This window comes from Pseudomonas sp. M30-35, from assembly GCF_002163625.1.
GTDB lineage: Bacteria > Pseudomonadota > Gammaproteobacteria > Pseudomonadales > Pseudomonadaceae > Aquipseudomonas.
In genome coordinates, this window is the sequence record NZ_CP020892.1 from 3330636 (window position 1) to 3388306 (window position 57671).

Annotated in this window: 54 protein-coding genes (2 of these 54 cut by a window edge); 24 read left to right on the forward strand and 30 right to left on the reverse strand. The window is 53.0% G+C overall.

Features of this window, described 5'->3' with window-relative positions; genetic code table 11:
- From B9K09_RS15370 to msrA, 5 genes are all read left to right on the forward strand, one after another.
- On the forward strand, positions 1-217 hold the final stretch of the coding sequence (locus tag B9K09_RS15370) for an ankyrin repeat domain-containing protein (RefSeq protein WP_087517634.1). It extends 308 nt beyond the left edge of the window; 217 of the gene's 525 nt are visible here — the last part of the coding sequence; the start codon falls outside the window, past its left edge; its stop codon occupies positions 215-217.
- 110 nt (positions 218-327) lie between these two features.
- A complete protein-coding gene (locus tag B9K09_RS15375; protein ID WP_087517635.1) occupies positions 328-663 on the forward strand; it encodes a DUF2025 family protein in 336 nt (111 codons plus the stop codon).
- Between the two features lie 412 nt (positions 664-1075).
- Entirely contained in the window at positions 1076-1402 is a 327-nt protein-coding gene (locus tag B9K09_RS15380) for a GNAT family N-acetyltransferase (protein WP_371917410.1), read from the forward strand.
- A 79-nt stretch (positions 1403-1481) separates the two neighbouring features.
- Positions 1482-2006 (forward strand): peptide-methionine (R)-S-oxide reductase MsrB, encoded by a 525-nt coding sequence (gene msrB, locus B9K09_RS15385; protein WP_087517637.1) that lies wholly within the window; start codon positions 1482-1484, stop codon positions 2004-2006.
- A 2-nt stretch (positions 2007-2008) separates the two neighbouring features.
- Positions 2009-2692 (forward strand): peptide-methionine (S)-S-oxide reductase MsrA, encoded by a 684-nt coding sequence (gene msrA, locus B9K09_RS15390; RefSeq protein WP_087517638.1) that lies wholly within the window; start codon positions 2009-2011, stop codon positions 2690-2692.
- A gap of 114 nt (positions 2693-2806) precedes the next feature.
- On the opposite strand, the gene B9K09_RS15395 is transcribed toward msrA, so the two are convergent.
- Together B9K09_RS15395 and B9K09_RS15400 are read right to left on the reverse strand one after the other, a co-directional pair.
- The gene (locus tag B9K09_RS15395; protein ID WP_087517639.1) at positions 2807-3151 is read right to left on the reverse strand and encodes a hypothetical protein; all 345 of its coding nucleotides are present in this window, start codon (positions 3149-3151) and stop codon (positions 2807-2809) included.
- An 84-nt stretch (positions 3152-3235) separates the two neighbouring features.
- Positions 3236-4078, reverse strand: coding sequence for a S1 RNA-binding domain-containing protein (locus B9K09_RS15400; RefSeq protein ID WP_087517640.1), 843 nt, complete (start codon positions 4076-4078; stop codon positions 3236-3238).
- A gap of 319 nt (positions 4079-4397) precedes the next feature.
- Between B9K09_RS15400 and B9K09_RS15405 the strand changes: the two genes are divergently transcribed.
- Both B9K09_RS15405 and B9K09_RS15410 read left to right on the forward strand, forming a co-directional pair.
- The gene (locus B9K09_RS15405) at positions 4398-4586 is read left to right on the forward strand and encodes a hypothetical protein (RefSeq protein ID WP_177408671.1); all 189 of its coding nucleotides are present in this window, start codon (positions 4398-4400) and stop codon (positions 4584-4586) included.
- Positions 4587-4901: 315 nt separating this feature from the next.
- Positions 4902-7151, forward strand: coding sequence for an LTA synthase family protein (locus tag B9K09_RS15410; RefSeq protein ID WP_087517641.1), 2250 nt, complete (start codon positions 4902-4904; stop codon positions 7149-7151).
- Positions 7152-7257: 106 nt separating this feature from the next.
- Here the strand turns inward: B9K09_RS15410 and B9K09_RS15415 are convergent, their stop codons facing one another.
- Positions 7258-8607 (reverse strand): DEAD/DEAH box helicase, encoded by a 1350-nt coding sequence (locus B9K09_RS15415; RefSeq protein ID WP_087517642.1) that lies wholly within the window; start codon positions 8605-8607, stop codon positions 7258-7260.
- Positions 8608-8779: 172 nt separating this feature from the next.
- Between B9K09_RS15415 and B9K09_RS15420 the strand changes: the two genes are divergently transcribed.
- Positions 8780-9196 carry an anti-virulence regulator CigR family protein gene (locus B9K09_RS15420; protein ID WP_087517643.1) on the forward strand — a complete coding sequence of 139 codons (417 nt, stop codon included), beginning with the start codon at positions 8780-8782 and terminating at the stop codon, positions 9194-9196.
- Here B9K09_RS15420 and B9K09_RS15425 read toward each other — a convergent pair.
- The 5 genes from B9K09_RS15425 to B9K09_RS15445 all read right to left on the reverse strand — a co-directional run bounded on the left by B9K09_RS15425 (position 9166) and on the right by B9K09_RS15445 (position 13063).
- The gene (locus tag B9K09_RS15425; RefSeq protein ID WP_087517644.1) at positions 9166-9864 is read right to left on the reverse strand and encodes a cupin domain-containing protein; all 699 of its coding nucleotides are present in this window, start codon (positions 9862-9864) and stop codon (positions 9166-9168) included. The two genes, B9K09_RS15420 and B9K09_RS15425, sit on opposite strands and share 31 nt — an antisense overlap.
- A gap of 25 nt (positions 9865-9889) precedes the next feature.
- A complete protein-coding gene (rarD, locus tag B9K09_RS15430) occupies positions 9890-10786 on the reverse strand; it encodes an EamA family transporter RarD (protein ID WP_087517645.1) in 897 nt (298 codons plus the stop codon).
- On the reverse strand, positions 10786-11679 hold the full coding sequence (locus B9K09_RS15435; RefSeq protein WP_087517646.1) for a carboxylate/amino acid/amine transporter: 894 nt from the start codon (positions 11677-11679) through the stop codon (positions 10786-10788). Before B9K09_RS15435 ends, rarD begins: the two co-directional genes overlap by 1 nt.
- Before the next feature lie 138 nt (positions 11680-11817).
- Positions 11818-12417 (reverse strand): FMN-dependent NADH-azoreductase, encoded by a 600-nt coding sequence (locus B9K09_RS15440; protein ID WP_087517647.1) that lies wholly within the window; start codon positions 12415-12417, stop codon positions 11818-11820.
- Between the two features lie 331 nt (positions 12418-12748).
- The gene (locus B9K09_RS15445; protein WP_087517648.1) at positions 12749-13063 is read right to left on the reverse strand and encodes a 3-phosphoglycerate kinase; all 315 of its coding nucleotides are present in this window, start codon (positions 13061-13063) and stop codon (positions 12749-12751) included.
- A 166-nt stretch (positions 13064-13229) separates the two neighbouring features.
- On the opposite strand from B9K09_RS15445, the gene B9K09_RS15450 reads away from it, so the two are divergent.
- The 5 genes from B9K09_RS15450 to B9K09_RS15470 all read left to right on the forward strand — a co-directional run bounded on the left by B9K09_RS15450 (position 13230) and on the right by B9K09_RS15470 (position 18082).
- Entirely contained in the window at positions 13230-14156 is a 927-nt protein-coding gene (locus tag B9K09_RS15450; RefSeq protein ID WP_087517649.1) for a LysR family transcriptional regulator, read from the forward strand.
- Between the two features lie 12 nt (positions 14157-14168).
- Positions 14169-14972, forward strand: coding sequence for an alpha/beta fold hydrolase (locus B9K09_RS15455; protein ID WP_087517650.1), 804 nt, complete (start codon positions 14169-14171; stop codon positions 14970-14972).
- Between the two features lie 11 nt (positions 14973-14983).
- Positions 14984-15538: a peptidylprolyl isomerase gene (locus B9K09_RS15460; protein WP_087517651.1), complete on the forward strand. Its 555-nt coding sequence runs from the start codon at positions 14984-14986 to the stop codon at positions 15536-15538.
- A gap of 121 nt (positions 15539-15659) precedes the next feature.
- Positions 15660-17489 carry an ABC transporter ATP-binding protein gene (locus B9K09_RS15465; RefSeq protein ID WP_087517652.1) on the forward strand — a complete coding sequence of 610 codons (1830 nt, stop codon included), beginning with the start codon at positions 15660-15662 and terminating at the stop codon, positions 17487-17489.
- 326 nt (positions 17490-17815) lie between these two features.
- Positions 17816-18082 carry a DUF2790 domain-containing protein gene (locus B9K09_RS15470; protein ID WP_087517653.1) on the forward strand — a complete coding sequence of 89 codons (267 nt, stop codon included), beginning with the start codon at positions 17816-17818 and terminating at the stop codon, positions 18080-18082.
- 122 nt (positions 18083-18204) lie between these two features.
- Here B9K09_RS15470 and B9K09_RS15475 read toward each other — a convergent pair whose 3' ends face one another.
- From B9K09_RS15475 to B9K09_RS15495, 5 genes are all read right to left on the reverse strand, one after another.
- Positions 18205-19338: a GNAT family N-acetyltransferase gene (locus tag B9K09_RS15475; protein ID WP_087517654.1), complete on the reverse strand. Its 1134-nt coding sequence runs from the start codon at positions 19336-19338 to the stop codon at positions 18205-18207.
- 148 nt (positions 19339-19486) lie between these two features.
- Complete coding sequence (locus B9K09_RS15480; RefSeq protein WP_087517655.1) at positions 19487-20800, reverse strand: OprO/OprP family phosphate-selective porin; 1314 nt, start codon at positions 20798-20800, stop codon at positions 19487-19489.
- Between the two features lie 240 nt (positions 20801-21040).
- A complete protein-coding gene (locus B9K09_RS15485; RefSeq protein ID WP_087517656.1) occupies positions 21041-21274 on the reverse strand; it encodes a zf-HC2 domain-containing protein in 234 nt (77 codons plus the stop codon).
- A complete protein-coding gene (locus B9K09_RS15490) occupies positions 21268-21879 on the reverse strand; it encodes an RNA polymerase sigma factor (protein WP_087517657.1) in 612 nt (203 codons plus the stop codon). The genes B9K09_RS15485 and B9K09_RS15490 overlap by 7 nt, the downstream gene beginning before the upstream one ends.
- On the reverse strand, positions 21879-23006 hold the full coding sequence (locus B9K09_RS15495) for a beta-ketoacyl-ACP synthase III (RefSeq protein WP_087517658.1): 1128 nt from the start codon (positions 23004-23006) through the stop codon (positions 21879-21881). The genes B9K09_RS15490 and B9K09_RS15495 overlap by 1 nt, the downstream gene beginning before the upstream one ends.
- 481 nt (positions 23007-23487) lie before the next feature.
- On the opposite strand from B9K09_RS15495, the gene B9K09_RS15500 reads away from it, so the two are divergent.
- The 4 genes from B9K09_RS15500 to B9K09_RS15515 all read left to right on the forward strand — a co-directional run bounded on the left by B9K09_RS15500 (position 23488) and on the right by B9K09_RS15515 (position 27907).
- Positions 23488-25098, forward strand: a complete 1611-nt coding sequence (locus tag B9K09_RS15500) for an FMN-binding glutamate synthase family protein (protein ID WP_087517659.1) — start codon at positions 23488-23490, stop codon at positions 25096-25098.
- A 96-nt stretch (positions 25099-25194) separates the two neighbouring features.
- Entirely contained in the window at positions 25195-25806 is a 612-nt protein-coding gene (locus B9K09_RS15505; protein WP_087517660.1) for a LysE family translocator, read from the forward strand.
- Between the two features lie 74 nt (positions 25807-25880).
- The gene (locus tag B9K09_RS15510) at positions 25881-26603 is read left to right on the forward strand and encodes an ABC transporter substrate-binding protein (RefSeq protein WP_177408672.1); all 723 of its coding nucleotides are present in this window, start codon (positions 25881-25883) and stop codon (positions 26601-26603) included.
- A gap of 98 nt (positions 26604-26701) precedes the next feature.
- The gene (locus tag B9K09_RS15515) at positions 26702-27907 is read left to right on the forward strand and encodes an MFS transporter (protein ID WP_087517662.1); all 1206 of its coding nucleotides are present in this window, start codon (positions 26702-26704) and stop codon (positions 27905-27907) included.
- A gap of 25 nt (positions 27908-27932) precedes the next feature.
- On the opposite strand, the gene B9K09_RS15520 is transcribed toward B9K09_RS15515, so the two are convergent.
- Positions 27933-28355 (reverse strand): cupin domain-containing protein, encoded by a 423-nt coding sequence (locus tag B9K09_RS15520; protein WP_087517663.1) that lies wholly within the window; start codon positions 28353-28355, stop codon positions 27933-27935.
- Positions 28356-28360: 5 nt separating this feature from the next.
- Positions 28361-28804, reverse strand: a complete 444-nt coding sequence (locus B9K09_RS15525) for a carboxymuconolactone decarboxylase family protein (protein ID WP_087517664.1) — start codon at positions 28802-28804, stop codon at positions 28361-28363.
- A gap of 137 nt (positions 28805-28941) precedes the next feature.
- On the opposite strand from B9K09_RS15525, the gene B9K09_RS15530 reads away from it, so the two are divergent.
- Positions 28942-29832, forward strand: a complete 891-nt coding sequence (locus B9K09_RS15530; protein WP_256574050.1) for a LysR family transcriptional regulator — start codon at positions 28942-28944, stop codon at positions 29830-29832.
- Between the two features lie 22 nt (positions 29833-29854).
- On the opposite strand, the gene B9K09_RS15535 is transcribed toward B9K09_RS15530, so the two are convergent.
- From B9K09_RS15535 to fadD2, 7 genes are all read right to left on the reverse strand, one after another.
- On the reverse strand, positions 29855-30160 hold the full coding sequence (locus B9K09_RS15535) for a cell division protein ZapA (RefSeq protein ID WP_087517666.1): 306 nt from the start codon (positions 30158-30160) through the stop codon (positions 29855-29857).
- Positions 30157-30402 (reverse strand): hypothetical protein, encoded by a 246-nt coding sequence (locus tag B9K09_RS15540; protein WP_087517667.1) that lies wholly within the window; start codon positions 30400-30402, stop codon positions 30157-30159. The genes B9K09_RS15535 and B9K09_RS15540 overlap by 4 nt, the downstream gene beginning before the upstream one ends.
- Positions 30403-30615: 213 nt before the next feature.
- Positions 30616-31041 carry a 3-isopropylmalate dehydratase gene (locus B9K09_RS15545; protein WP_087517668.1) on the reverse strand — a complete coding sequence of 142 codons (426 nt, stop codon included), beginning with the start codon at positions 31039-31041 and terminating at the stop codon, positions 30616-30618.
- Between the two features lie 318 nt (positions 31042-31359).
- Positions 31360-34266: an HD domain-containing phosphohydrolase gene (locus tag B9K09_RS15550; RefSeq protein WP_087517669.1), complete on the reverse strand. Its 2907-nt coding sequence runs from the start codon at positions 34264-34266 to the stop codon at positions 31360-31362.
- A gap of 422 nt (positions 34267-34688) precedes the next feature.
- Positions 34689-38681: an ATP-dependent RNA helicase HrpA gene (gene hrpA, locus B9K09_RS15555; protein WP_087517670.1), complete on the reverse strand. Its 3993-nt coding sequence runs from the start codon at positions 38679-38681 to the stop codon at positions 34689-34691.
- 175 nt (positions 38682-38856) lie between these two features.
- Positions 38857-40545 carry a long-chain-fatty-acid--CoA ligase FadD1 gene (fadD1, locus tag B9K09_RS15560; RefSeq protein WP_087517671.1) on the reverse strand — a complete coding sequence of 563 codons (1689 nt, stop codon included), beginning with the start codon at positions 40543-40545 and terminating at the stop codon, positions 38857-38859.
- Positions 40546-40952: 407 nt separating this feature from the next.
- Positions 40953-42641, reverse strand: a complete 1689-nt coding sequence (fadD2, locus tag B9K09_RS15570; RefSeq protein WP_087517673.1) for a long-chain-fatty-acid--CoA ligase FadD2 — start codon at positions 42639-42641, stop codon at positions 40953-40955.
- A 339-nt stretch (positions 42642-42980) separates the two neighbouring features.
- On the opposite strand from fadD2, the gene B9K09_RS15575 reads away from it, so the two are divergent.
- The 5 genes from B9K09_RS15575 to codA all read left to right on the forward strand — a co-directional run bounded on the left by B9K09_RS15575 (position 42981) and on the right by codA (position 48451).
- Complete coding sequence (locus B9K09_RS15575; RefSeq protein WP_087517674.1) at positions 42981-43940, forward strand: alpha/beta hydrolase; 960 nt, start codon at positions 42981-42983, stop codon at positions 43938-43940.
- A complete protein-coding gene (locus B9K09_RS15580; protein WP_087517675.1) occupies positions 43940-44410 on the forward strand; it encodes a MaoC family dehydratase in 471 nt (156 codons plus the stop codon). The genes B9K09_RS15575 and B9K09_RS15580 overlap by 1 nt, the downstream gene beginning before the upstream one ends.
- 283 nt (positions 44411-44693) lie before the next feature.
- Positions 44694-45977 carry a cytosine permease gene (gene codB, locus B9K09_RS15585; protein ID WP_087517676.1) on the forward strand — a complete coding sequence of 428 codons (1284 nt, stop codon included), beginning with the start codon at positions 44694-44696 and terminating at the stop codon, positions 45975-45977.
- Positions 45978-47219 carry a PucR family transcriptional regulator gene (locus B9K09_RS15590; protein WP_087517677.1) on the forward strand — a complete coding sequence of 414 codons (1242 nt, stop codon included), beginning with the start codon at positions 45978-45980 and terminating at the stop codon, positions 47217-47219.
- On the forward strand, positions 47216-48451 hold the full coding sequence (gene codA / locus B9K09_RS15595; RefSeq protein ID WP_087517678.1) for a cytosine deaminase: 1236 nt from the start codon (positions 47216-47218) through the stop codon (positions 48449-48451). The genes B9K09_RS15590 and codA overlap by 4 nt, the downstream gene beginning before the upstream one ends.
- A 42-nt stretch (positions 48452-48493) precedes the next feature.
- Here codA and B9K09_RS15600 read toward each other — a convergent pair whose 3' ends face one another.
- The 8 genes from B9K09_RS15600 to B9K09_RS15630 form a co-directional block, all read right to left on the reverse strand.
- Positions 48494-49354: an HlyD family secretion protein gene (locus B9K09_RS15600; protein ID WP_087517679.1), complete on the reverse strand. Its 861-nt coding sequence runs from the start codon at positions 49352-49354 to the stop codon at positions 48494-48496.
- 17 nt (positions 49355-49371) lie between these two features.
- Entirely contained in the window at positions 49372-49575 is a 204-nt protein-coding gene (locus B9K09_RS15605; protein WP_087517680.1) for a DUF1656 domain-containing protein, read from the reverse strand.
- Positions 49562-51550, reverse strand: a complete 1989-nt coding sequence (locus B9K09_RS15610) for an FUSC family protein (RefSeq protein ID WP_087517681.1) — start codon at positions 51548-51550, stop codon at positions 49562-49564. Before B9K09_RS15610 ends, B9K09_RS15605 begins: the two co-directional genes overlap by 14 nt.
- A gap of 590 nt (positions 51551-52140) precedes the next feature.
- A complete protein-coding gene (locus B9K09_RS15615) occupies positions 52141-53877 on the reverse strand; it encodes an FAD-binding protein (RefSeq protein WP_087517682.1) in 1737 nt (578 codons plus the stop codon).
- A 749-nt stretch (positions 53878-54626) separates the two neighbouring features.
- Positions 54627-54737 (reverse strand): cytochrome c oxidase subunit CcoM, encoded by a 111-nt coding sequence (gene ccoM / locus B9K09_RS22895; protein ID WP_305882795.1) that lies wholly within the window; start codon positions 54735-54737, stop codon positions 54627-54629.
- 156 nt (positions 54738-54893) lie between these two features.
- Positions 54894-55055 carry a hypothetical protein gene (locus B9K09_RS22695; protein WP_087517683.1) on the reverse strand — a complete coding sequence of 54 codons (162 nt, stop codon included), beginning with the start codon at positions 55053-55055 and terminating at the stop codon, positions 54894-54896.
- Positions 55048-55665 (reverse strand): alpha-ketoglutarate-dependent dioxygenase AlkB, encoded by a 618-nt coding sequence (locus B9K09_RS15625; RefSeq protein ID WP_087517684.1) that lies wholly within the window; start codon positions 55663-55665, stop codon positions 55048-55050. Before B9K09_RS15625 ends, B9K09_RS22695 begins: the two co-directional genes overlap by 8 nt.
- 45 nt (positions 55666-55710) lie before the next feature.
- Positions 55711-56007, reverse strand: a complete 297-nt coding sequence (locus B9K09_RS15630; RefSeq protein WP_087517685.1) for an aspartate-semialdehyde dehydrogenase — start codon at positions 56005-56007, stop codon at positions 55711-55713.
- Between the two features lie 183 nt (positions 56008-56190).
- On the opposite strand from B9K09_RS15630, the gene rapA reads away from it, so the two are divergent.
- Positions 56191-57671: the 5' portion of an RNA polymerase-associated protein RapA gene (gene rapA / locus B9K09_RS15635; RefSeq protein WP_087517686.1), read on the forward strand. Its footprint extends 1366 nt past the window's final position; 1481 of the gene's 2847 nt are visible here — the first part of the coding sequence; it begins with the start codon at positions 56191-56193; its stop codon lies beyond the right edge, outside the window.

A 57671-nucleotide genomic window follows, 5' to 3' on the forward strand; every position in this document is an offset into this window, starting at 1 on the left:
GCTCCTCGAACATGGCGCTGACGTTGAAGGCACGACCCCTGATGGTAAAACTTCACTGATGATGGCGGCGATGTTCAATAACGTTGCGGCAATCGACCTGTTGCTCAGCTATGGGGCCGATCCCAAAAGCAGTGATAATAACGGTGTGACTCCGCTTACCGCAGCAAAGCTCATGGGTGGCCCGGAAGCAGTGGCGCGCTTGGAACGTGAGCAATAAATCTGGCTATTCAGCGGGCCGATTATGCTGGGGTATTGATCTTGAGCAAGATGCTCATTGTTGAGCCGATTAGCCTGTGATGATCACTTGATCACTACAGGCCGAGCATCATGAGCACAACTTCCTCCGACATCTGTAACGCTGCTGATCAACTCCAGGGTTTTGTAGGGTTTAATCAAAAAATCGGGCAGTACATCGTGCGTTTTAGCGAAGACTCATTCGGCCTGGATATCATCGAAAACTCCATTGAACCGACCAGCGAATTCGTCTGGAGCGTGCAGTCTGGCGAACACATGCGCTTGGACCGCACACGTATACAGCTACTGCTTGATCAGCATATCGATGAACGTCTAAACATCACCACGCCGATTCAGCTGTATATGCAGCGCAATGATTTACCAGAAATCGTTGCCGAACGCCGCATCAGCAGCTGTGCTGAGCGCTGATATTTTGAGCAGCTGCTTTTCTGGCCAATCAGAGTAGACTGAACCTTACCAACGCTTATCGGAGGGAGGTGGCAATGAACCAAATGCTCCACGCTCACTCACTTTTCACCCACTGAGGTAAAGATCATGAGCAAAGGTATGGATTCAAAAAAGAACAGCAAAAAGAAACCGCTTAAAACCGCTCAGGAAAAGCGCATGGCCAAGAAGTCCAAGAACGAGGGTCAAACCCTGCTTGGCAGCCACGCCGCGCACACCTGATACAATCGCCCAGCGCCTGCCAAGCAGCGGCGCTGGGCTTATAGCCCGGCCTAAACTGACTAACCGATCGACTATGCCTGCAACACGTCTTCGAGCCTTACCTGAGGCACTAAAACCCCTGGCTAATAAGTTTTACAGCGCACACCGTGCAAAGATGAAAGCAGCCCATGACGACCAGGTCTGGACGCTTGAGCAATCGCAGATTATCGCCGCACTATGCCTACGTCCGGTCGCCAACGGCCACTGGTTGACCAGTCTGTTCGTTGCCCCCGAGCATCGCCAACAAGGTCACGCCAAACAGCTCATACACTCAGCTATCGCCAACTGTTACGGCCCTATTTGGTTGTTCTGCCACCCCTCGCTGAGCGACTTTTATCAGGCATTGGGCTTCAGCTCCGCCTTGCAGTTGCCAGCCCCCCTTAATGAGCGGCTAAGGCGTTACCAGCGTAGCAAGCCGCTGATCGCCTTCTGTACTTGCTGAGTCTAAAACGCCAATGCCAACTGTAATAACTGCGTTTTTTTAGTCTCTATATTGCTCAGGACAGAGGATGAAGATACTCATGAAGCGACGCTCTTTTCTCCACGGCCTAGCCCTATTACCGGCACTCCCGCTGTTAAGCCCTTTGATACGACCTGCAGTTGCTGAAACGGCAGCAACGGCAGCAAGTATTACGCCTCTACACAAATCCAATGAGGCGTGGCGTGAAATACTCGAACCAGACGCATACGCGGTCTTGTTTGAGGAAAGTACTGAGCGACCGAATAGCAGCCCACTCAATCATGAAAAACGTGAAGGCACCTATATCTGCGCCGCATGTAATTTGCCGCTGTTCCTCAGCGAGAATAAGTTTGATAGCGGCACCGGCTGGCCGAGCTTTACCCAGCCAATTGCTGGCCATACCGGCTCAAAACGTGATTTCAAATTGATCTGGCCACGCACTGAATACCACTGCATTCGCTGCGGCGGCCATCAGGGGCACTTATTCGATGACGGCCCACCGCCGCGTGGTGAACGTTGGTGTAACAATGGCGTTGCGCTGCAATTTGTTGCTAAAGGCCAAGACTTGCCTGCTTTAAGGAGCTAATGATGCCTGCTGATTTACTTGCAAAAACCAAGCGCTACGCACTTGTAGGCGCGACGCTACTGTTAAGTGTCCTGCTCAGCGCTTGTGGACCAACATTTTCGCAGTCTGCCAATGCGCAAGCTGCATCGACACCGTCGAGTATCGAACTTAAGCCCGGAGAACAAGGGGTCGCGGTATTCGCTGGCGGCTGCTTCTGGTGTACCGAGTCGGACTTCGACAAAGTACCTGGCGTCTTGTCGACAACCTCTGGCTACATCGGTGGCACAGTGGTCAATCCGACTTATGAGCAAGTCTCATCAGGCAATACCGGGCATTTAGAAGCCGTGTTAGTGAATTATGACCCGAGCAAAACCAGCTACGCAAAATTGCTTGAAGCCTACTGGCCAACCATTGATCCACTCACTGCCAATGCGCAGTTCTGTGACCGTGGCACGCAGTATCGCAGTGCGATTTTCTACAGTGATGACACTGAAAAGGCCGCAGCACAGGCCTCGAAAGCCGCGTTGCAAAGCTCAGGAAAACTCAAAGGCAAAATTGTCACTGAAATATTGCAGGGCAAGACCTTCTACCCTGCCGAGGATTATCATCAGAACTATTACCTGAAAAACCCGCTGCGCTATAAGTATTACCGTACCGCCTGCGGACGTGATTCACGGCTCGAGGATATTTGGGGCAGTAAAGGCTAAAAGTTGGCGCTTTAAACACGCCATAAAAAGCTTTAAACACACCATAAAAAACACCAGCGAATCAGCATTCGACTGGTGTTTTTTTGGTCTGAAACAAACTCAGTACAAGTTCCATCAGCGGTTGCGTTGTCGCTCATAGGTTGAACTGCCCGGTGTGCGCTCAACCTCGTAACCACCGGGATACACCGTGGTTTGGCGGATACCGCCGCGAGTTTCGAATGATTGGCTGCCCGTACTGTTCTGTTGGTGTACAGAACCGATGTCACTCGGCACCTCACGACCACCGTAGACATTGGACTGTCGCGAGCTGCGCGACTGGCCGATGCTGCCAGTTGCACCGGGGCTGATGTAGGTTTTAGGAATGACCCGGATTGTCTGTTGTTCGGGTTGATCGGCCTGGGCAACATTGAGTGCGCCGAACAGCAGTCCGGCACTCAACAAAATATTCAGTTTGATCATTGCTCTGCCTCTCTGCGTGGAGAACTGCATAGCATCAGACACCCCAGTGCCGTGGATGCTCCATCACAGTGACCACTGGCTGCCTTACTTACCAATCAGCTCGATACGGTCTTCGTGAATGATGATCAAACCCTGCTTGTACAGGCCGCCAATGGCTTTCTTGAAATTACCTTTACTGACCTGAAACAACGCAGTGATGGCCTCAGGTGAGCTTTTATCGCTAAGCGGCAACACGCCATCGTTGGCCCGCAGCTTACTCAGCACTTGATCACTCAAGCTGCCAACCGCCTCTTGGCCGACCGGCTGCAGGCTAAGGCTGATTTTGCCGTCACCGCGCATTTCCTTGATGAAGCCTTTCTCTTGCATGCCGCTGCGCACAAACTTGAACAGCTCGTTCTTGTGCAGCAGGCCCCAATGCTTGCCATTAATGATGGCTTTAAAGCCCATGTCAGTGGCGTCGGCAATCAACAGATCAACTTCCTGACCCGCCTTGTAAGGCGCTGGGATGTTATCGAGGTAACGATCGAGACGCGCAGTCGCGGTGATACGCTTGCTACGCTTGTCCAAAAACACATGGACAACGCAATAGTCACCGACCTGGAGCGGACGCTTCTCTTCCGAGTGCGGCAGCAGCAGATCTTTAGGCAGCCCCCAGTCAAGAAACAAGCCTACATTATTGATATCAATCACTTTCAAACTGGCAAATTCACCGACCTGAACTTTAGGTTTTTCAGTGGTGGCGATCAGCTTGTCTTCACTGTCCAGATAGACAAATACATTGAGCCAGTCTTCAACCTCACTCGGGGTATCACTGGGGATGTAACGCTTGGGCAGTAAGATTTCGCCGTCAGCTCCGCCATCTAAATACAGGCCAAAGTCAGTGTGCTTCACGACCTGTAAAGAATTCATTCGTCCAATTAACGCCATGGTACCCAACCCTCATTGCAATGCCTGCATTCTAACTGAGTTACAGCCAGTATTCTCGCTGGGTGTTGCCAATCAGCTTCGCCCCAGCGATTGGCTTCCAGCAGCGACCCGACCAATGGCAAAAAAACTATCAATTCCCAATTAAATATTAATATTTAATTGAATAAAAACAGTTATTTGGATGCAAAACTGAAACATTAAATAGCTCAATAAAACACTTAATTAATTTGCCCCTTATAAATTCTCGACGTCATTAACCGAATAATTGTCAAGCAATTCATGTATACTGGTCGACCGAGTTAATTTTGAGTAAAGGTTAATGGCCGTCATGCGCGTAAAAGCATCAAACACCAAATCCAAACCAGCTCCGGCTGTTGAAACCAGCGCCTCAATTGACGCGCAGATCGCAGCTTTCCTGAAGTCGGGTGGTGAAATCCAGCAGATCGCCAAAGGCGTCAGCGGTCAGGTTTACGGCACAACCAAACAGATCACCATCGGTAAGAAGTAAGACCAGCTACGACGCTAGGGCTATTTGCTCATAGGGCAAAGTGATGGCATTTGCCAGACACTTGCCCAGCAGCGCGCTTCAGTGCTGCCAGGTTTAAATCTGTTGCCCAATTGCCCTAACGGTTCAACTGACACTGGTAATTACCAGCCCCCCCCTGAAACATCCCCCGTCGCGCAGTCAGCCGCGAAGTCAGCGCTATTTTTCACATCAGCACTGGCGGTTAGCACACAGTTGTTTCAAAATCACGACAGACCGCTAGAGCGGTCGATTCGGCGATGCCGTTGAATATGAATGGCATTGACCTCAGGAGCACTCGTGCGTTTTCTTAACCGCTGGCACAGCCCGACCTACAGCGCACTGCTAACGCTCTGCTCCCTGTTTATCTTTATTCCAGTAATCAGCCGTTGCCTGCTCGGCTGGTCACAACCTTATGGTTATCTTTCTGATATCGCTGTCGGTAGCCTTCTGGTTGTACTGCTCTACCAGCGCACACTGATTATCGCTCTGCCGCTGATGATTCTATGGAGCATCCTGACCTTAGCCAATGTTGAGTTGATTGCGGCGGTTGGGCGCATGCCTGAAATTTCCGACCTGCATTACCTGACCGATGCAAAATTTGTCAGCCGCTCGACCCATGGGGCTGGTCTTAGTCATCCGGCATTGGTCTTGGCCTTGCTGCTCAACATCGGCTTATACCTGCTGCTGTTATTTCGTCAGCCGCCTGCAATGCGCCAACCACTTGCTAGCACATGGTTAATAGCACCGCTGGGGCTACTCGCCAGCCACGCGGTATTGCAGTACCGCGCGCCGAGCGAAAATGACCAGTGGTTTCAATTCAACCTGCCACACAAGCTTGCAGCAGAAGGTTTAAATAACGGCGAACAAGACCTGCAAGGCTGGTTGAGCAATCAACCGCCTGGCGCGCCGGTGGATATCGCGGGCCTTCAGCAACTCGACCTGGCTGGCACGCCACTGCTTAACCAAGCGGGGCGCGCACGTAACGTATTGATCGTGACGCTTGAAGGCATTCCCGGTGCCTATCTGACGCCGAGCCGTGATGCCTTGCGCAGCCCATACGACGGCAACACCATGCCGCGTCTGAGTCAGTGGGCTGAGCGCGGCATGCTCACTGCCGATTATGTGTTGCACAGCCACCAGACTATTCGCGGCTTGTACGCCATGCTCTGCGGCGACTTTAGCAAACTCGACTCAGGCACACCCAAAGGCGTTGAGCTGCTCAATAACCCTGCTCGCAGCGAGCAATGCCTGCCCGCGCAGATGCGTAAAAATGGCTTTAGCACTCACTACCTGCAAGGCGCAGGCCTGCGCTTTATGGCCAAAGACCAGATCATGCCGCAGATGGGCTTCGATAAAACCCTTGGCCGCGACTGGTTTACCAACCCACCTCACCTGAATTTCCCGTGGGGCATGGATGACAAAGGCTTCTTTGAAGGCAGCCTGAGTTACATCAACCAACTGCGCAAGCAGGATCAGCCCTGGATGCTGACGCTGATGACGGTCGGAACGCACCAACCTTATTCAGCGCCAGCAGAATACTTGCAGCGTTTCCCGGACAGTAAACTGGCTGCAGTGGCGTATCTTGATGACGCCGTCGGTGATTTCCTTGATGCGCTCAAGCAACAAGGTGTACTCAAAGACACCTTGGTGATCGTCACGTCTGATGAGTCCCACGGCATCGAAAATCTATCGCTGGCATCAGCGTGGGGCTTCAACTTGATTCTGGCCCCCGAGCAACAGCAACTGCCACACCTCAAAAAAGGTGTATACGGTCACGTTGACCTCAACGCATCGGTTCTCGACTACTTTGCCCTGCCCGTGCCCAGCAATATCAGTGGCCGCTCGCTGCTGCGTGACTATAGTTCTGGCCGGCAGATTATCTCCTACACCAACGGCCTGCTACGTCAGCACGATGGCAAGGGCACCTTTACCGAGTGTGATTTCCAGCATGTGTGTCGACGCTACGCCAGCACAGGCTTTATCAATGATAAATCGCATTATCTGGGCCGTTTCACCGGCAAACCTGCGCGCCTGCTCAGCCAACAAGCGGCACTGCTCAATCAGTCTTTACGCAATGCCAATGCCAGCCGCCAGCATTATGAGTTCGCCAACGATCAACCGATCCAGCTCAAGCCTCAGCGTACTGACGACTGGGCCGACAATCTGGTTGGCGCACAGTACCTGGAGTTGCCTCAAGGCACCCAAACCACGGTGACCATGAAGATTCGTGCGGTAAATCTCGATGCTGCTGGCGCTACCCTGCAACTGAAAACCAAGGAGTATGACCGAGATGTCGAGATCGCGATTCCTCCGTTGCCCAAGCTCACGACAGATCAGCCGGTCAGCGTAACCTTTACCTTCAACAATCTAGATACGCGTAAAGCCTTTTCCTTCCATCTGCTCGGTCAAGGCAACGGCGCCATTGAGCTAGACGAATTCACTGTCACCACCGAACCGCGCACTGAGAGTCTGGTTGCAGCGCAAAACGATGCACCAATAGCAGCGGAAACGCCGACTGAGCCGCCCGTTGAAGACGTGCACAACTAGCCTGCGCCCTGCCCTGTGCGGCTCAATTATCAGCCAGCACTAAAAAGCCGCCAGCGAATCACTTCGATGGCGGCTTTTTATTAGAGCGTTAGCTCAATCGACGCACTTACTCAGCAGCCGGCGCGCGTCGCTTGAGTGGCGCCAGCCCGTCCTGGCTTACCAGTTGCGGAGCATCGCTCTTGGGCCGATTAATGGTATTGCGCTTGGTTTTACCCGGCGTCTTGGCTGCGGCTTTCTTAACCACTTTTTTGCCGGTCTTCGGATCAATCTTCTTCTTTTTGGTACCCGCGGCTTTACCGGATGCCTTGAGGTTTTTCGGACCTTGGTAGAGGCCTTTGATGTCCTTGATGTTGCGACGCTCAAAGCGCTGCTTCAGGTAGCGCTCAATGCTCGACATCAGGTTCCAGTCGTTGTGACAGATCAACGAGATAGCCAAACCTTCGCCGCCAGCGCGCCCCGTGCGGCCGATCCGGTGAACGTACTCATCACCAGAACGCGGCATATCAAAGTTGATCACCAGATCCAGGCCGTCAACATCCAAGCCACGTGCGGCAACGTCGGTAGCGACCAGGACTTTTACTGCACCTTGACGCAAGCGGTCGATCGCCAGCTTACGGTCCTTCTGATCCTTCTCGCCATGCAGCACGAAGGCTTTAATGTCTTTGGCGACCAACTTGCCGTACAGGCGATCCGCTTGAATGCGCGTGTTGGTAAAAATAATCGCCTTGGCGTAGGTTTCATTGGCCAGCAGCCACTCAACCAAACGCTCTTTGTGGTGGTTGTGGTCAGCGGTGATGATCTGCTGGCGCGTTCCTTCATTGAGGTCGCTGACGCTGTTGAGCTGCAAATGCATAGGCTCTTTCAGCACCTTATTGACCATTTCACGCAGACCAGAGCCACCGCTGGTTGCGGAGAACAGCAAGGTTTGGTGCGGACCGCTGCAGGCTTCAGCTAAACGCTGGACGTCTTCAGCAAAGCCCATGTCGAGCATGCGGTCGGCTTCATCAAGCACCAGCACTTCAACTTCGTCGAGCAGTAAGTTGCCGGCGTTGGCGTGTTCAATCAGGCGGCCCGGTGTACCGATCAAAATATCGACTCGGCGCAACATCGCGGCCTGAACTTTGAAATCTTCGCCGCCGGTAATCAAGCCTGATTTGATGAAGGTGAACTGCGAGAAACGCTCAACCTCTTTCAGGGTTTGTTGTGCTAATTCACGCGTCGGCAGCAAAATGACCGCCCGAATGCTCAAACGCGGCTTTGGATCGCCCATCAAACGGTTAAGCATTGGCAGCACAAATGCAGCTGTTTTACCGCTGCCGGTTTGCGCGGTTACCCGCAGATCATGCCCTTGCAGCGCAGCAGGAATAGCCGCCACCTGCACCGGTGTAGGCTCAACAAAGTTAAGCTCAGCCACAGCTTTCAGCAGACGTTCATGCAGGGCGAATTGGGAAAACACGGGGTAACCTCGACAAAAAATCTGGAATCAGTTGTATAGCGTAACGGTTTCCGGCGCTGGGGCCGAATGCTTTGTGCAATAGAGCACAGAGATTTGTCATTATCGGTTGAACATAATGACTATATAGCGCTCAAATAATGCAGGGAAACCGCATATAACTTTGGAGAATACTATGCCTCTCGCCTCCCGCTCATTGATTGGTTGCACCGCTCTGGCAATTATACTCGCGAGCCAGAGCAGCATAGCCGCGCCGAAGCACGATAAAGGCAACCCACACCAAAATGATCATGGTTCTGATGTTCGAATAGACCTCAACGGACCAACGGTCGATATTGGCCGAGTGCGTATTGTGCTGGGCGACAACCGTAATTTAATCGGTAATGTCAGCTCGCTGCCGCCTGGCATCCAAAAGAACCTGGCTCGCGGCAAACCACTACCACCGGGTATTGCGAAAAAATTCGATAACCGTCTTATCGGCAAGTTGCCACGCTACGATGGCTACGAGTGGAGACAAGCTGGCACCGACGTGGTGCTCGTCGCAATCGCAACCGGGATCGTTTACGAAGTGCTCAGAAACGTACTGGATTGATTACCCGTGTCGGTTGCATCGAGGTGACCGACCTTTACATAGATCAGACAACCGTCGGTTGAAAACGGCCTGTGCTGCGAGTTGTGCGGATTACGCAGCCAGGTGCCCGCCGGATAGTCGCCAAACTCATCCTGGAATACCCCTTCAAGCACAAGAATCTCTTCGCCGCCAAAGTGCCGATGTGCGTTGAATCGCGTGCCTGGAGCCCAACGCACCAACGCCGTGTGCACGGTGCCGAAGCTATCCAACGGCAATACACTTAAGCCCTCGACCAGCCCCTCCCGCCATTGGCCGGCGCGGGTATTGATGCGCAGTGTGGTTTGATCATCCAGCGCTTGATAGCAGAGTTTCACAAACAGCAAACAGCCCGACGCACTCGACGGAGCATGCCGGCTACCGGGCGGATTTTTTAGCCAGTAACCTGCGGGATATTCGCCGTACTCGTCCGCAAATACGCCTTCAAGCACCAGGACTTCCTCGCCACCGGGGTGCAAGTGACTGCGAAAACTAGAGCCTGGCGCATAACGCACCACCGAGGTGGTACGCCCGCTCTCAGCGGCAACGCGCTCTAACGGCCGGCGCTCAACGCCCACCAGCGGCGATGGTAGCCACTCGACCTGCTGGGTATCGACCACCACCCGTGCCGTCAGGTCATCGTTAACACGCATAAAACTGCCTCTAAATAGATTTACCTTAAGCCTGGGTACGCCATTGCTTGGTTAACAAACGCACGCTGTCCCACGCCACAAGCAGCACTGCCAGCCATATCGGTAAATAAGTAAACAGCTGCGCACTGTCAAAGTTTTCGCCAAGAAACACCAGCGATACCGTGAACAACAACACCGGCTCGACGTAACTCAAAATCCCGAACAAGCCCAGTGGCAACAAGCGACTGGAGGCAATCATGGCTGCAAATGCCAGTGCGCCGAGCATGCCTAACCCCGGCAACAACCACCACAATTGCGGCGCAGTGCTGAATGGCGCAACAGGCCCCCAAGCGATTATCAGGTAGATGGCAATCGGCGACAGCACCAGCATTTCCAGAAGAAACCCGGACAAGGCGTCCATTTTCATCCAGCGACGCAGCATAAAGTACGGTGGATAACCCAATACCGTCACCAAGGTTACCCACGAAAAGGCTTGCGAGCGCCACAACTCATGAACAACGCCGAGTACCGCACAGGCCACGGCTACCTTGAGCAGTGGCCTTAATCGCTCGCCATAAAAGATGCGCCCAGCCAAGACCATCGCCAGCGGCAAGAGAAAATAGCCCAGCGACACATCAAGCATGTGCCCAGCCAGCGGCGCCCAGACAAACACACCCCACTGCACACCAATCAATACTGCAGCCACGGGTAATGCGGCCAATAACAATGGCTCACGACGCAGGCGCACGAGTACATCGCCAAGCAAGCGCCACTGCCACGTAATTACGAATAACAGCACAATTGCGGGCACCGACCACAGCACTCGCTGAGCAAAAACCTGCACCCCATCAAGCGGTGCCAGCAACTGCACGTAACCGGGAATGAGGGAAAACAGCACTGATGCAAAGACTGAAAGCCCGACGCCTTTTCCTGACAGATTCATTACTGCGCCTTGGTTGATACCGCGACTGAGTTTTGTCCACCAACAGGTAAACGAGCAAAGTGGCTGATCACTAACGACAGACCAATCACCGCCGCTCCTAACCCTAAGCGCAACCAGTCAGCCTGATGATTCCAAAGAACCAAGTTAACCAGCAAACCAGCAGGCACCAACAGGTTATTCATCACGGCTAATGTCGCCCCATCGACCTGACTGGCGCCTTTGTTCCACCAGTAAAGCCCAAGTCCGGAAGCCATTACACCCAACCACAGCAAAACACCCCACTGGGTGGCGGTGGCAGGCATGTGCGCGGCGTTACCGAATATCAAGAAGGCCGGTAGCGCGACAATCAAAGCACCCAGATAGAAATAACCAAAGCGTTGGAACGGCGCAATTGTCGAGGGATAACGCGGCAACAAGTGCTTGTAAAATACTTGTCCGGCAGCAAAGGTCGCATTGGCAACCTGCAACAGCATAAAGCCCCAGAAGAAGTCAGGGCTGATTTGATCATAGCGAATCACCCCGGCACCGATCACCGCAACGGCGGCAGCAACCAGCGCCCAAGGGTTGAATCGACGGTTCAGCGCATCCTCAATCAGGGTCACGTGGAGTGGTGTGAGAATGGTGAACAGCAGCACTTCTGGCACGCTGAGAACGCTGAAGCTCAGGTACAGGCAAACGTAGGTGACGCCAAATTGCAGCGCGCCAATCACCAACATCGATACCTTGAAGCCATTGGCAACGCCACGCCAGCGGGTAAACGGCAGAAACACCAAACCGGCGATGACGATTCGCGTCAGCACCGCAAAGTAACTATCAACCTGCCCGGCCAGATACTCGCCGATCAAGCTAAATGAGAAAGCCCACAACAGGGTTACAACGAGCAAATAGCGCATGATCACCTCAAAATCAGGCGCAGACCTTAGCCTGTCATGAGCCAATCAACAATCAGCAAAACTGCACACAAGAAAAAGCCCGCACAACTCAAGGCTGTACGGGCTGGATAACAACATGGAATCTCAAAGAGCCGTCAATCAAGCAACCTGAGCCAACTGCTCTTTCGCCTGGGCCAAGGCTTTATTCAGGAACTCACCGCCAAGGTTTAAGCCTTCGGCGTTAATGAAGCTGACATCATGGATACCGATGAAACCCATTGCCTGACGCAGGTAAGGTTCCTGATGGTCCATGCTGCTTCCAGCATAAATACCACCACGAGCTGTCAATACGAATGAACGCTTGCCGCTAAGCAGCCCCACCGGGCCAGTTTCGGTGTATTTGAACGTCACACCGGCGCGCAACACGTGATCTAACCACGCCTTAAGCGTGCTCGGAATCGCGAAGTTATACATGGGCGCCGCAAGCACCAGCACATCAGCGGCCAGGACTTCGTCAGTCAGGGTATTGGATAGCGCCAGGGCTGCTTGCTCAGCCTCGCTCTGCTGTTCTGCCGGTGTCATCCAGCCGCCCAGCAGATTCATATCAAGGTGCGGCACCTGATCAATCGCTAAGTCGCGAACGCTAATTTGATCTGCCGGGTACTTCGCTTGCCAGTGAGCAATAAACTGCTCGGTCAGTTGGCGGGAGATCGAACCTTGTTTACGGGCACTGCTTTCAATTACGAGGACACGGGCCATTGAACTTGCTCCATCAGGTGGTCATTGAGTGATGATGGGCAAAGATTATGGGCAAGCCACCCGATTGAAAAGCGCAAAAAACAGCTTCTAAATATCAATAAATTTGATTTATCAAAGCTTCCACTTTAGGATCTGAATCGCATCACAAGCCATGCAGCTGTGGAGCCTCTGAAAAAGGTAGCGAGCGACGAGAGAACAAGGCAAAAAGCTGCGAAAAAGCGACCGAGGTCGCGCTCGACTTTAGTTGTCCTAAATGAGCATTTTGAGCAGTTTTTTAACGCAGCAAGGGCTGCCCCAGTAATATCTAGCGCAGTAGTTTTTCAGAGGTTTCCTAACTCGGTTTACAGTCAACTTGCATCCGCAGCTTGATAATTTTGCGCGAGAAACGCACTGACAAATTGATGTCATCGCCAGCCTTAAGCACAGCTTTACGTGTACGCGGCGCTTCCGGACCATTGCGGAATATAACTTTGCACTCGGCATCAGCCTGGCCATAGTTGTACAAGCCAACGGCGCCTAAAGTGTCATCAATGTCCATGGGCGTGACCGAAATTTCAGCACCGTTGAGCTGCTTTTCGGCCTCTACTGGGTAGGCAAAGACATAAAGTGGTAACAACGTGAACACCGCGCAAAACAGCTTTTTCATGCAGTAAATCTCCACCAGGGACTCTTCGAAGAGTCTCGATTTATAAAGTGTGCAGTCAATCGCCAACAGCTTGAGGCCCCGACGGCCAGACGACAACAAGAAATATATCCGGTCTTCAAGGCATTAGCCTACAGAGCCAAACGATACACATAAACAGGACATCGACATGAAAGCGCCTCGCGTGACCTTAGACCAGTGGCGAACCTTACAAGCCGTTGTCGATAACGGCGGCTTTGCCCAGGCGGCAGAAGTTCTGCACCGCTCACAATCTTCGGTTAGCTACACCGTTGCGCGCATGCAGGAACAACTCGGCGTGCCGTTACTGCGTATCGACGGACGCAAGGCGGTATTGACCGAGGCTGGCGACGTCTTGCTACGCCGCTCGCGGCAATTGGTTAACCAAGCCAGCCAACTCGAACACCTCGCGCACCACATGGAACAAGGCTGGGAGGCCGAAGTACGCCTGGTTGTCGATGCGGCCTACCCCAAAGCCAAGTTGGTTCGCGCATTGACCGCCTTCATGCCGCAAAGCCGTGGTTGTCGAGTGCGGCTGCGTGAAGAAGTTTTGTCTGGCACCGAGGATTTGCTGCGCGAAGGCACAGCCGATGTCGCCATCAGCGGGCTTAACATCTCAGGCTTTCTCGGTAGTGAGCTGAGCAGTGTCGAGTTTATTGCTGTTGCCCACCCCGATCACCCGTTGCACCGGTTGCAACGTGAACTGACTTTTCTGGATTTGCAGGCACATATGCAAGTGGTGATTCGGGATTCAGGCCGCTTGCAGCCGCGCGATGTAGGTTGGCTTGGAGCCGAACATCGCTGGACGGTAGCGAGCCTGGACACTGCGGCCACCTTTGTCAGCAATGGCTTGGGTTTCGCGTGGCTGCCAAGGCATATCATCGAGCGCGAATTAAAAGATGGTCAGTTACTGCCCTTACCGCTTGATCAAGGCGGCACCCGTAACCCGAGTTTCTATCTGTATACCGATAAAGAAAAACCGTTGGGGCCAGCGACGCAGATCCTTATTGAACTGATCAAAAACTTTGACGCTGCGCCGTTCAACCCAAGTTTTGCAGCACCTCAGCCAATCAACTGACAGGAGTCTGGCATGGCTTATTTCGATAATGACGGCTGCCAACTGCACTACGAAGTATACGGCCACGGCAACCCACTGGTTTTGGTTCATGGCTTGGGTTCCAGCACCCTCGACTGGGAATATCAGATACCTGAGTTGGCTGCGCATTACCGTGTCATCGCCCTGGATGTTCGCGGTCATGGCCGCTCGGACAAACCCCATGAGCGCTACAACATGGCGACCTTTGCCGATGATGTTGCCTCGCTTATTGAACACTGCCAGCTTGGCCCGGTACATTTGGTCGGTATATCAATGGGCGGCATGATCGGTTTTCAGCTAGCTGTAGATCGCCCAGAGCTGCTCGCCAGCCTGACCATTATCAACAGTGGTCCGGAAGTGAAAGCCAAGTCAGCCAACGACTATTGGCAAATAGCCAAACGCTGGAGCTTGTCGCGCTTGCTCAGCCTTGAAACGATTGGCAAGGCATTAGGTAAACTCCTGTTTCCGAAGCCTGAGCAAGCCGACCTGCGTGCCAAAATTGAACAACGCTGGCCGCAGAACGATAAACACGCGTACCTGTCCAGCCTTGATGCAATTATTGGCTGGGGTGTACGCGAACGAATTTCACTCATCACATGTCCTACGCTGGTGATTAGTGGCGATCGCGACTACACGACCGTCGCCCAAAAACAGGCTTACGTCGACCAGTTGAGCAATGCCCGTTTAGTGGTGATCGAAGACTCGCGTCATGCAACACCAATGGATCAACCGCAACGTTTTAACAGCTGCCTGCTTGAATTTCTCAATGAAGTCGAAACGGCCGTCACTCCCTCATAGGACCCCAAACAATGCTTAAGAAAATAATTCTCGCAGCCTGCACCCTAGTCTTTGCTTCCTCGCTGTGGGCAGCCGCAAATCCTAAGGTTTTGATCAGCACCACTATGGGTGATATTGAAGTCGAGCTTAATGCAGACAAGGCACCGATCAGCGTCAAGAATTTCCTCGGCTACGTCGACAGTGGTTTTTATAAAGACACCCAATTTCACCGAGTGATTCCCGGCTTTATGGTTCAAGGCGGCGGCTTTGACGCTGACATGAAGCAAAAACAAACTGGCGCGCCAATTCGCAATGAAGCCGACAATGGCTTGCACAACGTGCGCGGCACTCTGGCGATGGCCCGTACTCAAGTACGCGACTCAGCAACCAGCCAATTCTTTATCAACCACAAAGACAACGCATTTCTCGACAACGGCAGCCGCGACTTTGGTTATGCCGTATTCGGCAAGGTCATCAAAGGTATGAATGTGGTCGATAAGATCGCCCAAGTACCAACAGGTAACAGTGCAGGCATGCAGAATGTGCCACGCGAGCCGGTGATGATTTTGGACATTAAGCGCCTATAACATCCGCTGTAAGACTTTGGCGGACGGCAACGCGGCGTCCGCCCTGCTCGGCACAGAAAGCCTCGAACCAGAGCCACATAAACGCTAAACTGGCCAGCCAGCTTCCGGCAGGACGCCAGTTATGTTTCGCCGTTTTGAATCTCTGATCGACGTCTTCAAACCAGCCCCCGATCAAGCACCACCAGAAGATGTAGCGCACTTCTACCTGCATTATTTAAAGCAGGCATGGCCGCTACTCTGCGCCTTGCTGGTCGTAGGCTTCTTTGGCGCGGTGATTGAAGTCGCGCTCTTCAGCTTCCTCGGCCAGTTGATCGACATGGCCCAAACCACCCCCAGCAGCGAGTTTTTTGCCAACTACAGCCAGCAACTGCTGTGGATGCTGGTGGTGGTCATGCTCATCCGTCCGCTTGTGTTCGGTCTCCACGACTTACTGGTCAACCAGGCCATATCGCCGAGCCTGACCAACTTGATCCGCTGGCAAAACCACCGCTATGTGCTCAAACAGAGTCTGAACTTTTTCAATAATGATTTCGCCGGACGCATTGCCCAACGCGTGATGCAGACCGGTCCATCGTTAAGCCAATCCGCCATACAGGTGGTAGAGGCGCTTTGGCATGTGATCGTCTATGCGGGCAGCGCCATCTACCTGTTTGCCGAAGCCGATGTTCGCCTGACCGTTCCGCTGCTGATCTGGATAGTCGCCTACATCCTGCTGCTTAAATATTTTGTGCCACGCATCAAACAGCGCTCAGCGGCAGTGTCCTCAGCCCGCTCAAAGCTCATGGGCCGAGTCGTCGATGGCTACAGCAATATCAGTACCTTGAAGTTGTTCGCCCACACCCAGGAAGAGGAAGCCTACGCTGGCCGCGCCATGCAGCATTTGCTGGATAAAGCGCGCACCCAGACCCGAACCGTCACCGCCCTGGATGTCAGCGTGACCTGCATTAACGGATTATTGATTGGTTCAACAGGGGCGCTGGCGCTGTGGCTCTGGAGCCAAGATCTGATCACCAGCGGTGCCATTGCCTTGTCCTTGGGCTTGGTGATCCGCATCAATAACATGGCCGAATGGATCATGTGGGTGGTCAACGGCATCTTTGAAAATATCGGCACTGTACAAGACGGCATCCGCTCGATTGTCCAACCTGTGCAAGTTGTTGATCAGCCCGATGCAGCACCTCTGAAGGTCTGTAATGGCGCGGTGCATTTTGAGGATATCCATTTCCATTACGGCAAAAACAGCGGTGTTATTGGCGGCCTCAGCTTAAGCGTTAAAGCAGGTGAAAAAATTGGTCTGGTTGGCCCATCTGGCGCTGGAAAATCGACCTTGGTCAGCGTGCTGCTGCGCCTGTACAACTTACAAAGCGGGCGCATTTTAATTGACGGACAAAACATTGCCGACGTCAGCCAAGAAAGCTTGCGCGCGCAGATTGGGGTGGTCACCCAAGATACCGCCCTGCTACACCGCTCAATTCGTGACAACCTGCGTTACGGCAAACCCGATGCCACTGATGCGGAGTTAAATGAAGTCGTCCGCAAAGCTCGCGCAGACCGCTTTATCGACCTACTCGATGATGGCCAAGGCGGTTTCGGCTTCGATGCTCAAGTTGGCGAGCGCGGCGTCAAGCTCTCTGGCGGTCAACGCCAACGCATTGCGATTGCCCGAGTGCTGCTCAAGGATGCGCCAATCCTGGTGCTGGACGAGGCAACCTCGGCACTCGACTCTGAAGTGGAAGTGGCGATCCAAGAAAGTCTCGACAGCTTGATGCAAGGTAAAACCGTAATTGCCATTGCGCATCGGCTCTCAACCATTGCCCGGATGGATCGCTTGGTCGTGATTGATCAGGGCCAGATAGTCGAAACGGGCACACACGCCGAGCTGATTGCACGCGGCGGCCTGTATGCACGACTCTGGCAGCATCAGACGGGTGGTTTTGTCGGCGTTGATTAACCCGCGGCACCCGTCGGATGGGTAAGGCGAAACCTGTTCAGCGAATCTCCCCACAAAGCGCACCTCTTCAATAGCAAATGGCGGGCGAACATAGCGTCCTTCCGCCCTACGACTTATAGATAGCTTGCTTCGTAATTCAATATTGAATAATCTCTGTAACAAGGTGTGACAATAGGTCTCTATAGACCACACACCCCTAGCTTGAGCCTTCGGGCTTTGCTCATGCTTTTGAAACTGAGGCTTCTGGAGCAATGCATCCAGACCCACTCGATGACAATTGCGAGTTTCAGTTGATGCGTTACTTCCAGTATTGAGGAAAGACCATTATGAAAATTGCGTCAGTCGTAGCAGCGTTCATCACCAGCCTTGCACCTTCCGCGTTTGCTCAGGACATCGACCGCGAGCCTGGCTCCGGGATTCCTGCGGTGAAATACCAATACGGTATGCAAGTCGACATCAGCAAAGTGTTACACCGTACCGACAACTCCAAGAAAGTCGGTGTGGTGCCAGTCAATGTTGTCTATGAAGACAGCAAAGGCGAGATCCACAAGATCCAATTTCTTGAGTGGGGCAACGGCCCACACAATGTTTAATACAGCCCACAATGTTTAATAGAGCCAATGTTTAATCGAGGCACTGCTTAGGCGGGTCGACTGACCGAGTTGCACAATCAATCTGTAAAGCAACACGCCCAGTAAGCCCTGCTCTTTGGGGCTTACTGTTCAGTTTGCTGCCTATACGGCAGCAAACTGCAGGCTTCCTGCGCATAGCGGCTGACGCCCTCACGCTCCTCATCAAGAAACCGCGCAACAGCATCGCGCAGGCCCGGGTGGCTCAGGTAATGCCAAGACCGGGTAATAACCGGCTCAAAACCGCGGATCAGCTTGTGCTCTCCCTGTGCCCCCGCATCAAAACGCTGCAGACCATTGGCGATTGCGTAGTCCATGCCCTGATAAAAACAGGTCTCAAAGTGCAGTCGATCATACTCGGCTAAACAGCCCCAATAACGCCCATAGAAACTATCGCCACCAATCAAGCTAAACGCCATTGCCACCGGCTGCGAGCCTTGTTTAGCGATAACAACCCGAATCGCCTGGGGCATTTTTTCAGCCAGCAAACTGAAGAAAATGCGGGTTAAATACGGTGGCCTGCCGCGAATATGATAAGTGTTGGCGTAGCAGAGGTAGACGAAATCCCACTCAGCCTCACTGAGTTGATGACCCTCGCGCCATTCAAACTCAATACCCTGCCTAGTCACTTGCTCACGTTCTTTGCGTATTTGTTTACGCTTGCGCGAATTCAGCGCATCGAGAAAGTCCTGAAAGTCGCGATACTCGCGGTTACGCCAGTGATATTGACAGCCAAGACGCTCCAACCAGCCTTCACGCCCACGCATCTGCGCGTCGGCAGCAGCATCAGTGAAATTGATGTGCAGGCTCGATAAACCCTGGCTGTCCAGTGCTTGAGTCAGGTTATCTAGCACCTGGCTGATTACCTGTGGCTCGCCCAATAAGCGCGGCCCGGTGACCGGAGAAAACGGAATACCCGCAAGCAGCTTCGGGTAGTAGTCAATCCCTGCTCGCTCGCAAGCATCGGCCCAGCCGTGGTCAAACACGTACTCGCCGAACGAGTGCGTTTTCAAGTAGGCGGGAAGAGCGGCGCTGAGCTTGCCATTGGCCTCGAACACAAGTTGATGAGCAGGGGTCCAGCCGGTGCGCGGGCCTACGCTGCCACTTAACTCAAGCGCCGAGAGAAATCCATGCTTGAGAAACGGACTGTCCGCTGCAACCAATCGGTCCCAGTCAGTTGGATCAAGTTCAGGAAGCGAAATAGAGGTCTTTGTCTGCATCTGTGCAGTCTGGCCTTTCGCGCTGACGAAAAAAAGCCCCGCGTTAAGCGAGGCTAAACAAAGGAGTTACATTCGTACTCATTCACCCACTGGCAAACGGCTTAAGGGTTATCCTGCCCCAGCACCCAAGCCGTCAGCCAGGCAGGTTTTAGAATACGTATTGCAGACGCATTACGAAGGCATCACCATCATCATCACCGTTAGCGTTGGTGATGTTGTCTGTGGTCGTCATAACGTAGTTAGCAGCAACTTTAACTGCGTCATTGGCATACCAGTTAACACCGATGGTGTTGATGTCGGCTTCGGTGTCGCCAACTTCACGAGTCGGAGAAGAAACAACGATGTTGTTGTCTTCAACTTTGATGTGATCGTAACGGTAGAAAACTTCCCACGCGCCGATCTGCTTGTTCTCAGGCTTGATGCTGTCGAACTTAGCGCCAGCAAGCTTGTAGCCACGCGATTCACCGGTCAGGGTGTAAGCCAGTTGACCGTAGTAACCTTCAGATTTAACATCTTCGATGGTACTGCGGTCAGCTGTCATTTTACGGCTCAGGTACTCAGCTTGCGCCGAGAAAGGACCTGTTGCCCAAGCAAATTCAGCACCCCAGACGGCATCGTCATCGAAATCGCCAGAAGCGGCATCGAAACCACCGAAAGTTGCACGGTTGCCGTTGTCACCTGCGGAGTTTCCGCCATTGGTGGAAACACCGCGAATCGTCAAGCGTGGGCGAATACGGCCATCAACAGCCGTGTCCTTGAGGTCACGGTAAGCGTAGTTAACACCCATGTGCAGCACGTTGCCTGACTCAGCCATTGGTGCAAACACACCGCGCAGGTTGAATTGCTTAACGCTATCACCGTCATCATCGTTTACATCTTTAGATGACACGCTACCCGACAGGTACGCCATGTCGCCCATGACTGCACTGGCTTGAGCGCCCAGGCCGTTCTCATGCCCGTTAACCCAATCAGCAACTTCATAAGCGGCGTTACGCTCGATAGCTGTGATCCACTTGGAACTGGTGGCTTTTTCCAGACCGAAATCCGGGTCAAAACGACCAAATCGCAAGTTCACTGGAGAGAAACCGGTGTAAGTGATAGACGCTTCGTCGAAATAACCGTCATCAGAGCTGCCGGCATTATGCGCAAAGTCGTAACTGATAGCGTACTTCCAATCTTTGTAAGCAACACCGCTTAATTCAAGGAAAGCACGACGGAAGTAGGCTGCGTCTGCTGTATTACCATTTTTGGTATGGAAGCCATCGAAGCGGCTGTAGTCGGCCTGAAGACGGCCGCCCAATTTAAAGCTGAATTCCTTGTCAGTTGTCGCTACTTCAAGACCGCCCTTGGTCTTAACTACAATATCAGCACCATCCGTGGTCACTGTGCCTGCGAATGCTTGAGCTGAAATGGCAAGAGCCAGCGTGCTGGCTGCGACGCCCGCGAAATGCATACGGATCATCGAAAATTCCCCTTTGGACAAATTGTCTAAAAACACCCGAGCGGTGGTGCTCGTTCGTGCTGGGGAAATCTTGGCGCTAGCAGATGTCAGCCAAATTGCTGATATATAAAGATTTGATGACAACGGAACTTTTTAAATCAATTAAGAATAAGCATTTGGTGCTATTTTAACCGATTAATTAACCGTATGATTTTAAAGGTTATTTTGGAACGATAAAACCAGGCGCACCGCTCAAACCAATTATTGGTTTGAGCGGTGCGCCTGTGCTAGTTTTTGTGCAAGGCCATCAAGCTCATCGCCCTGCTCTTGGTGCATCTTCCGATAGACCGCTTGGCTGATTTGCATTTGCTTGATGAAACGCCGGCAATTAACGCAAAGTGTCAAATGCAGGCGCACTTCGAGCCCTTTACTCAAGCTCAAACGTTTATCTAGATAATCACTGGAATTCTCGACTAATTCCTTGCAGCTCAGCATTGACCTGTTTCCTCAAAATGCTCAAGGGTGGCGAACATCTTTAGGCGTGCTCGGTGCAACAACACCCGCACATTGGAGAGCGAGATGTCTAAAAGATTACAAATCTCTTCAAGCTCCAACCCTTGACGTTCTCTCAACACCAAAACACTGCTCTGCAGGGTCGACAGGCTGCCTAGCGTTTTTTCCAGGCACTCCCGCAGTTCATCCTGTAAGAGCAATGCTTCTGGGGTGTCTTGATGCCATTCATGTGGCGCAAGCAGCCAGTGGCCATCATCGGCAAAGCGATCATCACCAACAGTCCCATGGGGGCCTGGCAAATCGTCCAGGAGCACTTCTCGACGGTTATGTTTCAAACGAGTCTTCGCGGTATTAGCCGTAATAGTAAGCAGCCAGGTTTTCAAGCTAGAACGACCTTGAAAACCCTTTAAACCGTTTACTACTGCGAGCCAAGCATCCTGTACTACTTCATCAGAATTTCGGCTCCCGACAATAGCTAATGCTACTGCACGCATTGAACCTTGATAGGTCGAAACCAACTCCCTGTAAGCACTCTCATCACCGGCTAAAAGCCGGGTGAGCAACGCACTATCTTCTGAATAATCCATTAATGTTTTCGCAAGATCACACTGCCAATTGAATAACCAGCTCCAAATGAGCTAAGCACACCTAAGGAGCCACCTACCAGGTCGTCTTGGTGTTTGTGTAACGCAATCACCGATCCAGCCGAACTGGTATTTGCATACTCATCAAGAATTACTGGTGCTTCGCTCGGCTCGGCATCCCGGCCAAGTAACTTGCGAGCAATCAGTAGATTCATGTTGAGGTTAGCTTGATGCAACCAAAACCGCTTAACGTCAGAGACGTTAAGATTGTTTTCCTTCAGGTGAGCGGCAATCAACTCCGCTACCATCGGGCAAACATCCTTGAAGACCTTACGGCCCTCTTGCACGAACAATTTGTCACGTGCGCCAACACCCTCTTCAGCCGCTCGATTAAGAAAGCCGAAGTTATTACGGATATTGTTGGAAAAATGAGTGAGCAGCTTGGTGCTGACAATATCGAACTGATAGTTCGAGGTTGCCTGGTCTGCGCGCTCAATAACGACCGCAGTGGCTGCATCACCAAAAATGAAGTGACTGTCACGGTCACGAAAGTTCAAGTGCCCGGTACAAATTTCCGGGTTGACCATCAACACTGCGCGCGCTTGGCCCAACTGGACACTGTTTGCGGCGGCTTGGATTCCAAAGGTAGCAGAGGAGCAGGCAACGTTCATGTCGTAGCCAAAACCTTGAATACCAAGCGCAGCTTGAACTTCAACAGCAACGGCAGGATAGGCACGTTGCAGATTTGAACAGGCAACAATAACCCCATCAATATCTGCAGCGGTTTTACCGGCGCGCTCTAAAGCTTCTTTAGCGGCACCAACAGCCATCTCACAGAGTATACCCCACTCGTCATTGCTGCGCTCAGGAATGCGTGGCGCCATGCGCTGCGGATCAAGGATGCCGTCTTTGTTCATCACAAAGCGGCTTTTGATACCGGATGCTTTTTCAATGAAAGCGCTGTTCGACTCGGTTAAAGCCTCAACTTCACCACGCGCAATGGCTTGTGCGTTTTCAGCATTGAATAGCTGAACGTAGCTATTGAAGGACTGGACCAATTCGTCGTTGGAAATGCTATTCACGGGGGTATAGAGGCCCGTTCCACTAATTACGACGTTATGTACGGTCATTGCTGTTGTCCTCAGCCGCATGTTGCGGTCAATTTTTTGGCTGACTTGCAGCCATTGGCTACAAGCGTCAATTCGGAGCGCACACGGAGCAATTCGCTTGGCAGTGCTGCCCAATAATAAAAGCACGGATTTTGCCACAGCTGATCGGGTTCGTCCTCTGAACCGACAACTCTTCGACTGACGGAAAACATGAAATAACTCAGCAATTGTGCGGGTATTATGCATTTATCGAAGAAAATGTCATTAATTTGCCACTATCTAGCGTACGAGCGGCTTCAACACGCGCCCAGTGGTATCGCAAAAACCAGCCACTTTCGCGTATCGTTTGGCGTCTTAGGCATTCATTCGTGTGTACATACCGCAAAATTTGGAGTGGCAGAATGACCTCCGAGAGCATTTATTCTAGATCCGCTAGAATCGGCTCCATCAGCATCAACATTAGCGGTCAGGCTTTGACCCATTTTCGACAAAAGGACCTTGTATGAATCTATCCCTACTCAGCCGCTACGCATTTTTTGCATTCTGCGTCCTGTTCACACTTATCAATCTACTGTTTGTCGAACATGAGTGGGTTTGGCCGCTAATCCTGATAGGCGCAACACTGAGCATTATCGGTGTAGTCGACCTAGTGCAAGAACCCCAGGCGGTTCGTCGCAACTACCCGATCCTCGGCAACATTCGCTACTTGGTTGAGGGAATTCGCCCCGAAATCCGTCAATATCTACTCGAGGCAGATGGCGACAAACTACCGTTCTCGCGCTCACAACGCACATTGGTTTATGCCCGCGCCAAGAATCAAGGCGGCGACAAACCATTTGGCACCTTGATCGATGTTTATCAGAACGGTTTCGAGTTTATCGGCCACTCGATGTGCCCCGCGCCAGTCAGTGACCCTAAAAACTTCAGGGTCACGATAGGCGGTCCGCTGTGCACGCAACCCTATTCGGCCTCGGTATTTAATATCTCGGCGATGAGTTTCGGCTCGTTAAGTGGCAATGCGATTCAAGCCTTAAACAAAGGCGCCATGCTAGGCGGCTTTGCACATGACACCGGCGAAGGCAGCATCAGCCCTTATCACCGTCAACATGGCGGCGATCTGATTTGGGAGCTGGGCAGTGGTTACTTTGGTTGCCGCACACCTGAGGGCAAGTTTGACCCTGAACGCTTTGCTGAACAGGCTAAGTCAGAGCAGGTAAAAATGATTGAGATCAAACTCAGTCAGGGCGCCAAGCCAGGTCACGGCGGGATTTTGCCGAAACATAAAATTTCAGAAGAAATCGCTCAAACACGTGGTATTCCGATGGGCGTTGACTGCGTGTCACCCTCAAGCCACAACGAGTTCTCAACCCCTATCGGACTGCTCCAGTTTATTGCCAGGCTCCGCGAGTTGTCGGGTGGAAAACCCGTTGGCTTCAAGTTGTGCCTGGGGCACCCATGGGAGTTTATGGGCATCGCCAAGGCCATGCATGAAACGGGCATTCTTCCGGACTTTATTGTGATTGACGGTAAAGAAGGCGGAACCGGCGCAGCGCCAGTTGAGTTTACCGACCATATTGGTGCGCCGATGCGTGAAGGCTTGCTATTTGTTCACAACACGCTGGTCGGCCTTAATCTGCGCGACAAAATCAAGCTGGGTGCGAGTGGCAAAATTGTCAGTGCTTTCGATATCGCCTGCGTCCTGGCCATTGGCGCGGACTGGGCAAACTCGGCGCGGGGATTTATGTTTGCAATCGGCTGCATTCAGAGCCAGTCATGCCACACCAACAAATGCCCGACAGGGGTCGCAACCCAAGACCCGCTGCGTCAACGCGCATTGGTGGTTGGCGACAAAGCCGAACGAGTCCACAGTTTCCATCGCAACACCCTGCATGCATTGGCTGAAATGCTGGCTGCGGCAGGTCTTGAGCACCCTAAACAACTGGATGCCAAGCACCTTGTACGACGTATCTCCGCCACCGAGATTAAGCTATTTTCTCAACAGCACGTTTTCCTCAAGCCCGGTGAATTATTGAGCGGGAAGATCGAAGGCGAGTTTTATGAACGCATGTGGGCCATGGCACAAAGCAACAGCTTCGAAGCCAAGGTCATGTAGCAACATAGCGCAGACCAAAACTAAATCTGGGCAGGGCAAATAAGCTCACGCCCCGTCTAGACTTAGCAAACTCAAAGACAAAAATGGAAAGCACTGATGGCACTCCACACTTGGTTGCTGTATCTGATTGCCATCACCGGCCTATCACTGACGCCTGGGCCAAACGGCTTACTGGCCATGACCCATGGCGCTCTTTATGGGCATCGGCGTGCATTGTGGACTGTCATGGGTGGAGTGATCGGCTTTACCCTGCTGATGGCGCTGTCGATGTTCGGTATCGACAGCTTGCTAAAAACATCGGCCAATGCCCTGACAGTGCTGAAATGGCTGGGCGGTGCTTATTTGATCTGGCTGGGTATCCAGCTATGGCGTGCACCACCGCCCAACTTGAGCGATCTAAACGACGCACAGTCGAAACCTGCTTCATCGATGTTCAGCCAGGGCTTGTTCGCGGCACTCTCCAACCCAAAAGTGATTTTGTTCTTTGGCGCATTCCTTCCACAGTTTCTCGACCCGAGCGGCAGTATCTGGCTGCAATTTGCAGTCATGGCACTGACGTTTGTAGTCGTTGAAGGTGTTGTCGAATATCTCCTCGCACGCATGGCACAACGCATCCGCCCGTGGTTACAGCGCAGTGGCAAAGGGTTTAATCGAAGTTGCGCGGTCCTGTTTATAACCATCGGCAGCGCCTTACCACTGACAAGATGACGCCAGTAACGCCCTCACTGGTTGCGTGTTGCACATGCAGTAGTAAACAACGCTTGCTCAATGGTTTTGCGGCCATGGTGGGTGTCGTATACAGCTTGTTGATACTTCCCAACTGGGCACAGGCCGAACAACTGCCACTGTCATTTTCAATATCTGACAGCTTGAGTATGCCGCTGGTTGGATTGGACAATGGCGTGGCGAACGAGGGGGTTCTGTATGAACTTGAAACCAGACTGGCTAAGCAGGTTAACCGCAAAGCACTACTCGTTACATTGCCCCGCCCGAGGATTTATAGACTACTGCGCCGCGGCAAAATAGATGTGCACTGCTACGCCAGTAAAGGCTGGATGAAGGCCTACGACGCCCAATATGCCTGGAGCGTGCCGATTATGGTACAGCGTGACTTTCTTATTGCACGCGCCAGTCAAACCACTGTTAAAGCGCCGCCCATTGGCGCTTTAGTGGGCACGGTTAATGGCTATGTCTATACAAGTTTGACCCATCGCTTTGCCTCCGGCCAGCTGATACGCGACGACGCCCGCACCCAGGAGCAGGTCATCAATAAGCTTAAGGCGCAGCGCTATGACTACGCCGTTACCAACGAAATGAGTTTCAACTGGTACAAGAAAACCAAACACTCCGAGCAACAACTTCAGAAGCTGCAGATGATTCAGCAATCCGAAATCAGTTGCATGGTGCGCAAAGGTCCTGACATTCCAACGCAGGAAATACTCTCGGCAATCAAAACAATGGTGACCAACGGTGACGTCGAGGGAATAATTGCCCAGTACCGCTGACTGCAAAAGTACTGATCTAGAGAGGCTTACGACTTACGCTCGGCGTTAAATCAGTCGATAATGCTGCCCCCAAGTTAAGCCGTCTGTGGAACTCCGTTGTGCCCGACTCAAACCCGCAAGCCTCTACCCCGCTGACCACACGTGCCATCATATTAATTGAACTGGCGTTAGCCCTCGGCGGCTTTGCAATTGGTACCGGGGAATTCTCGATTATGGGTTTGATGCCCAATGTCGCTCAGGATCTATCCATCACTGAGCCCCAGGTGGGTAACGTCATCAGTACCTACGCACTCGGCGTTGTGGTTGGCGCTCCGATCCTGGCTATTCTGGGCTCACGCTTGCTGCGTAAACATTTGCTGCTGCTATTGATGGGCGTGTTCGCGGTTGGCAATTTTGCCAGCGCCCTCGCCCCTGACTATCACACGTTGATGATCTACCGCTTCTTTGCAGGCATGCCGCACGGCGCTTATTTTGGTGTCGCCATGTTGGTCGCGGCCTCAATGGCGCCGCCGCACAAACGTGCGAAAGCTGTCAGTCGAGTACTGATGGGCTTGACCATCGCTATATTGGTCGGCAACCCGATTGCCACCTGGCTAGGGCAATTGCTGAGCTGGCGCTACGCATTTGCTTTAGTCGGCTTGATCGCATTATTGACCGTAATCATGGTCGCGATATTCATGCCGCTCGATAAACAGCAGCCGCGCAGCAACCCATTGTCTGAAATGCGTGCGTTTAACCGTCCGCAAGTGTGGCTTGCACTCGCGATCAGCTCGGTTGGCTTCGCGGGGATGTTTTGCGTGTTCAGCTATATGGCGCCGACGTTGATCGAAGTGACTCAACTCAGTGCCAGCTGGATTCCTTTCGCACTCGTCGCGTTTGGCCTTGGCGGAATCCTCGGCAACATTGCGGGTGGCTGGCTGTTCGATAAGTTGAAATTCAAGGCAGTCGCCTGGCTGCTGCTCTGGAGCGCGGTAATACTGATGATTTTTCCACTGGCAGCGCACTCAATCTGGACGGTGTTCCCAGCGATATTTGCCGTTGGCACCATGGTTTCACTGTCGCCTGCGTTGCAAACCCATTTAATGGACGTAGCGCATGGCGCGCAGACACTTGCCGCAGCGTCAAATCATGCGGCCTTCAACATCGCCAACGCGCTTGGCCCGTGGCTTGGAGGTTTGGCCATCAGTGCAGGCTTCGGCTGGACATCAACCGGTTACATCGGCGCTGCTACTGCACTGACTGGTTTATTGGTATTTTTCTGGGCATGGAAAATCGAGCAAGCTCCAGCCAACGTTAACGCCTGATGGCCAGTGTTTGCTGCGAATAACGCTAGCGGGCCGCCGGTACCCCCAGCGGCTTAACGAGCGGGGTTTTACCATCTGACAATAACCATGCGACTACAGCCGCTGGCTCTGTTTGACTGGCGTTGCGTGCAACTCGATGCTCCTGCCCAGGAGCCTCATACCAAGCATCTCCAACGCTGTAACTTTCAACCTTGCCACCGTCTAGCGACGACTCGACTTTGCCAGCGACCACCACCACAAACACCGGCCCCGGATGCGTGTGCGGAGCCGCACTCGCACCAGGGGCAAACTGAACGTGCAGGGCCTTGGCATTAACCCAGACTTGAGCGGGCAATGTTGCGTCGACGAGCGAGGTCAGCTTTTCCTCGCCCGCAGGAGAATGTGCCAAAGCAGTGGTACTCAGCATGGCCAATAAGCTTGCTAAAAAAATATTATTCAAAGTACTCATCACGGTTACTCCGGCTGCTTGCCAAAACCAACACCCAAGCGGTTCCAGGCATTGATGGTAACAATAGCAAACGTCAGGTCGGCCAACTCACGCTCGGTGAATTGCTCGGCTACCTGAGCGTAAATATCATCTGAAGCATTTTGCTCGGCAACCCGTGTCAGAGTTTCAGTCCAGAGCAGTGCCGCCTGCTCACGAGCACTGAAGAACGGTGTTTCACGCCAGGCATTTAAGGCAAAAATGCGTCGGGCAGTCTCACCGGCTTTCAAGGCATCTGCGCTGTGCATATCAATGCAGTACGCGCAGCGGTTGATCTGCGAAGCTCTGATTTTTATCAGATCATGCAATGGCGCCTCTAGTTGAGACTCGCCAAGCGCCTTTTCTAAGCCCAACATTGCCTTGAAAGTGTGCGGTGCGACTTCATTGTATTTAACCCGCTGCTGTGTGCTCATGTCTAAATCTCCAGTCGTGCCTGGACAACGTTCCAAGCGTGAACACACTTTATTACCTAGAAAAACATAGATAAATTAGCTAAAACCGGAAACATTAGGCGAGAACCCGGACAATGGCATTTGATCGATTAGAAGCAATGCGCGCCTTCTGCAGGATTGTCGAGCTCGGTAGTTTTACCCGCGCAGCAGAATCGCTGGCCGTTGCCAAAACCACGCTCTCCGGACAAATCCTTGCACTGGAAAATCAGCTAGGGGTCAAGCTGCTGCACCGCACTACTCGGCGCGTTTCGGCGACAACCGATGGCACTGCGTATTACCAACGTGCGCGCATATTGCTGGATGACGTGGATGAACTTGAAGCGACTATCGCGCAAACCCGCAATATCGCCAGAGGCGTCGTACGCGTCGATATGCCTTCACCCGTTGGACGGTGCCTGCTGATTCCGGCGCTGCCAAGCTTCGTCAGCCAGCACCCCAATATTCAGTTGGATATTGGCTGCAGTGAACGTGTAATGAATTTGGTCGAAGAAGGTATTGATTGCGCCATTCGCGGTGGCGAGGTGAATGAGCCTGATCTTGTTTGCCGGCCCATTGGCCAGATGCGATTTGTGTTGTGCGCATCCCCCGCATACATGGAACATGCTCCGCCGCTAAACACACCGAGCGACTTACTCAATCATCATTTTCTAGCCTTTGTATTTCCGGCCAGTAATCGCCAAATGAAACCAGCGCTACAACGCGGTGACGACCAGTATGTGATTGAGCAAACGCCGACTATGCGCTTCAACAGCGGCGGAGCTTATATTGCAGCTGCACAGGCAGGCCTGGGAATTGTCTGCGTGCCAACCGCCGAGGCGCAGGCACTGCTTGAAACAGGAGAATTGCTGCAAGTCTTGCCGGAGTGGACGCCCTTGAGCATGCCGATGAGTATTGTCTACCCCTACTCTCGGCATCTCTCCGCACGTGTGCGAGCATTTACCCAATGGGCATCGGCAACAATGTCTAGCTCAGCGCTTTGGGGAGACTAAGCCAGATCAATTACGCTGCAGATCAGGCCTCACGGATCAGATTATTGAGTCCGGCAACCCGCTCACTGATTTGCGCTTCCAATTGCTCAATCTGCTCTTTGTGCTGCTGTTGCATCTCAAGCTGCTGGGCACACAGTTTCAGCATGGTCAGCACCAATAGTTTCTCACCAACCAGCGTTGGCGATGTCTGTTTGGTTTCAGCCAAGAGCTTTTTAAGCATCAACGCAGAAGCACTCAGCGCCTCTTCTTTTCCTTCGGGTGCTTTAATGCTGTAGTCACGTCCCAGAACACTGATAACCGAGACGTTCTCTGTGGATGTGCGGTTCATTGATTCAAGGCTACCTCGGACGGTTGACCGGCTTTGGCCAACTCAACCAGTGCTTGAATACGAGCTGCGGTTTCGCCGTGTAACTCTTCTTGCTCAAGGGCACTCATCTGCAACGTCTCGTTTTCATCCTTGAGTGCTTGCAGCTCATCAGTCAGTGCGGTGTTACGTTCATGCAGGCTTTTGTTGGCTTGCAAAAGATCACCAACGAGTTGCTCTAACTGCTTCAAATTGCTTTCTAACATAATAATTACTCAGGTCTTTTGCGCGGGTCGCGACAATAAAGAAAATTTCCTGAAGAAGCCAGACACCTGCGACCCTTTGACCTTTAAAATACAGATGCCCCTTCTTGCACCTCTCTGAAAACCAACACTCAGGTTCTGGAACAAAAAGTAAATCATGAGTCGCTACGACCCACTCGCCCCTGTTTGAGTTCCAGAGGCGAGCCTGCAAATGTTTTATGGTTGTTCCGCGCGAATATCAAAGCCACTGCTGGATTCACTGACGATACGGAAGTATTGATTCTGGTCTTTGCTCACTGTCACCGCGACTTCACGGTTAAGCCGGCCGTTGTTGCACAGGCTTTCACCTTCTTCATCAATTGCTATACCGACGATATGCCGACCCGGCGCGACCGCGAAGGTGGCAGTTTCACCAATGCCAATTCGTGCAGCGAGCTTGCGATCAAGCTTGAATGCGACATAACAACCGCCGCCAATGAAGCCCATGTCTCGATTAATAACAATGTTGCCTGAGTCCTGCTCGGCCCGCTGATATTCAAACATGCGGTCTTCAGGGATTTGGGTAATTTGATCTGGATGGGTTTTGTACGATGAACAACCCGTCAACACAAGCATCGGTAGCACGGCATACATCAATCGCATTGGAGCCCTCCATGGGCGGCTGATTAGTCTTGTTGTTGAAGTCTAAGAAACCTCTGAAAAACTACTGCGCTAGGTATTAATGCGTTAAAAAGCTGCTCAAAATGCTCATTTAGGACAACTAAAGTCGAGCGCGACCTCGGTCGCTTTTTCGCATCTTTTCGCCTTGTACTCCCGTCGCTCGCTACCTTTTTCAGAGGCTCCCTAAAAACATCGGCTCAGTATTGGCGCTAGCGGGTGAGTGCTCAAGTCAGCAAAGGCATTCAAGCAAACTAAAGTATGTCAGCGCATTTGCACAGTAGGCTACGCCACGTGCAGCAATCAACTGCTGGCCTGGTCATCGCTAGCAGGTAAAAACCTCAATAAGTCCTGGGTATCAAGCTGATCGCCATGCAAAAACCGCTGGGCATACTGCAGGCATGCTCCTGAGCGAACAAAGATACTAAACAGTTCGCAGTCCAAATGCCCGCCTTCACACATCCCCCGCATAATGTGCAGTGCTTGTGAGAGTGTCTTGCTCGGCTTGTATGGGCGGTCGCGAGCGGTGAGCGCTTCAAACACATCAGCAATCGCCATCATCCGTGCCTGCGGGCTCAACTGCTCACCAGTCAGACCACAAGGATAACCATTGCCATCGATGCGTTCGTGGTGGCCGCCAGCGATTTCCGGCACCTGACTCAATGCATTTGGGAAGGGTAACGCGTTAAGCATCTTGATGGTTTGAATCACGTGCTCATTAATTTTATAGCGCTCTTCGACAGTCAACGTGCCGCGTTTGATCGATAGATTTTTCAGCTCGCCGCGATCATATAAGAACTCTGGAATGGCCATGTTAAAACCATACTCGTTGCCCTTATCAAAGGTTTCATCGGGCGGACGCGAAACCTGCTGCTCTGGCCGGTCGGCAATCAAGTTCTCCCACACAGGAAGCGCCACAACGGGCTGCTCTTCCTTACGCTGACGCTCTTCTCCCGAAATACCCAGGCGATCATCGAGTGTGCGCAACCAGCGTCTTTGAGCAATCCCTTGCAGACGCTGCAACCGATCATCGTCCATGTACTCCTCACCCGTATTGCAACGCGCGACAAAGCTGAACTCATCATCAAGCAGGCGCCATTTGGCATCGCGCTCGGCCAGTGCGACGCCCTGCTCAACCCCCTCATTCAGTGCCGTCAGATAATCGATCTGGGCATCGCGTTTAAGCACCTCAAAACGTAAGCGAATCTCATGAATGCGGTCGTAGATGGTTTCCAGCTTGGTGGCTTTATCAACCACATACTCCGGCGTAGTGACCTTACCGCAGTCGTGAAGCCAGGAACCTATATGCAGTGCATACCAGTCATCATCAGTCATGCTGAAGTCTGCGTAGACACCCTGGGTTTCATCACATGCGGCTTGAGCCAGCAATTTCGCGGCCTCAGGAACGCGCTCACAATGGCCACCGGTATAAGGACTCTTGGCGTCGATGGCGCTGGCGACCAGATGTATCAGGGATTCGAATAATGCTTTCTGCTGGCCGATCAGTCCGCGTGTTTCAAGTGCCAGTGCAGCAAACTTTGAAAGCACTTGTATGAAGGACACATGGTTTTCATCCAGCGGCTTATCGTTAAACAACACCAATACGCCAAGCACTTCCTGATCTCGGCTCAGCAGTGGCACACTCAAGGTAGCAGTCGCTGGCAGGCCAAGTTTCGAGCACTTTTTTGCATCGGCAGCTTGTTTAACCGGTTGGTGCAATGCAATCGACTCAGCCACGGCAAAGAATTGTTGAGAAGGATCAACCGCTGAAATATCTATGGGTTGATCCTGCCAACGTCCCCCCACAAGTTCCAAGGGGGCTTTCGGCACCAGTTGCATATACAGCAACGCACCTTGAGAGTGGCTAGCCTCACTGGTCAGGGTCAACAATGTCGGTAAAAATTTCTCAAGATCGGGCTCACCACTTAAGCGAGTGATGATGTCCATAAAGTGCGCCATTGTTGTACTACTCTGGCTGAGCGCACTGCTCAGCTCGCGCACTTCACTGATAAAGCTGCTGGTATCGATCGGCTCACTAAAATTGAAGTTACGAATGCTACGGGCCTTGAGCGTCAGCAGGCTTAGCGGTGCAGCGATAAAACCAGACGCCCACGCGGCCAGCGGCACTGTAAGCACTAATATAAGCAAGGTCTGCTGCAGGATTTCGTTACGTATCATCCGCGCAGCGCTAAGGAGTTCATCATTCGGCACACCAATCCCGAGAAAAATCGAATCGGTACTCGTTGCCGGTAAACGCAACAGTTCGGTGTGCCAAAGGTGGCCGTCGACCTCAAGACTCTGCAACTCAAAATCAGCACCTGCAGATGATTTCAGCGTTTCAAGCATTGTCCCCAACACCGCCAATGCAGGATGCTGTAGCTCCTTGACTTCAGGTGCCCTGCGTAACGTACCGGCAAATACCTTTGATCGATCAGCCGCTAAAATTTGCCCATTTGAGTTGAGTAGGACCAGCTCACTGCTCGGCGTAAGGCGGTAGCGAACCAGCATCTCATCTAAGGCATGATGACTGATATCAGCACCCACAACTAAGCCACGATCCCCTGTAGCCAGGGCTATGGTTGAGCCGATCTCACCGGTTATAAAGAACTTGTAGGGCTCTGTCCTGATCAGCCCACCTTGATTCAGTGCTTCCCGGTACCAAGGTCTGTTGCGCGGATCATAAGCAGGTGAAGCCTGCTTGATCGTCTCACCGATTTTCTTGAGTTGGCTGTCCAGGTAAAACAAACTCGACTGCCCAGCACCAAGACCAGAGCGTTCCACACCATAAACCAGGTACTGAGCGACAACTGGCACAGCCGAGTCGATATCGATAGCACGCCGGGAAACATCAGCAACGAGGAAGTGATTGCCTTCACGGTCACCGATAAAATACGACCCAGCCCCCTTTGTCGAACGTAATTCATCCACGATATCTGGCACCGCTTTTAGCCATTCATCGAAGCTGTTTTTACGTAGATGGGGGTTAAGCGCCAAATGCCGCACGCTTGCATGCACGGGAGTGAGCAAGTTATCGAAATCGACTGTGGCTTGAAGGGCTGATTTTTGCGCGGAAACTAGTGCCTTGCTGTAAATGAAGGCCGATGCCCGGTTATAGGCGCCGAGCGCAATAAACGAGCCGATAGTTGTTACCAACAGAACGATCGCAACAACAATCAAAACGCGAAGCTTTACTGTCCGGCCGCCCTTCATGAATATTCCCTAGTCGGTAACCGCGACACTTAAGGCCAACTCTTCTGTGGCACGCATGGCTGCACTGAACAATACAAACGCAGGATGATTTAACCGCCTGTTTTGCAATCATTCATCTCAATAAACCCAAGAAGCCTCTGAAAAAGGTAGAGAGCGAAGGAAGCACAAGGCGAAACGACCGGGGTCGCGCTCGACTTTAGTTGTTTTAAATGAGCTTTTGAATAGCGTTCAACACAGTCATACCTAGCGCAGTCTTTTTCAGAGGTTTCCTAGGCCTGATCATGCGTAACAAGCCTATTTGAAGATGGCGGCCTGGATCAGTGACAGATGCAAGAACTATAGCTAGCTTCCAGCAAAAAGCTCATAAACAAGTCCTCACCGCTAATGGGTAAAACCTTCTGCAAGGCTTTACCCGCGTTCAATCAGGCCTCACTTTGCGACCATTGTTTGTTGAGGCGCTTATCCGATACTGGCATCTTGGTACCCAATTGCTGGGCGAATAGCGAGACTCGGTACTCTTCAAGCATCCAGCGGTACATCTGCAACTCTGCATCACGCTTGCCTTCTTTAGCGTGCTTGGCGTATCTGGCTTGATATTGCTCCCAGTAACCTGCCAACTCGCCGCTCCAGACGCGGTCTCGTTGCACTTGGCTACCAATTTTATCCAGCCGCTGCTCGATCGCCTTGAGATAGCGCGGCAACTCTTTGATCCACTGCGCGGGCGTCTCGCGGACAAAGCCTGGATACACCAAATGACTTAACTGCTGCTTGATATCGTTCAGAGCAATGGCCTGCGCCAAGTCGATTTTGCCTTTGAAGCGTTTTTGCAAACCATGCCAGAGCTTGAGAATTTCCAGGGTTAACCGCGCCAAGCGCTCGGCATGGCTAAACCAGTCGCCGCGTTTAGCCTCGGCGAGGGCAGCCAATGCCGCACCATCGCGCGGCAAAGGGTCTTGGCCGTCGAGAATGCAGGAATCGAGGCTGGCCAGAAGAATGTCCTCGACCAAACCATCGATGCGCCCCATTTCTCGATACAGCAACCCCAAGTCGGTAAGCCCCGGTAATTTGCTGCGCATGAACTTGGCAGGCTCACTCAACTGTTGCAGGAGCAAGCGCTGCAAGGCTCGGCGATGCTGGTATTCAGCCTCCGCCTGCGTTGCAAAACGCCCCTCATTAACTGTGCCCGCCTCCTCAACCAGTGCCGGGTATACCGTCATCGACAGACCCGCAACCTTATGTTGAGTTTTCTCGGCAACCTCGGCAAAGGCTTTAGCCTCGATTGGCGCTTCGATTTTAGCCGTCTGCGGCAACGCTAAGGCTTGCTGACTGGCTTTATTGAAACGCACGGTCAACTCCGCAAGGTCACGGCCTTCACCGAGCACCTTGCCGTGACTGTCGACCACCTCGATGTTCATTCGCAGGTGATCCTCAACCGCAGCAGCGGACTCAGCCCAGGCTTCATCTGCTACTCGTGCCCCGGTCATACGTTGCAACTCACGCCCAAGCGCCAGCGGCAAGCTGGCTTGGGCGAAAGTAATTTTGCTCAGTGCCGCCGCGACGAAGTCCGGTACCGGCACAAAGTTCTTACGCAACGCTTTAGGCAAACCGCGCACCAGCGCCATGCACTTTGCTTCAAGCAAACCCGGTACTAGCCACTCTATGCGCTCTGCAGAAAGCTGTGGTAACAAGGGGGCCGGCACGCGCACCGTGACACCGTCCCGCGGGTGATTGGGTTCAAAGTGGTAACTGAGCGGCAACTGCAATTCATTTAGATGCAAGATATCCGGGTACTGCGCAGCGGTGACTTCATTGGCGTCACGGGCAAGCACATCTTCCTCGCGCATGATCAGCAGTTGCGAGTCTTTAGCGCCTTCGCGTTTGTACCAAGATTCAAAACTCGCGGTTTGGTAAATATCAGCAGGCAGACGTGCCGCGTAATATTCAAACAAGGTTTCTTCATCAGCCAGAATATCGCGGCGTCGCGCCTTAGCCTCAAGCTCATCAAGGCGATCGAGCAACTCACGATTAGCGCTTAGGCAGCGCGCACGGGAATGGATCTCGCCGCGCACCAGACCTTCACGGATGAACATTTCACGCGCTACCACTGGATCAATTGGCCCGTAATGCACCGGTCGCCTGCCGACCACAATCAATCCGTAAAGAGTAATCTGCTCGTAAGCAACCACTTGCCCACGCTTCTTTTCCCAATGCGGCTCAAGATGGTTTTTCTTGATCAAATGCCCGGCTAGCGGCTCAATCCAGTCGGGTTCGATCTTGGCGACCATGCGTGCAAAAAGCTTGGTGGTTTCAACCAGCTCAGACGCCATGATCCACTGCGGTCGTTTGCGCCCAATCACTGTTGAAGGGTGGATCCAGAAGCGCCGCTGACGGGCGCCTAAGTAATCGCCATCCTCGGTTTTCTGTCCGATCTGACTTAACAAGCCCGACAAAATGGCCTTGTGCAGTTTCTGGTAGTCAACCGATTTGGCCTGCGCCTCATCCTTGGCCTGCTTGCTCTCAGGCTTAGCTGCACCCGCTTTACCAGGGTTTTTGGCCGCTGTTGTTGGGCCTTCCTGGGGCTTGCCTTTGAGCTGCAAGTCGCGGCATATCAACAGTAATTGGCGGTGCGCATCGCGCCACTCACGTAAGCGCAGGTAGTTTAGAAAATTCTTGCGACACCAACTGCGCAAAGCACTTGAGCCCAAGGCTTGGCGTTGTTCTTCAAAGCCGCGCCAGATATTGATCACCGCGGCAAAATCGGAATCAACATCCTTCCATTGCGCATGGGCTTGATCGGCGGCTTGTTGACGATCTGACGGACGCTCACGCGGGTCTTGCACCGACAAGTTACTGGCGATGATCAGCACTTCATCAAGACTGCCCTGCTTCGCGCCTTCAAGCACCATACGCGCCAAACGCGGATCAACCGGCAGGCGCGCCAACTGACGCCCCAGCGCAGTCAGTTGACCATCACGACTGACCGCTGATAGCTCTTGCAGCAAGTTGAAACCGTCACTGATGGCCTTGCCATCTGGCGGCTCAATAAACGGGAATGCGCTGATTTCACCCAGGCGCAAATGCAACATCTGCAAAATCACCGCCGCAAGGTTGGTACGCAGAATTTCTGGATCAGTAAATTCGGGACGTGCGATGAAGTCTTCTTCGCTGTACAGGCGAATACAAATACCCGGCTCAACCCGCCCGCAACGGCCTTTGCGCTGGTTGGCGCTGGCCTGTGAAACAGCTTCAATTGGCAGACGCTGAACCTTGGCGCGATAGCTGTAACGGCTGATGCGCGCGGTGCCACTGTCGATCACATAACGAATGCCGGGCACCGTCAGCGAAGTTTCGGCAACGTTGGTCGCCAACACGATTTTGCGCCCCGGCATTGGTTTGAATATCTTCTGCTGTTCGGCAGGCGTTAAGCGCGCATACAACGGTAAGATCTCAGTATGTTTGAGCTGAGCCTTACGCAGCACCTCCGCAGCATCGCGAATCTCACGCTCACCCGGCAAGAACACCAACACATCGCCCGGCAGCTTGCCTTCACTGCGCTCCAAGGCACTGAGCTCATCGATGGTTGCGATGATTGCCTGATCGACCGAGAGGTCTTCTTCGACGCGGTTGCCCTCTTCATCCTGCTCGGCAGCCAGCGGGCGGTACCAGGTTTCAACCGGATAGGTTCGCCCGGAAACTTCAACCACTGGCGCACCATCAAAATGCTTGGAGAAGCGCTCCAGATCGATAGTCGCCGAGGTGATAATCAGCTTGAGATCGGGACGCCGAGCCAGCAAGGTTTTCAGGTAACCGAGCAAAAAGTCGATATTCAGGCTGCGCTCGTGTGCCTCATCGACAATGATGGTGTCGTACTTATCAAGAAAGCGGTCGTGCTGGGTTTCCGCCAGCAAGATACCGTCAGTCATCAGTTTGATCAGACTGCGCTCGTTGCTCTGATCCTCAAACCGCACCTGATACCCCACCAACTCGCCCAACGGGGTGCCTATTTCTTCTGCAACGCGCATGGCAACGCTGCGTGCGGCCAGCCGTCGGGGTTGCGTGTGGCCGATTAAACCGTGTGTACCACGGCCCAGCTCCAGGCAGATTTTCGGCAATTGGGTGGTTTTACCCGACCCGGTTTCACCGGCGATAACCACTACTTGATGTTTGGCGATTGCCGCCTTGATTTCGTCGCGTTTGGCGGCGATCGGCAAGGCATCGTCATAACGCATGGCAGGAACGCTCAAGCGCCGTGCTTCAACCTTTGCCGCTGATGCCTGAAAACGCTGCAACCACTGCGCCAGCTTGGCTTCATCAGGCTGTTTACGCAGTTCGTGTAACTGTCTGCGCAAGCGGTGACGGTCAATAATCAGCGCTTGATCGAGGTTTTTCAGCAGGCGTTCAGTGTGATCAGTCATCGGAACCGGGGCAATTCTTTGAGGGGGCATGGAATGGCTTGCAGCCGCTAATTGTCGCAGATTTCCGCAGACGATGGGTCACAGCCAGCGAGCCGCGAACTGCGGCAGCATTTTTCATCAGTACATAAACGACAAAACCCCGCATCTGCGGGGTTTTGTCAGCAACCAACACTCATTACTGGGCGTTGATCTTCTTCAACTCTTCGTCGCGCAGTTCGCGGCGCAGAATCTTACCCACATTGGTGGTTGGCAGCACGTCGCGGAACTCAACACACTTCGGCACTTTGTAGCCGGTCAGGTTAGCGCGCATGTGCGCCATGACTTGCTCTTTAGTGACGTTTTCACCTGGTTTAACCACGACGAAGACCTTGATTGCCTCACCCGACTTCTCGTCCGGCACACCAATGGCTGCACACTGCAAAACGCCAGGCAGAGTTGCCAACACGTCTTCCAGTTCGTTCGGATAAACGTTGAAGCCCGACACCAGAATCATATCTTTCTTGCGGTCAACAATGCGCAAATAGCCATCCGGCTCAATCAAACCGATGTCGCCGGTTTTTAGCCAGCCATCGGCATCAAGCACTTCATCGGTGGCTTCCTGACGCTGCCAGTAACCTTTCATGACTTGTGGGCCTTTGACGCAGATCTCGCCCGTCTCGCCGATCTCAAGCACTTTGCCTTCATCGTCGACAATTCGACACAGTGTCGATGGCACCGGAATACCAATAGTCCCCAAACGAATGGCGCTGAATGGGTTGACCGTGGCGACCGGGCTGGTTTCGGTCATGCCAAAACCTTCGCATACCGCACAACCGGTTACCGCTTTCCAGCGCTCGGCAGTAGCCTGCTGCAAGGCCATACCGCCAGAAACGGTGAGTTTCAGCGAAGAGAAGTCAAGCTTGCGAAAGCCCTCGAAATTGCTCAGCGCAACAAACAGCGTGTTGAGGCCAACGAAACCGGTGAACTTGTACTTGGACAGGTCATTCACCACCGCAGGCAAGTCACGCGGGTTAGTAATCAAAATATTGTGCGCGCCGATCAGCATCATTGCCATGCAATGAAAGGTGAACGCATAGATGTGATAAAGCGGCAACGGGGCCACCACCACTTCGCAACCGTCATTAAGGTTGGCGCCCATCAGCTCTCTGACTTGCAGCATATTGGCGACCAGGTTGCGGTGCGTGAGCATCGCCCCTTTAGCCACACCGGTCGTACCGCCGGTGTATTGCAGTACCGCAACGTCACCATTGGCAGGACTGGCTTCTTTCACCGCCTGGCCACGGCCTTTAGCCAGAGCGTCAAGAAAGCGGGTTGACTGCGGCAGATTGTATGCAGGCACCATTTTCTTAACGTGTTTGACGACGGTATTGACGACCAGACGCTTGAACATTGGCAGCATATCGCCCACTTCAGTGACGATAATGCTTTTGACCCCAGTCTTTGCCACTACTTGCTCAGCCAAGTGCGCCATATTGGCCAGGCAGACCAATGCTTTAGCGCCGGAGTCATTGAATTGGTGCTCCAACTCACGTGCGGTGTACAGCGGGTTGGTGTTGACCACAACCAAACCCGCACGGATTGCACCAAACACAGCAATTGGGTACTGCAGAATATTGGGCATTTGCACGGCGATACGGTCGCCGGGCTGCAGATCAGTGTGATTTTGCAGGTAGGCTGCAAACTCACCAGACAATTTGTAAATATCGCCGTAGGTCAGGGTTTTCCCCAGATTGCTGAAAGCAGGCTTATCAGCGAAACGCTGGCAGGACTGTTGCAAAACCGCTTGGATATTAGGGTATTGGTCCGGGTTGATCTCGGCAGCAACCCCAACTGGATACTTATCCTTCCAGAAGTTTTCGATCATGGAAGCCCACTCCTCAGTTACATCTATTCATCACTGCCAATCGGGCAGTTGTATTGTTGTTTATATGCCTGAAGCTTGACCATCGCACAGGCCAAAAGCGGGCCGAGGGTAGCAGCTTTGCCAGAGATCGACCAGCACCAAACAAGACCAGGCCAGTCACAACCGATACGAATATCAACACAACAGTCACAGGCAGCCTGCAAATCAAGCAACTCTCACTTTCGCGGCAACAGTCCGAGCATTTGTTCTGCCAAACACTTTACGCCGATCGCCTTGCCGACCGTCAAATAATCATATGTTCCTATCTCGCCATAAAAAAAGCCGGACCTAGAAACAACACGTTCCGAGGCCCAGCTTGTGCTTTCAGCGCAGTCCTGAAGGCTCAGGACTGCGATTTAACTCACCGTTCAAGCAGTATCGCGAAGCTCTCGGCGCAGAATTTTGCCAACCGGTGTCATCGGTAAGGAGTCACGGAACACAATCTGCTTGGGTACCTTGTAGGCTGTGAAATTCTCTTTGCAGAATGCTTTCAACTCAGCTTCGTCAAGCCCCCCTTCACGTGCGACGACGAAAAGCTTAACCGCCTCGCCTGATTTCTCATCAGCAACACCCACCGCTGCGCAACTCGCTACTTGTGGATGGCCCATGACGACATCTTCGATTTCGTTAGGATAAACGTTGAAGCCAGAGACGATGATCATGTCTTTCTTGCGGTCAACAATATGGGTGAAGCCATCCTCATCAATCACCGCGATATCGCCAGTCTTGAACCAGCCTTCAGCGTCCAACACTTCCGCCGTCGCTTCAGCTCGCTGCCAGTAACCCTTCATGACTTGCGGGCCTTTGATGCACAGTTCACCACGCTCACCAGAAGGCAGTTCAACGCCATCGTCATCGACCACTTTGAAAGCAGTACCCGGCACAGGAAGACCAACCGTACCCAAACGCGCCAACTTACCGTATGGGTTAGTACTGGCAACGGGCGATGTTTCGGTCAGACCGTAACCTTCAACCACCATACAACCTGTGATCTCTTGCCAGCGTTCAGCGGTGGCCTTAACCAGAGCAGTGCCACCTGAGTTAGTAAGTTTGAGCTTGGAGAAATCGAGATTCTTAAACTCAGGATGATCCATCAAGGCGACAAACAGGGTGTTCAACCCCAGTAGCGCGGAAAACTGCCACTTACCCAACTCTTTGATAAAGCCTGGAATATCACGTGGGTTGGTAATCAGCACGTTATGGTTGCCGTTAACCATCATGCACATGCAATTCGCGGTGAATGCATAGATATGATAAAGCGGTAGCGGTGCAATCATCACCTCTTGGCCTTGCTTCATCAGCGGTGCACCGTCGTCATCAAGCTGCTGCATGCAGGCATCAATCTGCAGCATATTGGCGACCAGATTACCGTGGGTCAGCATCGCGCCCTTGGCCACACCCGTGGTGCCGCCGGTATATTGCAGCACGGCAATATCATCATGTTCAGCACTGATCGGCTGCAGTGCGCCACCCTGCCCTTGCTTGAGTACGCTTTTGAACGCCAATGCTTGCGGCAGATGGTAGTCAGGGACCATCTTCTTGACTTTCTTAACCACGGTGTTGACCAACCAGCCTTTAAGCGCCGGTTGCAGGTCACCCATTTTAGCTTCGATCAGGTACTCAATATCGGTATCTGGCAGCACATCCTGCACCAGTTTTCCGAACATATTCAGGTAGACCAATGCGCGCGCACCCGAGTCTTTAAACTGGTGACGCATTTCACGGGCGGTGTACAACGGGTTGGTATTGACCACGATAAGCCCGGCGCGCATCGCACCGAACACGGCGATCGGATATTGCAGGACATTGGGCATTTGCACGGCAATGCGGTCGCCCGGCTTGAGGTCGGTACGTTTTTGCAGATAACTGGCAAAAGCGCCAGATAGACGATCCAGCTCAGCGTAAGTCAGCGTCACGCCCATGTTGCTGAATGCTGGACGGTCAGCGAACTTTTTGCAGGATCGCTCAAACACTTCATTGACTGAGCGAAACGCATTCATATCAATGTTATCGGGTACACCAGTGGCGCGTTTACCGCTCCAGAACTCAGGTTGCATTATTTTTATCCCCTTCCCCTGAAAGATATCTTCCCGTTTTTAGAGCAGGCCATGAACTGGCCCACTCTCCACAGTTAGGCTGTCTACCTATTAAGTAAGCGGCTACCTGGATTGGATAGCTATACCCTGCTCACCCCATAGCTAAGTGCACGCAATAAGCGTAGCGGGTAATTGCCGATTTGGACCTGCACGGGCTGAACGGAAGTTAGCAGTTACTCACCGGTACGCATATAGCCAAACAACCTTCATCAATGCCATGAATCTTTATTCAAGTCATTCGACTGTCAAACCACCCGGGCCGGCCCTACAATAGCTTTTCACGTCAGCTAAGGATTCGTCATGCAACACGAAGCTTTTTGGCATAAGAGTAGTGATAACACGCCGCTGTACGTGAACCACTGGTTTGGCCAACAGCCGCCCAAGGCGATCGTCATGCTGGCCCACGGCATGGCTGAACATAGCAGCCGCTATGCCCGCTTTGGCGAGACGTTGGCAGCCAATGGCTTTGAACTCTATGCGCACGACCAACGCGGCCACGGCAAAACCGCCGAAAATGGTGTCCTGGGCCACTACGCTGACAGCAACGGTTGGAATTTGGTGGTTAATGATCTGGCGTGTATTAATCACTTGATCCGTCATCAGCATGCGCAAGCGCCGATATTTCTCCTCGGCCACAGCATGGGCAGCTATATCGCTCAGGCTTACCTGATGCAACACAGCAGCAGCGTGCACGGCGTGGTGCTTTCTGGCTCTAACTATCAACCGGTTGCGCTGTATAAAAGTGCGCGGGCAATCGCCAGGTTTGAAGCGTGGCGCCAAGGGCCAACAGGACATAGCTCACTGATCGACTTTCTCTCATTCGGCTCTTTCAACAAGGCCTTCAAACCCAACCGCACCGGGTTTGACTGGCTGAGCCGTGATCCCGACGAAGTTGATAAATACGTCAACGATCCGCTCTGCGGTTTTCGTTGCAGCAATCAGCTATGGCTCGACTTGCTAGCGGGGCTGCAAGGAATCACCCCTCGCGCGAAACTGGCCCAGATAGAACCCAACCTGCCGTTCCTGATAATTGGCGGCGCACGTGACCCCGTCAGCCAAGGCAAACGTCTAGCAAACTTAGCGGGCGCACTTAAAGAAGCTGGCAAGCGCCATGTTGCGCTGAAGATTTACCCTGAAGCTCGCCACGAATTGCTCAACGAGAGCAATCGCGATGAAGTCAGCAGTTTTATTATTGAATGGTTGGAGCAGACACTTGGCCAGCCACACCCGTTTCGTTCCGATACCCAGGAGATCCACTGATGAGCCAACTCAGCAATACGCCTTACGACGAACTCGACGTCGGCCAGAAAGCCACTTACAGCAAGACTGTCGAGGAGCGTGACGTACAGCTATTTGCCGCAGTTTCTGGCGACAACAATCCTGTGCATCTGGATCCCCAGTTTGCTGCCGAGAGCATGTTCAAGGAGCGCATTGCGCATGGCATGTTCAGCGGCGCATTGATCAGTGCAGCAGTCGCCTGTGAATTGCCGGGGCCGGGCACTATTTATCTGGGGCAGACAATGCGTTTCACTCTGCCAGTAAAACTCGGTGACACCCTCACCGTGCAGTTGGAAATTCTCGAAAAACTGCCAAAGTTTCGCGTGCGCATCGCGACTCGCGTAGTCAATCAGCGTGATGAAATCGTAGTTGACGGTGAAGCCGAAATTCTGGCTCCACGCAAAAAGCAAACAGTTGAAATGCCACCAATGCCACAGGTTACAGTCAGCTAAATCGGTCGCTCCTGAACGGCTACCCGCCTGTGCGCTGAGTTTGACGCATGTGCCAGCGCACATTGAGTGTGCATGTATATTTTGCATGCACCACACTTGACCACCGCTGTTTATCCACCACAATACTTCCTGGCAATCGCCACTGATATCGCAATTTTTTTGTGCATGATGCACAAAATACTTTGTGACTATCATTCTGTGTGAAGTGGGTATTGAAGAATTAGCGGACTGGCACGCCACCTGCTATGCCAAATACTTCACTGACCCCTGTGGAGTTCAACCTATGTCTACCACCAACAACGATAGCGACTACCCGCTCAGCGAAGTCCCGCAAGGCGCACGCAAAGGGCTGTTTTCGACTTCTATTTTATTGTTCGGCTTTACCTTCTTCACCGCCACCATGTTTGCGGGCGGCAAAATCGGCATGGCATTTGATTTCACATCACTGATCTGGGCGGCAGTAATTGGTAATTTGTTGCTCGGTCTTTACGCTGCTGTGCTGGGCCTGATCGCCTGTCGCAGCGGTTTGAACTCGGTACTGATGGGCCGCTTTTGCTTCGGTGAAGTCGGCAGCAAGTTGTCTGATGTACTGCTCGGCTTTACCCAGATCGGTTGGTACGCGTGGGGCACTGCAACCATCGCCATCGTTCTGGTGAAGATTCTCGGTCTACCAGAAGGACTGACGACAGCGCTGATGGTGCTGTTTGGTTTTGGCTTCTGCATCACCGCATTCATCGGCTACAAAGGCTTGGATATGCTTTCACGGGTGGCGGTCCCGGCGATGATGGTGTTGCTCGGTTGTTCATTATGGATTGCCACCCGTGATGCTGGCGGCATGCGCGCTTTGATGGCGATCGAACCCAAGGAAAGCATGAGTCTGAGCGTGGCTATCACCATGGTTTTCGGCACCTTTGTCAGCGGTGCAACCCAGGCCACCAACTGGACGCGCTTTGCTAAAAGCGGCCGAGTGGCGATGCTTGCAAGTTTGTTCGGTTTCTTTATCGGCAACGGCTTGATGATTGTTGCTGGCGCTTACGGCGCCATCGTTTACCAACAGCCTGACGTGGTTGAAGTATTGGTGCTGCAAGGGTTGTCGATGGCAGCAGTGGTGATGCTGTTTCTCAACTTGTGGACTACTCAGGACAACACCATCTATAACTTCGCCGCCGCTGGCTGCAACTTGCTGCGCACTGGCCGCCGCAAACTGGTGACTGTTGCCGGCGCGGGCATCGGTACATTGCTGGCGATTGCCGGTATGTACGAAATGCTGATTCCATTCCTGATTCTACTCGGCTCGATCATTCCACCCATTGGTGGGGTGATCATGGCGGACTTCTTCTACGGCCATAAAGGCCGTTATCCAAAACTTGCCGACAGCCAATTACCGGCGTTCAACTGGATTGGCCTGAGCGCTTATGTAATTGGCGCGGTGTGCGCGTACATGTCGCCATGGGTTGCACCGATTGTTGGGATTGGCGTAGCTGCATTTGCTTACATCGTGCTGTCAAAAATACTCAGCCCGGCGCCAGCCAAAAGCGCTGCAAACATCACGGGTTCAGTTAACTAAATGAGCCTCACCGTGGCCGACGTACTGGCGCTTCCCGGCCTCGACAGCATGCGCTTGCGGGCTGGCGAAGCGATGCAGAGCAACCCCGTACGCTGGCCCTATGTAGCCGAGAACAACAGCATTGCCGAGTGGATAATGGGCGGCGAATTGGTGTTCGTCACTGGCATCAATCACCCGCGCAATGAAGAAAACCTGTTACTGCTGACGCGCCAGGCACATGAGCGTGGCGCAGCCGGCCTGGTCATTTTGACTGGTCTTGAGTACATCAAGGATATCCCGCAAAGCGTCATCGCAACGGCACAGCAGTTGGGCGTGCCACTGATAGAACAACCTTATTCGCTGAAAATGGTGGTGGTCACACAAGCCATCGGCACAGCATTGGTCCAAACGCAGATGCTTGGCCGTTCACGCCAACATTTGCTTGAACAATTGCTCGAAGGTGATGTGCAGTCGCTCGACTCACTGCTGCAACGAGCACGCAGCTTAGGCCTGCCATTGGCGACCGCGCGGCAAGTCGCGCTGCTTAAACTCGAAGGCAGCGAACGTTTAATCGAAGCCTTTGGCGCAGATCAAGCTGAATGTATCCTGCAACGCAGCCGCGAGCGTTTGCAGCGTGCATTGCATCATCAGTTGGACGCTCTCGGTGAAGCACTGTCTCCGGTATGTCAGGGCGAACACTGGATTGCCCTGCTCCCAGCCAGCGCGAGGATTGACCAGCAACATAATCGCCAAGCGCTACTGGAATTGATTGAACAGCTCAGTCCAGAACTGGCGCCTCTGCGTCTTTACCTAGGCCTGAGCGCAGGTGGTCATGGCCCAGAACATTTTGCTCACGGCTTGCGTGAAGCCCGCCAAGCCTTGGTTGCCGCGCAATCATTCCCTGAGCGTCTGGGGGTTTGCAGCTTTAACGAGTTGGGTGCGATTGAATTGCTTGGCGCCATTCGTGATCGCAGCGTGCTCGACCAGTTCGTCGACAAGGTGCTCGGCCCCATCATCAGCGATGACAGCCGCCACGACCCCGTACTAATGCCAACGCTTGAGGCCTGGTTCCACGAGAACGGTAATCTCGCGCTCGCAGCGCAACGCCTTGGCGTACACCGCAATACCATGAGTTACCGGACGCAGCGCATAGAAACCCTAACCGGCAGTTCATTTACTAATCCCCACGACCGCCTGAATATCAGCCTCGCTTTGCTGATATGGCGGCTCTCCTCTTCTCGCTCAGCCAGGAGCACTGCATGAACATTATTAACGCCAGACTACGCGGTCGCGAAGGCCTATACCGAATCGTCTTGGAGCAGGGCCGGATCGCAGAAATCAATCTGCACAACCCAACGATTAGCGCGGTATCGGACGACCTTGATGCGGGCGGCAACCTGGTTATTGCACCCTTCGTTGAGCCGCATATACACCTTGATGCCACACTCACCGCTGGCGACCCGGCGTGGAACATGAGCGGAACCCTGTTTGAGGGCATAGAACTGTGGGGCCAACGCAAAGCTCAGGTCACCCACGAAGACACTAAAATGCGAGCTAAAAAAACCATCGACATGCTGGTTGAGCACGGTATCCAGCATGTGCGCACGCACGTTGATGTCACTGACCCAACATTGGGCGCACTCAAGGCCATGGTTGAGGTACGCGAAGAAACTCGCCACCTGATCGACCTGCAAATAGTTGCGTTCCCGCAAGAAGGGATTGAGTCATTCAACAACGGCCGCGCACTGATGGAGCAAGCGGTAGAGTTAGGCGCCGATGTTGTGGGAGGCATTCCACATTTTGAAAATACCCGCGATCAAGGCGTTAGCTCAATCAAGTTTTTGATGGACCTGGCCGAGCGTACTGGCTGCCTTGTCGATGTGCATTGCGATGAAACCGATGACCCGCATTCGCGCTTTTTGGAAGTGCTGGCCGAAGAGGCTCGAGTGCGCGGCATGGGCGCTCGAGTCACCGCCAGTCACACCACGGCAATGGGTTCATACGATAACGCTTACTGCTCGAAGCTGTTTCGTTTGTTAAAAATGTCAGGAATCAACTTCGTCTCATGCCCGACCGAAAGCATTCACTTGCAAGGGCGTTTTGACACTTATCCGAAACGTCGCGGGTTAACTCGTGTTGCCGAAATTGATCGCGCGGGGATGAATATCTGCTTCGCTCAAGACTCGATTGTTGACCCATGGTATCCGCTGGGCAATGGCAATATTCTGCGGATTCTCGAAGCAGGCCTGCACATCTGCCACATGCTGGGTTACGCCGATTTGCTGCGCGCCCTTGATCTGATTACCGACAATAGCGCCCGCACGTTAAACCTAGGTGAGCGTTATGGACTGGAAGTCGGTCGCCCTGCCAACCTGCTGCTGTTGTCGGCGCCAAGCGACTACGAAATGATTCGCACCCAGGGTTATGCCTTGACCTCGATTCGCGCTGGCAAGGTGATCATGCAGCGCACGCCCGCCAAGGTTGCACGTTTCTAAAGCCGTGCGCCGAGATGACAACGGGTTATCTCGGCGCAGTGATTAACGCTTATCCAGCACCTTAACGCTGGCGGTCATACCCGCGCTCAACAAAACTTCTTCCGGCATATTATCAAGCTTGATGCGCACCGGAATACGCTGCGCCAAGCGCACCCAATTGAAGGTCGGTTCAACATTGGCCAGCAGTTGCGTGTCTGGGCTGGCGTTGCGGTCGGTAATACCGCGACTGATACTCTGCACTTGACCTTTGAGCGGATACTGATAACTCATTAGCCAAATCTCGACCTCATCGCCTACCGAAATCTTCGGCAGTTTGGTTTCTTCAAAGTAGGCCTGCACGTAGTAAGAGTCTTCATCCACCAGCGCCAGCACCGGCTCGCCGGTATTCACGTAATTACCTTCCGCCAGCTGCAAATTGGTGATGTAACCGTTACGCGTTGCTTGTAATCGGCTGCGCGATACATTCAGCGCGGCTTGTTTCACTTCAGCCTCTGCTTGATGGTATTCAGCCAAAGCAATTTGCGCGCTGATCTGCGAGTTTTCCCGCAACTCGGCGCTGATTGCCTGCGGCCCCAAGCGAGCACGCCTGGACGCTTCATGCTGGCGCAAATTCAACTGTTGCTTGCGGGTCTCCAATACCGCCTTGGCCTGCTCAAGGGCAACATCATAGCGCTCGGGATCAATTTGCATCAGCGGATCGCCGACACTGACTCGCTGGTTATCCTTGACTGACAAACCCACCACCGCCCCGGAAACGTCAGGCGCAATAGTCACAATATCGGCGCGTACTCGAGCGTCGCGCGTCCATGGCGAATACATGTAGTAATTCCATAGCCAATGGCCCGCAAACAATGCAGCCAAAACGACGGCGAGGGTAATGCACACCCGAATAGTTGAACGCATAAATTGATTCTCCATGACTAACGCCCAAGCACCGCAACAATGCCTGCTAACACACACACAAACAGCGCCGTATCAAACAGCGCTTCATGCCAGATCCAGCGTGAAGCGCCAAGGCGTGCAAGCAGCAAACGCAAGACCCCGGTGACCGCAAACGCCAACACCACATAAATAAGAAACGGGCTGAGCAGGACACCGCCTATCGACCACTCATGCAAGCCCATATTGCTCTCCTTTGTGAGCACACCAGTTTTTCCATCCGAGCTGTAACTGCAACAAAGCGGCTCGTGCCAAGCGTCGGTCAATACTAGAAGTATTGGCATCTAGCGCCTGCAATAACGCCTCAACGGCTGCATCCAGGACCTGTTCACGCTCTGGCCCCGGCCCCATTCGTAGCTGTTGATCCAGTTGCTGCAAGAAATGCTGCTCAGCGACACCAACCGACTTGTTACCCGCCTCAAGACAGGCGCGCAAGTGCAGTAATTCATCCCCCAGATCGAGGCTGGCGATGCCGTCATCCCAGCGCGTCCGGGTTTCGTCAGGAAGCGCGGGGTAATGCCGCGCCAGCTGTAATAAACGATCAGCAATACGCCCGCCAAACCAGTTTTCGGCGCCATTCAGAGGGCGTCGAGTCAAACGCCGTAGATCATTCAATGTTGCACTCAATAATCGACCGCCCAACCAGCGTGGGCTACGGATCGAGATCAGCTTGAATGCCAGCACGGCAAAGCCAACACCGGCGATTAATGCCAGCGCGGTATTAAGGAAATAAGTGACACTAAAACTCATTTGGTTTTGCGGCGAACACAGCAAAATAAAGTGCAGCGCAAAAGAGGTGGCCGTGGCGCCAGTTGCCGGATTGCACATACCTAACGCAGCAAAAAATAACGGGACGCCCATCGCCAAGCAGAGCATGGCAAAGCTGCTCAGTTGCGGTAAGACAATCTCACCCACTACAAAAGCAACTGGAATCGCGTAAAAAATCCCGCGCAAGAACATCATGCCGATCTGCGCCGCATTATCGCGACTGGCAAACAAACTGCAGACCACCGCCGTCATCAATATACCGCCGGAGGCAAAGGTCCAGCCTGTCGCCATCCAGAACGTAGCAAACGCCAGGAATGCCAAGGCACTACGCGCGCCGTAAACCAATGCCGTCTGCCAGTCGCTGTGCCATGACAGTGGGTCTGGGGTATTGCGCGGAGCAACCCCCTGCTCGACTGCGTGCAGCGAGTGATCGGCAACTTGCATGCGTGTGACCAACAGCAATAAGCGCTCCAGGCAGATCTGCTGCACGGGATTCAATCGCTCGCTCAGTGCGGCCAAACGAACCCGCTCGGCCAGCTCATCCAAACCCGTCATGTGCTCCATATCAAACTGCTCACGCGCAGCGATAATCAGGGGTTCGATACATTCTCGCTCTTGCGCACTGAGCTGCCGTAACTGGCGGCCAACCCCGCGGGCAAGGCGCAACATACTGAGTAAATCACGACTCAAGACCCGTAGCGCAGCAGCACGCTGACGCCCCCGCGTGCCCTCAAACCAGGCATGTTCGCGTTGTGAGTCAACCGCAACAATATGCCCCAGGACTTGCAGTAGGCCTTGTCGCGCATGCCCCTCTTGAGCCAATGCCAACGAGGCGGCGTTCAAGCCTGCACGCCAGGCCACGTTGGCCTGCTTGATCAGTTGTACCTCGACCCTTTGCGGCCAGATGATCGCGCTAGCCGCGGTCGCGCAGAGGATACCCAGAGAGATTTCCGTGCAGCGCGCAACCGCTTGATCAAAAACCGTCAGCGGACTACTGATTGCAGGCAAGCCAATAATGGCAACAGTGTAGCCTGCAAGCACAAAGGCATATGACCAGGCGCTGCGGAGCATGGTTGAAGAGGCAGTACACATCGCCAACCAGATCGCGAGCGCCCCGATAAACACCCACGGCGTCTGTGCAAAAAGACCGATGAACACCACGGACATAATGGTTCCGATCATGGTGCCGACCATTCGCGCCAAGCCTTTCTGTACGACCATGCCTGACAACGGCTGCGCCACGATGATCGCAGTCATCATCGCCCACACCGGTTGTTCCAGCCCAAAACGCATCGCGCACCACAGCGCCAACCCGGCTCCCAGCAGGGTTTTAATTGCAAATTGTATGGCTTGTCGGCTAGGCGCAATGAAGGCCAGTAAAGCGTGGGGCATAACTGCGTCCGAAAGATGGCTCACATATGAAAATAGCGGATTGACACCAACAAGCCTCTAAAACTTTCGCGCAAGCTATTGCGAGGCTAGAAAGATGGCTCATTCACGACCCACAAAGTCGCGTGCGGCCCAACCGCTTTCACAGCTTGCTATCTGCACGTTTGTTGCGCGCTAACATTTCAACGGCTTAGAAAAGCGCTTCGCGCAGCAATTATTAGTCAGCTAACTAAATTCGTCCAGCCCAAGCTAACAATTCTGCGAAATAGACTGGCGAGAATTTTAGACGGTGCGAGTCCTCAACGACGGCTTGAAGCGCACCGCTTGCAGATTACCGGGGCTTGCGACCTGGGTACTGCACACCCGAGGTACAACGACAAAGTTATAGCCCAAGTCGTAAATCATGGATCGCGTGAAAACAATAAGGCACACGGTTTTCAGCACAGGCGACGTTATTAACCTCTGCTAACAATCTGCCAAGATCAATCGTTAAACGGCGGCACGTCTAAACTAAAACACAGCGAAGCTATGTTTATCCACGAAGCTTCAGCCAGTCTGCTCCAGACTGGCTGAATATCAGTCCGTAGACTCAATCAGGAGGATTTGTTCAATACTGATTGAGAGTAAGAGAAAACATTATCAGGGTCGATTGCCGTTTTGATTGTTTTTAATTTTGCCGCAACGGATTCACCGAAATAAATACCCAGAAAATCACCGTAGGTCTCCCCTGGATCTGGAGCATAACCGTCGTTCACACCTAACTGTCGATCAGGGTAATTAAAGTAACAGCCCTGGTACTTAGTTCCCCAGACTGGAAAGGCAGAGTCACCCGCTGTGCCGCTGGAATAAATATTATTATAACCGGCATTAAACCAAGACACGATATCCATCTCAATTTGCGTGGCTTGTGCAGACGTCGTGCCGACCTGTGTTTTCCAGTAGGTCTGATACTGTGTTTTGAGTAATGAACTTCGGGCCGCAATGGCGGTGTTACCGACAGGCCCAACATCCATGTTATTGACTTGCAATCCGTAGCTGTCAATCTGAATAAGGGTTTGTGATTTATCTGCTGACGAGGGGGCTAAGTTAGTGGCCTGAGCATCAGTCAAAAACTGATAAATGGATACCGCCTCTGCACCCACGAAGTTGGTAATCATGTAACTGCTTTTATATTTCCCGTTCTGATTTTCACCGGAACCATTAAGCAGCTGCGTCATATCAATCCAGGGTAAATCATAAATTGTATCGATTGCTACCTGCGCAGATACGGGGTGCCCGACCAAGTGGAAACGTTGCTTATGCCATTGGGAGGTCTCTGGTTCAGCTATCCATTGATCGAGTTCAGCCGAAAAACTGCGGATGACTTCCAGTGCGCCAACCTGAGTTGTGATAGGCGCAATATCGATGCCTCCCAGCGTTGAACTATGACCCGACCCTTCACCGTAAACGACCTGGATGACGATGGACATCACATCCGCCGCGTCTGTCATATACGTGAATTTACCTAGCGTGAAGGCCTGACCCGCGAGCTTGCTGGCCGCCGTATAGTAAGCTTGCATAAAGGTGGTGAAATTAGCTTCTCCTGCGCCATCCGTGTTATCAGCAAACTGACTCCATGGCACAGGTAAGGCGACGAACAGTGCCCGCTCCGGGGCAGTAGGAACCTTGTCTTTTCTGAAATAATATTTGGTCGTAACACCAAAGTGACCTGCACCGCCCCCACGACTTGCCCAATTCAGGCTGTCGCTATCAGCCTCGTCAAATGCCCTGATGGCAAACCCTGCCGTTTCGTCAGGAATAACCATTTCGACGCCAGCAAGGTAATCGACCGTCAGGCCGTGCAGTCGGGATAACAGTCCATAACCACCACCTGATATATGGCCTCCAGCGCAGACTGAATAGCAAGAGCCGCCCGGTAGGGTTGCACCATACTCGGAGTGTAAGGTTTGTTGAATCAACCAGTTTGATGCGCCGGGCTCAACGACAATATAGTCCACACCATTAACATTTTCCTCCGTAATACCCCGCATATTACTCAGGTCAATCACAAAACGAGTTTTATTACTCGTCGATGCATCATCACGTCGATTGAAGGTAAAATCTTCATAACAGTGCCCTCCTGAAATAACTCTGATTTCACCTGATAACGGAGTGTGATTATTGTTGATGTCATTAAGAGCACTTAAAACATCATCTGTCGTCTTGGCTAAATAAACTCCCTCGCCATTCACTTCATCCAGACCTTGCTCGAGCAGGTACCGCTGATTAAATCCGCGATCCAATCCTGGATAGTTATTAGCTGCCGGCGAAACATAGGTGTAACCAGTCATGTTTACTTCCTTATATAAATGAATGGTGTTCGTAAAACAAAATCCACGCTATCACCTTATCCACTCATTAGCGCACAACATTACAAAAAGAAACAATGCGAAAATTTAAATAATAAACCGCTGCAATATGCAGTAAAGCTTACAGCCCATAACAAAAGACTAGAAACTGTTAGAAAGTTAGCGAGCGACGGCCGTACTAACTAAAGACTGGCCCGAAGTGATAGCGCCAGTGAGTCAACTGTGGGATAAAACGTCCGGCGGTCGCGCTCGATCTTAGTTGTTCTAAGCGAACATTTAATTCGCGCTGTTCAGCCCGTCAGGGCCGCAGCCAAGGCGCCCCATTAATACCTGGCGCAGTAGCCATTTCCCAGATTACAGGCGCACGTCCCCTGCATTCGTCAGCGCGCTACCCATAGGTTTGACAGGACAAACACCATCAGCAGTAACACGGGGGCTTTGCGTGTCAACCTATGCACGTAGCCACGTAGACGCGTGGCCACAAAACCGCATTGGCGTTTGATCACTCCGAACGGGGGCTCACGCTCCTGATCCTGTGTTCGACCCTGTACCTCGACGGGCAAGGCTCTGCCAGATGAGCTCAGAACCTGGATAACCTGGGACATTTTCCGCTGTCCACATGCAGCATGTCGGTATTCAGCCATACCCATTGCAGGCGTGACCGGCAAAAAAAAAGGCGACCTAAGTCGCCTGAAGCTGCCTTGCGTGCAGTCGTGTTGAAAGACTCAGCCTTACTTGCGCTTGTGCGAGTCCTTCCAAATAAACATGCCGACCCCACCAAAGAAGGCGAACATCAGCAGTACAGTGCCAATACCAGCAATAACTACAGTATCGATAAACATGGTTGCCTCCTAAACGGCGCGTGATCTGGAATGACTCCAAGGTACGCAACGTCAGGCAGACAAGATTTGACTTGGATCAATAATGATCCCGAGGCGGGAGTGGATCAGTCGCAGACACTGATCCAGGTCAATAGAACGGTTGGAGCTTGAGTCTGTTTAGCGCTTTTTCGATTTACCTTTCGACTTTTTCTTGGCTTTGGGCAATGGCAAGGCCTGCTCAAATGCCTTGCGCATTTCATCCAGTTTCTTGTCGTGCAGGTCGTGAATACGCTTGCCGCGCTCGGCGTTGAAATCAATCAAGTTGTCGTCGTTACTCATGACCTAAGCCGTCCCCGTTCAGCACATAACGAAAAGTCAGATTAAGCCGCGGTGCGCAGGGTTTACGCGTCTTGGCTATCTGGTGTTGCCAATAATGCTGGGTTGTCGCGCGCATGACCAGTAGCGAGCCATGATCCAACTGCAACGAATGTTCAATACGCTGCTGGCCTTTACGGCGCAAATCAAAGCGTCGACTGCCGCCAAGACTCAACGAAACCACAATCGGATTATGCCCCAATTCGACCTCGTCATCGCTGTGCCAGCCCATTGAGTCCTGGCCATCACGGTAGTAATTGAGCAGCAGACCATTGAGCGGCTGTCCCACATAAGCACTGAGTCGCGCGCGGATATCCGCCAGCAGCGGCGTCCATGGCAGCGGTGCGTGATACAAACCTGAATAACGATAGCCAATCCCCTCATCGCCATACCAGGCCAGTAAGCGCGGCACCGGGTGCGCTCGGCCAAACACCTTTACCTGAGGTTGCTGCCAAGGTGTTTGCTGATGAAGTACCTGAAACCACTGGTCGGCCAGTTCCGCAGTGAGCCATTGCGGATAGAAATCCAACTCAGCATCGGGCAATTGCAAAGAGGTATCGGCAAATAAGCTCACAGCGATATTCACTCAGTACAAGCGGTGTGACGCATAGGTGAATATTCAGACTTCAATATCCACCCACAATCCCTGACGCGGGAAATCCTCGTCTGGAGTTTCAGGGGGTCCTGATTCTTCGTCTGCCTCTGCCAACAATGCGGCGGCATAACGCTTTTGTTGGCGGCGCTGTTCTTCGCGCAGGATCGCCAGGGCATCTTGCGGATGGCGTTTATCGAGATTGAGCGCACTCTCCTTGCTACTTTCGGCCACAGGCACGACCGGCAAGGTCAGCGGTTTTGGCTTGACCACATCCTGACTAGCAGTGACAGGGACCAAGCTATGCGGGATCGGTGGCAACACAGGTTGTGCCCTCCTTTGGTCAGTCTGTCGGCCAATTTTGTGCAAACATGAGGGTAGCCTCACTACACTTTTCGCACCTTTATTATTTCTTATAGCCACCAAAACGCTAAAAGATCAATGCGGCTTTGGCCTAAACCCGGTGTTCCGGTTACCATAGTCGGCTTTTTCACGCGGGAGACAGGCATGGCGCAGCAGTATGAACCGGGGCAACGCTGGATCAGTGACAGCGAAGCAGAGCTGGGGTTGGGGACCATCCTTATGCAGGAAGGCCGCATGCTCACGGTACTTTACCCGGCGACTGGCGAAACCCGTCAATATGCCGCGCGCAGTGCACCGCTTACGCGTGTGCGTTTCTCGCCTGGCGATGAGATCACCCACTTTGAAGGCTGGAAGCTGACCGTACAGGAAGTCGACGATATCGACGGTCTGCTGGTTTATCACGGTCTTAACGCGCAGCATCAAAGCGTGACCATGCCGGAAACCCAGCTCTCAAACTTCATTCAGTTCCGTTTGGCTAGCGACCGCCTGTTCGCCGGCCAGATTGATCCGCTGGCATGGTTCGGCTTGCGTTATCGCACACTTGAATACACCAGCAACCACCTGCAATCGTCGCTCTGGGGCTTGGGCGGTGTTCGCGCCCAACCTATCCCGCACCAACTACACATTGCCCGCGAAGTGGCTGACCGAATTGCACCGCGCGTGCTGTTGGCTGACGAAGTAGGCTTGGGCAAAACCATTGAAGCAGGCATGGTGATCCATCGCCAACTGCTCTCTGGCCGGGCTAATCGTGTACTGATTCTGGTACCCGAAAACCTTCAGCATCAGTGGCTAGTGGAAATGCGTCGTCGCTTTAACCTCGACGTCGCCCTGTTCGATGCTGAGCGTTTTATCGAAAGCGACGCCAGCAATCCGTTTGAAGACTGCCAGCTGGCACTGGTTGCGCTGGAATGGCTACGCGAAGATGAAAAAGCCCAAGACGCTTTGTTTGCAGCGGGCTGGGACTTGCTAGTGGTCGACGAAGCGCACCACTTGGTTTGGCACCCTGAGCGCTCCAGCCCTGAATACTCGCTGGTTGAACAGTTGGCTGAAGTGATTCCCGGTGTTCTGCTGCTGACGGCAACGCCTGAGCAACTTGGCCAAGACAGCCACTTTGCCCGCTTGCGCCTGCTCGACCCGAACCGTTTCCACGACCTCGAAGCCTTCCGCGCTGAAAGTGCCAACTATCGGCCGATTGCCGAGGCCGTTCAGGAGTTGTTGGATCAAGGTCGGTTGTCGCCAGAAGCACACAAAACCATTCATGACTTTCTCGGTGCAGAAGGCGAAGGCCTGCTGGCAGCCGTCAATGACGGCGACAGCGAAGCCTCGGCACGCCTGATCCGCGAGCTGCTCGACCGTCACGGCACTGGACGCCTGCTGTTCCGTAACACCCGCGCCGCGGTACAGGGCTTCCCTGAGCGTGAGTTGCACGCCTACCCGCTACCCAGCCCGGATGAGTACATGGAGCTGCCACTCGGCGAGCACCCAGACCTGTACCCGGAAGTCAGCTATCAAGCTCAAGCTGAAGTAGACGATGAGCAACGCTGGTGGCGCTTCGACCCACGGGTCGAGTGGTTGATTGATACCTTGAAGATGCTGAAAAAATTCAAGGTATTGGTAATCTGCGC

Excerpts from the sequence above, each read along its gene's own strand:
- B9K09_RS15375 (WP_087517635.1), top strand. The coding sequence starts at position 328 with ATGAGCACAACTTCCTCCGACATCTGTAACGCTGCTGATCAACTCCAG.
- B9K09_RS15380 (WP_371917410.1), top strand. The coding sequence starts at position 1,076 with ATGAAAGCAGCCCATGACGACCAGGTCTGGACGCTTGAGCAATCGCAG.
- msrB (WP_087517637.1), top strand. The coding sequence starts at position 1,482 with ATGAAGCGACGCTCTTTTCTCCACGGCCTAGCCCTATTACCGGCACTC.
- msrA (WP_087517638.1), top strand. The coding sequence starts at position 2,009 with ATGCCTGCTGATTTACTTGCAAAAACCAAGCGCTACGCACTTGTAGGC.
- B9K09_RS15395 (WP_087517639.1), bottom strand. The coding sequence starts at position 3,151 with ATGATCAAACTGAATATTTTGTTGAGTGCCGGACTGCTGTTCGGCGCA.
- B9K09_RS15400 (WP_087517640.1), bottom strand. The coding sequence starts at position 4,078 with ATGGCGTTAATTGGACGAATGAATTCTTTACAGGTCGTGAAGCACACT.
- B9K09_RS15405 (WP_177408671.1), top strand. The coding sequence starts at position 4,398 with ATGGCCGTCATGCGCGTAAAAGCATCAAACACCAAATCCAAACCAGCT.
- B9K09_RS15420 (WP_087517643.1), top strand. The coding sequence starts at position 8,780 with ATGCCTCTCGCCTCCCGCTCATTGATTGGTTGCACCGCTCTGGCAATT.
- B9K09_RS15425 (WP_087517644.1), bottom strand. The coding sequence starts at position 9,864 with ATGCGTGTTAACGATGACCTGACGGCACGGGTGGTGGTCGATACCCAG.
- rarD (WP_087517645.1), bottom strand. The coding sequence starts at position 10,786 with ATGAATCTGTCAGGAAAAGGCGTCGGGCTTTCAGTCTTTGCATCAGTG.
- B9K09_RS15435 (WP_087517646.1), bottom strand. The coding sequence starts at position 11,679 with ATGCGCTATTTGCTCGTTGTAACCCTGTTGTGGGCTTTCTCATTTAGC.
- B9K09_RS15440 (WP_087517647.1), bottom strand. The coding sequence starts at position 12,417 with ATGGCCCGTGTCCTCGTAATTGAAAGCAGTGCCCGTAAACAAGGTTCG.
- B9K09_RS15445 (WP_087517648.1), bottom strand. The coding sequence starts at position 13,063 with ATGAAAAAGCTGTTTTGCGCGGTGTTCACGTTGTTACCACTTTATGTC.
- B9K09_RS15450 (WP_087517649.1), top strand. The coding sequence starts at position 13,230 with ATGAAAGCGCCTCGCGTGACCTTAGACCAGTGGCGAACCTTACAAGCC.
- B9K09_RS15455 (WP_087517650.1), top strand. The coding sequence starts at position 14,169 with ATGGCTTATTTCGATAATGACGGCTGCCAACTGCACTACGAAGTATAC.
- B9K09_RS15460 (WP_087517651.1), top strand. The coding sequence starts at position 14,984 with ATGCTTAAGAAAATAATTCTCGCAGCCTGCACCCTAGTCTTTGCTTCC.
- B9K09_RS15465 (WP_087517652.1), top strand. The coding sequence starts at position 15,660 with ATGTTTCGCCGTTTTGAATCTCTGATCGACGTCTTCAAACCAGCCCCC.
- B9K09_RS15470 (WP_087517653.1), top strand. The coding sequence starts at position 17,816 with ATGAAAATTGCGTCAGTCGTAGCAGCGTTCATCACCAGCCTTGCACCT.
- B9K09_RS15475 (WP_087517654.1), bottom strand. The coding sequence starts at position 19,338 with ATGCAGACAAAGACCTCTATTTCGCTTCCTGAACTTGATCCAACTGAC.
- B9K09_RS15480 (WP_087517655.1), bottom strand. The coding sequence starts at position 20,800 with ATGATCCGTATGCATTTCGCGGGCGTCGCAGCCAGCACGCTGGCTCTT.
- B9K09_RS15485 (WP_087517656.1), bottom strand. The coding sequence starts at position 21,274 with ATGCTGAGCTGCAAGGAATTAGTCGAGAATTCCAGTGATTATCTAGAT.
- B9K09_RS15490 (WP_087517657.1), bottom strand. The coding sequence starts at position 21,879 with ATGGATTATTCAGAAGATAGTGCGTTGCTCACCCGGCTTTTAGCCGGT.
- B9K09_RS15495 (WP_087517658.1), bottom strand. The coding sequence starts at position 23,006 with ATGACCGTACATAACGTCGTAATTAGTGGAACGGGCCTCTATACCCCC.
- B9K09_RS15500 (WP_087517659.1), top strand. The coding sequence starts at position 23,488 with ATGAATCTATCCCTACTCAGCCGCTACGCATTTTTTGCATTCTGCGTC.
- B9K09_RS15505 (WP_087517660.1), top strand. The coding sequence starts at position 25,195 with ATGGCACTCCACACTTGGTTGCTGTATCTGATTGCCATCACCGGCCTA.
- B9K09_RS15510 (WP_177408672.1), top strand. The coding sequence starts at position 25,881 with ATGGTGGGTGTCGTATACAGCTTGTTGATACTTCCCAACTGGGCACAG.
- B9K09_RS15520 (WP_087517663.1), bottom strand. The coding sequence starts at position 28,355 with ATGAGTACTTTGAATAATATTTTTTTAGCAAGCTTATTGGCCATGCTG.
- B9K09_RS15525 (WP_087517664.1), bottom strand. The coding sequence starts at position 28,804 with ATGAGCACACAGCAGCGGGTTAAATACAATGAAGTCGCACCGCACACT.
- B9K09_RS15530 (WP_256574050.1), top strand. The coding sequence starts at position 28,942 with ATGCGCGCCTTCTGCAGGATTGTCGAGCTCGGTAGTTTTACCCGCGCA.
- B9K09_RS15535 (WP_087517666.1), bottom strand. The coding sequence starts at position 30,160 with ATGAACCGCACATCCACAGAGAACGTCTCGGTTATCAGTGTTCTGGGA.
- B9K09_RS15540 (WP_087517667.1), bottom strand. The coding sequence starts at position 30,402 with ATGTTAGAAAGCAATTTGAAGCAGTTAGAGCAACTCGTTGGTGATCTT.
- B9K09_RS15545 (WP_087517668.1), bottom strand. The coding sequence starts at position 31,041 with ATGCGATTGATGTATGCCGTGCTACCGATGCTTGTGTTGACGGGTTGT.
- B9K09_RS15550 (WP_087517669.1), bottom strand. The coding sequence starts at position 34,266 with ATGAAGGGCGGCCGGACAGTAAAGCTTCGCGTTTTGATTGTTGTTGCG.
- hrpA (WP_087517670.1), bottom strand. The coding sequence starts at position 38,681 with ATGACTGATCACACTGAACGCCTGCTGAAAAACCTCGATCAAGCGCTG.
- fadD1 (WP_087517671.1), bottom strand. The coding sequence starts at position 40,545 with ATGATCGAAAACTTCTGGAAGGATAAGTATCCAGTTGGGGTTGCTGCC.
- fadD2 (WP_087517673.1), bottom strand. The coding sequence starts at position 42,641 with ATGCAACCTGAGTTCTGGAGCGGTAAACGCGCCACTGGTGTACCCGAT.
- B9K09_RS15575 (WP_087517674.1), top strand. The coding sequence starts at position 42,981 with ATGCAACACGAAGCTTTTTGGCATAAGAGTAGTGATAACACGCCGCTG.
- B9K09_RS15580 (WP_087517675.1), top strand. The coding sequence starts at position 43,940 with ATGAGCCAACTCAGCAATACGCCTTACGACGAACTCGACGTCGGCCAG.
- codB (WP_087517676.1), top strand. The coding sequence starts at position 44,694 with ATGTCTACCACCAACAACGATAGCGACTACCCGCTCAGCGAAGTCCCG.
- B9K09_RS15590 (WP_087517677.1), top strand. The coding sequence starts at position 45,978 with ATGAGCCTCACCGTGGCCGACGTACTGGCGCTTCCCGGCCTCGACAGC.
- codA (WP_087517678.1), top strand. The coding sequence starts at position 47,216 with ATGAACATTATTAACGCCAGACTACGCGGTCGCGAAGGCCTATACCGA.
- B9K09_RS15600 (WP_087517679.1), bottom strand. The coding sequence starts at position 49,354 with ATGCGTTCAACTATTCGGGTGTGCATTACCCTCGCCGTCGTTTTGGCT.
- B9K09_RS15605 (WP_087517680.1), bottom strand. The coding sequence starts at position 49,575 with ATGGGCTTGCATGAGTGGTCGATAGGCGGTGTCCTGCTCAGCCCGTTT.
- B9K09_RS15610 (WP_087517681.1), bottom strand. The coding sequence starts at position 51,550 with ATGCCCCACGCTTTACTGGCCTTCATTGCGCCTAGCCGACAAGCCATA.
- B9K09_RS15615 (WP_087517682.1), bottom strand. The coding sequence starts at position 53,877 with ATGACTGGTTACACCTATGTTTCGCCGGCAGCTAATAACTATCCAGGA.
- ccoM (WP_305882795.1), bottom strand. The coding sequence starts at position 54,737 with ATGTTTATCGATACTGTAGTTATTGCTGGTATTGGCACTGTACTGCTG.
- B9K09_RS22695 (WP_087517683.1), bottom strand. The coding sequence starts at position 55,055 with ATGAGTAACGACGACAACTTGATTGATTTCAACGCCGAGCGCGGCAAG.